Origin of the sequence: Marinobacter fuscus (assembly GCF_003007675.1) — a bacterium.
GTDB lineage: Bacteria > Pseudomonadota > Gammaproteobacteria > Pseudomonadales > Oleiphilaceae > Marinobacter > Marinobacter fuscus.
Genome location: NZ_PXNP01000103.1, coordinates 1 through 57,671, shown reverse-complemented (window position 1 = coordinate 57,671; position 57,671 = coordinate 1). Strand labels below are relative to the sequence as shown.

The following is a 57,671-nucleotide window of genomic DNA, read 5'->3' as shown; positions in this document are numbered from 1 at the left end:
TGCAGCCGGGAAAGCCGCACTGGCCACACTGGGTTTGTGGCAGAAGGGAATCGATCTGGTCGACCAGAGGGTTGCCTTCGACTTTGAATCGTTCAGAAGCGAAACCCAGCAGCCCGCCAAACACCAGTGCCAGGGCCAGCAGAACCACAACGGCAATCAGGAAACTCATCCACATAACAACAACTGCTCCGTCAGACCGCTACCAGGCCGGTAAAGCCCAGGAAGGCCAGCGACATCAGCCCCGCAGTGACCATACCGATGGCAGCCCCCCGGAAGGCGACCGGCACATCCGATACGGCAATGCGCTCGCGCATGGCCGCAAACAGCACCAGCACCAGCGAAAAACCGGCGGCAGCGCCAAAGCCGTAGAGTACCGATTCCACAAAGTTGTTGTTCTTGTTCAGGTTGAGAAGGGCCACGCCGAGAACCGCGCAGTTGGTGGTAATCAGCGGCAGGAAAATCCCCAGCACCCGATACAACAGAGGGCTGGTCTTGCGCACCACCATTTCTGTGAACTGCACCACCACCGCAATCACCAGAATGAATGTGATGGTTTTCAGATAAGCCAGATCCAGTGGTGCCAGCAGGTAGGTGTAAGCCAGATAACTGCACACCGATGACAGAGTCAGCACAAAGGTGGTGGCCAGTGACATGCCCATGGCGGTTTCCAGCTTGCCGGAGACCCCCATGAACGGGCATAGCCCGAGGAACTGCACCAGCACAAAGTTGTTCACCAGAATGGTGCTGACCAGAATCAGTAAATACTCTGCCATCGGATGTCTTGGCCTCTACCGTTTACATCACACGCATGCCGGGCGTGGCGCCGGAGTCGGGAGACAGGATGAAAATGTCCTTGCCACCCGGGCCTGCCGCCAACACCATGCCTTCAGACATACCAAACTTCATCTTCCGGGGCTTCAGGTTGGCCACCATAACGGTCATACGGCCTTCCAAGTCCTCCGGTTTGTAGGCGGACTTGATACCAGCAAACACATTGCGCTCGCCATGCCCCACATCAAGAGTCAGGCGAAGAAGCTTGTCGGCGCCTTCCACATGCTCTGCCTTAACGATCTTCACCACTCGCAGGTCTACCTTGGCAAAATCCGGAAACTCGATTTCATCGGCAATGGGTTCAAGATTTTTGGCGGCCTCCGGTTTGCTGTCGCCCTGAGCTGCCGGCAACTCTTCCTTCGAGGCCTCCAGCATTTTTTCGATCTGGGGCATTTCAACCCGGCTCATCAGCGGCTTGAACTTGTCGATACCGTGGTTTTCCAGCAGCGCGGCGCGATTGTTCCAGTCCAGCCGGGAGTTCAGGAACGACTGGGCCGCATCCGCAGTTTTCGGCAGTACCGGTGCCAGGTAGGTCATCAGCAGACGGAACATATTGATCGCGTTGGTGCAGATCGCCTGCAGCTTGTCGCCCTGGCCTTCCTGCTTGGCAATCACCCAAGGCTGCTCGTCGTTGACGTACTGGTTGGCAATATCGGCCAGTTCCATAATCCGGCGCATGGCCCGGCCAAATTCGCGGGTTTCGTAGAATTCGGCGATCTGCTCACCCGCCTCGATGAATTCCTGCAATTTGGCCTGCTCGGTCACCTTGCCCAGCTTGCCATCAAAGCGTTTGGTGATGAATCCGGCGCTGCGACTGGCGATGTTGACCACTTTACCTACCAGATCGGAGTTCACCCGGGCCGCGAAGTCTTCCAGGTTCAGATCCATATCATCCACGCCGCCGGTCAGCTTGGCGGCAAAATAGTAACGCAGGTATTCCGGATTCAGATGATCCAGATAAGTGCGGGCCATGATGAACGTGCCCCGGGATTTGGACATTTTCTTGCCGTTCACCGTTACAAAACCATGGGCCCAGACCGCCGTTGGCGTGCGGAATCCGGCGCTGTGCAGCATCGAAGGCCAGAACAGAGCGTGGAAGTTGATGATGTCCTTGCCGATAAAGTGATACACCTCAGCTTCGGAACCCACCTTCCAGTAGTGTTCGAAATCAATGCCTTCGTGGTTGCACAGATTCTTGAAACTGGCCAGGTAACCAATAGGTGCATCCAGCCAGACATAGAAATATTTGCCCGGTGCATCCGGAATCTCGAAGCCGAAATAGGGTGCGTCGCGGCTGATATCCCACTCCTGAAGGCCCGCATCCAGCCACTCTGCCAGTTTGTTGGCCACCTGCGGCTGCAGCGCACCACTGCGGGTCCAGGTGCTCAGGAAGTCATGAAATTCCGGCAGTTTGAAGAAGTAGTGCTCAGACTCCTTCTCAACCGGCGTGGCACCGGATACTGCAGAACGCGGATTGATCAGCTCGGCTGGTGTGTAGGTGGCGCCACAGGCCTCGCAGTTATCACCGTACTGGTCTTCGGTTTTGCATTTCGGACAGGTGCCTTTGATAAACCGGTCCGCCAGAAACATTTCCTTCTCGGGATCGAAGAACTGGGTGATCTTGCGGGTAGCAATGTGATCATTGTCCTTCAGTTGCCGGTAGATATACTCCGAGAAATACTGGTTTTCTTCCGAGTGGGTGGAATAGTAGTTGTCAAAACGGATTTGGAAGTCCGCAAAGTCTTCCTGATGCTCCTGCCGGATGCGGTCGATCAGTTGTTCGGGGGTAATACCCTCGCGCTCTGCCCGCAACATAATGGCGGTTCCGTGGGCGTCGTCTGCGCAAACGTAATAGCAGTTGTGGCCACGCATATTCTGGAAGCGCACCCAGATGTCGGTCTGAATGTACTCCAGCAAATGCCCCAGGTGAATCGGCCCGTTGGCATAGGGCAGGGCGCTGGTAACCAGAATATCGCGCTTTTGCTTACTCGCTTGCGTCATGGTGATGTCCGAACCTTTCGTTTTACAGGATTGGAGACCCAAATAGAGGGGAAAGGAAGCAAACCCGTGTTGATTGCTCCAGGTGAAGACCCCATATGGTCAGAAACGGCCACAGATGATACCTTCCAAACCATCATTTTTCACCTGCATTCAAGCTTATCAGCTTATTCCGGAGACCCCGATGACCCAGATATCCGAACAGGCCCTGCAGGCTGCTGTGAAAGAATACCGGGACCCTTACCTCAACAAAGACTTGTATGAACTGGGTGCGGTTAAGCAACTCAGCGCCGACGACCAGGGTAAAGTCACCCTGATGGTTGAACTGCCATACCCGTCCCGAGGCATCGCGGGTGGCCTGAAACAGATCGTGGCCAACGCTCTGGAGTTCGTTGACGGCGTGGAAAGTGCTGAGGTACACGTTGGCCAGAAAATCCACAGCTACAAAACCAACAAAGAACTGCCCGCCATACCCGGCGTGAAAAACATCATTGCCGTTGCCTCGGGCAAAGGCGGCGTAGGCAAGTCCACCACCTCCGTTAACCTGGCTCTGGCCCTGCACGCCGAAGGCGCCCGGGTCGGCATCCTCGACGCCGACATCTACGGCCCCAGTGTTGGCATGATGCTGGGCGTGCCGGAAGGCAAACGTCCGGACGTGCGTGAAAACAAATACTTCGTCCCCATGCCCGCCCACGGCCTGCAAGCCATGTCCATGGCCTTCGTGACCACCGACAAAACCCCCATGGTCTGGCGTGGCCCCATGGTCAGCGGTGCCGTGATGCAGCTACTCCAGCAAAGCCTCTGGGATGAGCTCGACTACCTGATCATCGACATGCCCCCGGGCACCGGCGACATCCAGCTCACCCTGGCCCAGAAAGTTCCCGTGGCTGGCGCCGTTATCGTTACCACGCCCCAGGACATTGCCTTGCTGGATGGCAAAAAAGGCATCGAAATGTTCCGCAAAGTCGACATTCCCGTGCTCGGTGTCGTGGAGAACATGAGCGTTCATATCTGCTCCAGCTGTGGTCATGAAGAGCCCTTGTTCGGTTGCGGTGGTGGTGAGCGTATCGCAGAAGAATACCAAACCAGCCTGCTTGGCCAGCTGCCCCTGCACATGACCATCCGCGAACAAACCGACAGCGGCGCGCCGACCGTGGTATCCGAGCCGGATTCGGAAGTGGCAAGACGCTATCGGGACATCGCCAGAAGGGTGGGGGCGGAACTGTCCACCCGCGAGCGGAATCTTGGTGGGACGATTTCCAGTGTTTCCGTAACTGAGCATTAACCAAGATCAGGTGCCAAGGGACTGAAACTCCGCTGTCGGATCGCGACGTCAGGCCCTTCTGTCCAAAAATGTCGGAGGCCATGGATGGCCGGAGAGAAGCGCACAGGGAAGTGCTCGTAGCGGTTTTTGGACAGAAGGGCCTGATGTCGCAGCCACCTGCAGTAGCGTTTTTCGGAAGGCGCGTCTCACTTCCTTCTGATTCCGCTCGCAGGCTGCGAAGAGCGAGAGCGTCGAGGCTTCGACAGTCACCACTCGACAAGGTAAACTACGCCCCAATTTTTCCCAGCTGGAAACGAGAATTCACTATGAGCATCAAATCCGACAAGTGGATCCGCCGGATGTCCGAGCAACAGGGCATGATCGAGCCCTTCGAGGCCGGGCAAGTCCGCGAAACCGAAAAAGGTCGCGTCATCTCCTACGGCACCTCCAGCTACGGGTACGACGTACGTTGCAGTAACGAATTCAAAATCTTCACCAACGTACACAGCGCCACCGTCGACCCGAAAAACTTCGACGAAAACAGCTTCGTAAACTACACCGGTGACGTCTGCATCATTCCGCCCAACAGCTTCGCCCTGGCGCGCACCGTCGAATACTTCCGCATCCCGCGCAACGTACTCACCATCTGCCTGGGCAAAAGCACTTACGCGCGCTGTGGCATCATCGTCAACGTCACCCCGCTGGAGCCCGAGTGGGAAGGCCAGGTAACCCTGGAGTTCTCCAACACCACCAACCTGCCAGCGAAAATCTACGCCAACGAAGGCGTCGCACAGATGCTGTTCTTTGAATCAGACGAAGTGTGCGAAACCAGCTACAAGGATCGCGGTGGCAAGTACCTTGGCCAAACCGGCGTGACCCTGCCCCGGACATGAACGCCAACCAGTTTCTCAAAGCCGTATCCCAACTGCAGGGCTGGCGCGAATGCGCCTTCCTGCTGGCGTTGGCTGAACGCTCCTTTACCAATTACGCCCTGTTTGCCGAAGCTGTTGGCCTGAAAACCGGTGCTAAAATGCGACAGCTGCTCGACCTGGCCTGGGATATGCTGCAAAAGGATGCGGAAGACGCGGCTATTCCCCAGTTGCTGAGCAAGCTCGAAGCCCTCAGTCCCAGTGTCGATGACTACGACGCCTACGGTGTTTATCCGGCCTTCGACTTCTGCCAGCTGCTGGAGCAGGCCCTGCTCAACCGCCTGAATCCGAACAAGCACCGGGCCACAGACGCCGCCCAATTGGCCACCAAAACCGTCACCGACTTTGTTGAAATGTCCGAAGGTGAAGGCCTCGATGACAACGAACTGATCAACCTGTTCGAGCACCATCCTTTGCTCAAGGACGACAAGCTGTTCCAGCGGGACACCGTGCTTGCCCTGAAAAAACAGCGCACTCCCACCGAAGACTTCCTCGCGGAATTGCGCGCCGGGGCCGCGAACGACGGTGTCAGCAACCTGGGCATCTCCCTGGACGGCTGAATACCAGCTTCACGCTACACTGCCTTGTTATCGCCCGAACGAACTCTGAACGGAAATCACCATGAAACTCTCAGCTTTTGGTCGAAAATTTACCGCGGATGCGGGCATTACTTCCCTGATGGATGACCTGGGCAATGCCATGGCCTCCGGTGAAGATATGATCATGATGGGGGGCGGCAACCCCGGCCATATTCCCGAAATCCAGCAGCGGGTGCAGGGTATTCTGGCGGACATGGCAGCGGATGAGAGGCAGGTGCGTCGACTGGTGGGGATTTACGATCCGCCCCAGGGCGAGAAACAATTCATTGCCGCGTTAGCAGAGCTTCTCAATCAGGAGTACGACTGGGGTCTGAAACCGGAAAACATTGCGCTGACCAACGGCAGCCAGGCGGCCTTTTTCATGCTGTTCAACATGTTTGGCGGTGATTACGGCGAAGGCCAGCGCAAGCATATTCTGCTGCCCCTGGCACCGGAATATATCGGTTACGCTGATGCGGGCATCGACCAGAACCTGTTCCACGCGGTGCAGCCCGACATTTCCTTCACCGATGCCCACGAGTTCAAGTATCGGGTGGATTTTGACGCGGTGGAAGTAACCGGTGAGACCGGCGCTATCTGTGTGTCGCGCCCCACCAACCCTACCGGCAACGTGATTACCGACGAAGAACTGGCGCGGCTGGAAGAGTTGGCCCGGGCGCACGATATTCCGCTCATCGTGGACGGCGCCTATGGCACACCGTTTCCAAGTTTGCTGTTTGTGGATGCCAAACCCACCTGGAATGACCAGATTATTCTCTGCCTGAGTCTGTCCAAGCTGGGCTTGCCAGCGGCAAGAACCGGTATCGTGATTGCCGCCGAGCCGGTGATCAAGGCGTTGTCTGGCATCAACGCGATCATGAACCTGGCTACCGGCAGTTTTGGCGCCATGTTGGCGGAGCCACTGGTGCGCTCCGGTGAAATTCTGTCCCTGAGCCGGGATGTAGTGTGCCCGTTTTATCAGGCCAAGATGCAGCGGGCAGTCGCCGCCTTCCAGGAGGCCATGGGCGAAGACACCTGTCGCTGGTACGTGCATAAACCAGAAGGGGCCATGTTCCTCTGGCTCTGGTTCCCGGATTTGCCGATCTCAAGCCTGGAGTTGTATCAGCGCCTGAAGGCCCGCGGTGTATTGGTAGTGTCCGGCCATTACTTCTTCCCTGGGCTGCCCGAGGACGGCTGGCGGCATCGGAACGAATGCCTGCGGGTGACTTACTCCCAGGACGATGAGCAGGTGGCCAGGGGCTTGCGGATTATTGCCGATGAAGTGAAAGCGATCTGGGCTGGTCACAGCGCGAGTCGGTAACGCCGGTCAGTGCCGGGCGCGGCCTGCTACCTGGCGATTTTTGCGCTGTTCAGTTTTAGCTCATACTCGCTGCCATCGGGTTCTATCTGGAGCAGGCGAACCAGAGTGTATTCACGCTTCGGGTCGAACCACATCAAGGTCTGGCGCCTGGACTCGTCGCTCCGAACCTTTTCAACCTTCACAGTATGGTTCAGGTCGGTGCCGGGTGTTTCGGTGTCTTCGGCAATAACCGCGAAGTGATCCTCGTCAAAGCGGCCTTTATCCAGCACCTGATAGGTAACTTCGTGCTTGCCGGCGATCAGGTCTTGTTGCAGTTGAAGTTGCAGGCCAAGTGGGTCGAGCGTGTTGTCCCGCAGCTCCACCTCAAATTTTCGGCCGCGGTAGTGGCCGCTGGCGGTTCGCTTCTCCCAGTCAAAGCGGATTTCCTGCTCGCGCTCCTTGACCAGAAAACCGGACAGCCGGTAGTTGTACCTGAGTGGAATCACCTGACCATGCTCCCAGCGAAAGGTCAGAGACTCGTCTATATCGGCGATGAAGGACTTTACATCTGTCTGATAGAGCCAGACTCCGTTGTCCTGGCTGGACAGTTCCCTTACGCCTGCGCCATTCAGGCTGACACCCTTGGAAATAGATGCGCTGTAGCTGGCTTTATAGGGGGTGAGCTCCCGCGTTGTATCTCCGGTGGCCGGGGCTGCGAATGCAAAAACAGCAAAAATCAGCCCGGCAAGTAGCCGGGCGATGGGGGGGCGGATTATGGCTGCATGCATCCTGAAACCTCTTTGGCGAACGGGAACCTTCTCCAGTGTAGCGGTTTGGTGCGTTGCAAAAAGTGACGGTTTGTTCAGTCAGCAGGAAGCACGAGGGGAGCGGCCAGAGGTTTGCCGTCGAACGAAACGCCGTTGGCATCCAGGCTAATGCGGCCCTCACACAGCCAGCGCACCACAATCGGATAGAGCGTGTGTTCTTGTTTTTGCACTTTTTCCGCCAGGCTTTCTGCCGTATCGCCACTGGCAACCGGTACTTCAGCCTGGGCGATAACCGGGCCGCCGTCGAGCTCTTCGGTGACGAAATGCACCGACACGCCGTGAACGGCATCCCCTGCATCCAGCACCCGTTGATGGGTGTTCAGGCCGGTGTAAGCCGGTAGTAGTGAGGGGTGAATGTTCAGCATCCGGCCACGGAATGCACGCACAAAGTCCCGTGTGAGAATGCGCATAAAACCGGCCAGTACCACTGCATCGGGGTTGTGCCGTAAAATTTCCGCCAGCAAGGCCGCGTCAAATTCTTCCCGGGAAGTGAAGTCTTTGTGATTCACCACAAATGTCGGGATGTTGGCCTGCGCCGCTCTTTCCAGCGCAAATGCGCCGGGCCTGTTGCAGCCCACAGCTACGATTTCACCCGGAAAATCTCTCGTCCGGGTGCTGTCGATGAGCGCCTGCAGATTGGTTCCACTGCCGGAGGCCAGAACCAGAATTTTCGGAACCGGTGCCGGGTCTGCCATCATGCCTTCAGTAACCCCGGAGCGTAACGTACTGAGGGCTCCTGTTCGCTGTTGCCGGAAGATTCCATGATGCCAACCTGCCAGACGGTTTCGCCCATGGCCTGGAGGGTATCAATGGCAAGCGCTTTCTGATCCTCGGGCACGCAAACGATCATGCCGATGCCACAGTTGAACGTACGGTACATTTCTTCTTGTGCGACACCGCCCGCATTCTGCAGCCACTGGAAAACCGGGGGTAGCTCCCAGCTCTGGGTATCAATGGCCGCAATGGTGCCTTTGGGCAGCACGCGGGGAATATTCTCCGGCAGGCCGCCGCCGGTGATATGCGACAAGGCCCGGACGTCTACTTCGCGGATCAGCTTCAACAGGTTTTTCACGTAGATACGGGTGGGTGCCATAAGTGCGTCACCCAGGGTGCTGTCGCCCATGGGCTGGGTCAGATCCGCGCCACTGACTTCGATAATCTTGCGAACCAGTGAATAACCATTGGAGTGAGGGCCGGAAGACCCAAGGGCAAGCAATGCATCACCCGGCTGGGCGCGGCTGCCGTCAATGACGTCCTGGCGTTCAACTACACCGACGCAGAAACCAGCCAGATCGTAGTCTTCACCCTCATACATGCCTGGCATTTCAGCTGTTTCGCCACCGACCAGTGCGCAGCCTGCCTGCTCGCAGCCTGCTCCGATTCCCTCAACCACCTGCGCGGCGACATCAACGTTCAGCTGGCCGGTCGCGTAGTAATCCAGAAAGAAGAGGGGTTCGGCGCCACCCACCACCAGGTCGTTCACACACATGGCGACCAGGTCGATGCCGATGGTGTCATGCTTTTGCAGTTGCATGGCCAGGCGTAACTTGGTGCCCACACCGTCGGTACCCGAGACCAGAACCGGCTCTTTATAACCGGCGGGAATTGAAACCATCGCGCCGAATCCGCCCAGACCGCCAAGCACCTCCGGGCGTCGGGTGCGGGCAGCGGTTGATTTGATTCGATCAACAAGGTCATTACCGGCATCAATATTCACGCCAGCATCGCGGTAGGTCAGGGAGGGCTTCTGTTCGCTCATGGAAAATAACCATTCGGCCTAGTGGGTCAAGCGGCGGATTTTAGCAGGTGCGCACGGGCGGTCCAAATGGATTTGATATTCCTGCCGTATTCCAGTGCAACTGTTGCCACGTTGTAACCCTGCAGTCCCTTGCTACTCTCGTCTCCGGTGATGGTGTATCCTGTGCGCCAACCATGGGATTGACAAGGTGTTTCATGACCAAATCAGTATTCAGATCCGGGTCAGGCTGGCTGTTTGCCTCACTGGTTGCGGCTTTTTTCCTGAGCCTTTCGGTGCCAGCCAGTGCAGTCACTGTTTCCGGATTATACAGCGTTGATGTGCCGGTTAGCGGAACCTCCTCCGGCGAGCTGCGGCGGGGGTATGCCGAAGGGCTTGGCCAGGTATTGGTCAGGGTGTCCGGAACCCGGGAGGTCTTGGCGCTGGAAGGGGTGGAGTCGATTCTCGAACAGGCGGAGTCATTGCTGTTGTCCTATCAGGTGATCCGCGAAGCGGGTCAGGCCAGGTTGCAGATGAGTTTTGGCGCCGTGGGCGTTAACCGTGCCCTGGCCTCTGTGCAGGCTCCGGTGTGGGGCGCAAACCGCCCGCTGACCTTGTCCTGGGTTGCGGTTGAAGAGCGGGGTAATCGTGAGCTGCTCACTCGCCAGTCAGCGGATAATCAGTGGGCGCAGTTATTGTTGGCTGAAGCGGCTACCCGTGGTTTGCCGGTCGCCTTCCCACCGGATGACTTTGCCGGTGATCGCACCCTGTTGTCGGATCTCTGGGGCCAGTTTGTTGGCCGCATTCAGCAGGCCTCCGGGACACTGCCCCACGATGCTCTGGCGCTGGTTCGTATCAGCCGTGCGGGAGATCAGTGGCGTGCGGGCTGGGTGTTTGAAGGCATGGGCATGAATGATGGCGAGCAATCCCTGAGCGCTGCCACACCCGAGTTACTGGCGAGAGCCGTGATCGACCGCTGGACAGAGCGGTTTGCCAGCCGATACGCGGTCACCGCAGGTGAGGCGGGCGAATCTCCCAAGGTTGATATTGTGCTGGAGGGCGTCGTCAGCCTGGCCGATTACGGGCAGGTGACCAGTGCGCTCCAGAGCCTGACACCGGTAGTGTCAGTGGGAGCATCGCGGGTGCGCGGTGAGCGCCTTACCGCAGAAGTGGCGTTTTCGGGTGAGCTGGATCAGTTGCAAGAGTATCTGGCGCTTGATCCCAGATTTGTTGCCATTGAGGCGCCTGAGGAGCCGTTGGCCGAAAACCGGATACCGTCAGCAGATGGCGGTGCAGCTGAGCCGGGTGTGGCTGACAACTCGACTGCACCGGAAGACGGCTCCGGCGCTGCCGATGCGCCTGGCCAGGAGGGTAGCGCTGAAGGGCAGACCCCATTCAGCTACCAGCCGATGATGGCCGCAGACGAGACGGACGCCGAGCAGGCCTTCGAATCGCTTTACGAGGTGCTTTACTACCGTTGGCAGCCAGCACCTGGTGCCTCGGGCGACAACCGTAACTGATCGGTGGGGGAGGCTGGCCGGTGAGTCTGAAGCAGTGGCGCTGGATTCCCAATGCCCTGACATTTTTTCGGCTGGTGCTGATTGTGCCGTTTTCTTCGGCACTGCTTAACAGTAACTACCGGCTGTCGCTTGTTATCTTCTTTGCAGCCGCTCTGACCGATGCCTTCGACGGATTTCTTGCGCGCCGGTTCCACTGGCGCTCCCGGCTCGGGGCTGTGGCTGACCCGCTGGCAGATAAAGCGTTGCTGATTTCGGCCTATCTGATGCTGGCCTTGTCTGGGGTGCTGCCGCTCTGGCTCTTTTTGCTGGTGTCTGGCCGGGATCTGGTTATCGTGCTGGGAGCACTGGCGTATCATTACGGTGTGGGCCGGTTTGATATGGAGCCAACCGTTCCGGGCAAGTTGAATACCTTGATACAGGTTATGGTGGTTCTGGCGATTATCATACTGCTGGCAGGATGGCCGATGCAGCCGTGGGTCATTGATACGGGCATATGGCTGGTGGCGGCATCGGCGTTATTCAGTGGGGGGCATTACGTCGCGATATGGAGTTTGCGGGCCTGGAGGGCGAAACGATCATGAAAGCATCTCAGTTGGTTCTCGGCGTAAAGCTCCGGGACGATGCCCGGTTCGACAACTTTCACGGTGATCGCAATCGCGCCTCCGCGGAACGTCTGTTTTTGGTTTGCCAGAACCCGGGCGGATTGCCTGTGGTGGTGGTGTGTGGCGATGCGGATACGGGCAAGAGCCATTTGCTGCAAGCGGTCTGTCATGAGGCAGAGCGAGCCTCAAAAACCGCCGTGTGCATCAGTATTGAGGAGTTGATGCGGTTTGGGCCAGAGGCGCTGGCGGGCCTGGATAACCACGACGTGGTCTGTCTGGATGACCTGGATCTGGTGGCGGGCAAGCCGGATTGGGAGGAAGCCATTTTCCACCTTTACAACCGGGTGCTGGATCAACAGGGCCTGTTAGTCGTCAGTATGTCTGAGGTGCCTGCGTCCTTACCTTTCGGGTTGGCCGATCTCGGATCCCGTCTTGCCCACGGCCTGCTTCTGCAGCTGGGAGTGTACCGCGACCAGGATCGCTGGCGGATTCTCCTGGCCAGGGCAGAGCAGCGCGGGTTGGTCATGAGCGATGATGTGGCAACCTTTATCATGCGCCGGGCACCGCGCAGGCTGGGCGACCTTCTGGGTTTGCTGGATACTCTGGATGAGAACTCGCTGCAGGCACAAAGACGTTTGACCATACCGTTCGTGAAAACGGTGATGGGGTGGTAGCAAATATTATTCTAATAACCTGGGCACCATTGGGGAGACGACATGAGGCGGGTGGTATTCAATCAAAAGGGCGGTGTTGGCAAGTCCAGTATTACCTGTAATCTGGCCGCCATCAGCGCGGCCCGGGGCAAGCGAACACTGGTGGTCGACCTCGATCCGCAGGGCAACTCCACGCATTATCTGCTGGGGGTGCCCGCTTCCGGGCTGCGCGATACGGTTGCTGACCTGCTGGAGCAGACCGTCGCGTTCAGCGTATTCAATCGCCGCCCGGATGAGTTTGTCCATTCTTCTCCATTCGAGAATCTGTTCGTCATGCCATCGAGCCCGGAGCTGGATTTTCTGGAGCGCAAACTCGAGGCCAAGCACAAGATATACAAACTCAGGGAGTTCCTGAAGAAGCTCGGAGACAGCTTTGATGAAATTTTCATCGATACCGCGCCAGCCCTGAATTTTTACACGCGTTCGGCACTGATTGCCGCTCAGCGTTGCCTGATTCCTTTCGATTGCGACGACTTTTCCCGTCAGGCGCTATACAGCATTCTGGGCGAGATTCGTGAGCTTCAGGAAGATCACAACGAAGAGTTGGTGGTGGAAGGTATCATCGCCAACCAGTTTCAGCCCAGGGCAAGTCTGCCGAGGCAGCTGGTTCGTGAACTGACTGAAGAGGGGCTGCCCATGTTGCCGGTGCGCCTGTCCAGTTCCGTGAAAATGAAAGAGTCTCATCAGGCCCGGCAGCCGTTGATTCATATGGCGCCCAAGCACCCGCTAACGCAGCAGTACCAGGATTTGTATCGGGTACTGCATGGCGAGACAGTGGAGCTGGTGGCGGAATGAAAAGGAATTAAAAAATGAGTGATGATTCCCGGCAGGTTCATCGGGTGGCTGATAGCCTGCTGAACATTGAGATTGAGCTCCGGCGGCTAGAGCTGTGGCAGGAGGATCGCCCGGCGCCGGAGGCATTCCAGAGCACCCAGCCGTTCTGTATTGACACCATGACCTTTCCCCAGTGGCTGCAGTTTGTGTTTCTGGAGCGTATGGCCATGATGGTAGAAGCCGGGGAGCCACTGCCGTCGATATCGGGCATCGCTCCGATGGTTGAAGAGCACTTTCGCGGGTTGCCCCAGTCTGGCCGCCAATTGCAGGCGGCACTGGAAGAGATGGATCGGTTACTGACCGGAGAGGGCCAGTAATACTAGTGGGCTGTGTCGTGATCCAGCCGCATTGACAGGTCGATGGCTTTGACATCTTTGGTCAGGGCGCCAATCGAGATAAAGTCGACCCCGGTTTCTGCAATAGCAACCAGTGTGTGCTCGTTAATTCCCCCGGATGCTTCGAGCTTGGCGCGCCCCGCTGTCTGCTTTACCGCTGTTGTCATGTCTGCCAGCGAGAACTCATCCAGCATGATAACGTCGGCGCCAGCGTTCAGTGCCTGCTCCAGTTCGTTCAGGGTTTCGGTTTCCACTTCCACCGGTTTGCCGGGGGCGATTCGCCTGGCTTCGGCAACAGCAGCCGCAATAGAGCCGCAGGCGGCAATGTGGTTTTCCTTGATCAGGAACGCATCCCACAAGCCCAGCCGGTGATTGTCACAGTTGCCGCAACTGACCGCGTATTTCTGTGCCAGTCGCAAGCCTGGCAGGGTCTTCCGGGTATCCAGAAGGCGGACATTGGTGTGGGCAACGCGACGAGCGTAGTTGCTGCAACTGGTCGCTACGCCGGAAAGGGTCTGCAGCCAGTTCAGCGCGGTACGCTCGGCGGTTAGCAGTGAGCGGGCGGCGCCTGCCATGGTGAAGATAACGTCGTTGGCCGGAACGTCATCACCGTCGCGGAAGTGCCAGTGAAGCTGAACCGAGGGGTCGGTTTGCCGGAAAACTTCCTCCACCCAGTCACGCCCCGCCAGACGAGCCTTCTCACGGGTGATCACCCGACCGCTCGCCTGTTTGTCGGCGGGAATCAGCATGGCGGTAATGTCGCCATCACCGATATCTTCACGCAAGCTCTGGGCAACCGATTCAACGCGCGACTGACGCAACAGTTCAGAAGAAATCATGGGGTATCCATTGGTCGGAAGTGACTGAAAAGTGTGTGGTGCTGCGATTCTACTGGTCACAGGGAATTTCGCCAAATGCCCGATGCATTGCTGCGAAGTGTGAACCAGGTCTGGTTGACACAAAAGGTGACAAATTCTGACACAAGGTGACGATGCATGCCTTTATGATGTAGGTGTATCATCAGGTTCATTGTTCTGGAGCTCAATAAATGGCACACGATAACAAGGTAGTAAGGCTGGCTGGCCAGAAATCCTCTGGCCGGTTCGCGTTGCCATCCGAGTTGGTGAGACTCCGTGATGCCTCCGGGCAGCTTTTGAAAGGGGTGCTGGCCAGCTTTTTCGAGCAAGCGGACGACAGTTTGTTTGCATTGGCAGACAGAGCCGCTTCGAACCAGGATCAGACCGCCTATTTCGATGCCATGCGGGAGCTTCGCCTGCGCCGTAAGTCCATGACGGTGGCCGTACTGCAGTATGTCAGCCAGGCCTTTAATGAGCTGGGTAGTTTCAAGCCTGCTCAAACCAAAGGATCACTTGAAGAAATTGACCAGGATTCACTGAGCCTGGTTGACCATTCTGATCTGGAGCAGCAGGTTGCAATTGATAACCTGACCAACCGACTCCGTACTACGTACCAGGAACCCGTTCGTTTGCTGAGTGCACGGATTCGCCATCTGGTACCGGATGTGGAATTGTCAGATGCCCAGATGCCACTGGGGCCGGAAGTGTTGTGCAACGCTGTATCAGAGGCCTGCACGGATCTTGATATCGAGATCCGGGCAAAACTGGTTGTGCTCAAGCTGTTTGAGCGCCTTCTGGTTGACAAACTCAGTGATTTTTATCATCAGTGCAACAAGACACTGGTGGCGGAAGGTGTTTTGCCGGATATGAAACGGGCTCCCGTGGGGGCGTCTGCCAGCGCCAATTTCCAGCGCCCGAAGCCGGGCCCGGCAATCCCGGGCCCTGAGAGCGATCTGGGCCTGGACGAGGCTGCGGGAAACGCGCCGACGTTCAGTGAACTCAGTGCCTTGTTGCACCAGCAACAGGTTGGTGAAACCCGTCCTGGTGTCAGTCAGGGCCACTATATTGATACCCGGAACCTGATGGCGAAGTTAAGCGAGCTGCAAGGCTCGATGCCGGAGCAGTCGGCTGGTATGCCGGTTCCATTGCGCCAGCAATTGCAGCCGGTGCTGCAGAGCACCGGTGGCACAAGTTTGTCGGTAGGGCAGGTCGACAGCGATGTAATCAATCTGGTGTCTATGCTGTTTGACTTCATTCTGGAAGACCGTCAGCTGGACCCGGTGATGAAGGTGCTTATCGGTCGTCTGCAGATTCCGGTTCTGAAAGTAGCCCTGAGTGACAGAAGCTTTTTTAACAGGGGCGGGCATCCGGTACGGAAATTGTTGAACGAGCTGGCGATGGCAGCTATCGGCTGGACGGAAAAGAAGCCGGGTACCCGGGATGCACTGAAAGACAAGATTGAAGACGTGGTGAACCGAGTGCTGAACGAGTTCACCGACAATGTGGCTTTGTTTGAAGAATTGCTGCAGGACTTCAGCCGCTTCATGGACCTGGATCGCCGCCGGCGTGAACTGGTCGAGCAGCGCCTGCGCGATGCTGAAGAAGGCCGCGCCCGGCAGGAGCACGCCAGTAAGTCGGCATCGGACATCATCAATAATGAGACTGCGGGGCGGGCGATTCCTGATCCTGTTTTGCAGGTTTTCCGTGAGCCTCTGGCCCGGTATCTGCAGTGGATCGTACTCCGCGAGGGCGACAGCAGTCCCCGGTGGGAGAGTGCGAAGGATCTGACGCGGCGGCTGGTTTGGAGCGTGGATCCGACACCGGTTTCTGCTGATACCCGTAGTGAACTTCTTCGGGCGATTCCGCAAATTGTTGATGATCTTCGCAAGGCGCTTCAGGAAATTTCCTGGGATCCGTTTGCCACGGATGCCGCCATTCGTGACCTTGAACTGGCCCATGTTGATGTGTTTCAGCGGCTGGTAACCGCACCGGTAGCTCCGTCGCCGGAGGAAGCCCTGTCAGAGGTGATGCCTGAACTTCAGGGAATGCCCGCGGATGTTTCCGGAGCTCAGCCGCCTGAGCCCGTATTGACGGCAACGGAAGCCCCTGAGCCTGAAAAAAACGACGAGAAAGCCGAGGCGCGGTCGGATACGCCAGAATTGCCGGCGCCTGAGGTGGTTCAGGCAGCACTTTCCGAGCCCGGTACTGAGCCCGGGATTGCGGATGAGGCAAATTTATCCGCCAGCGATGAACTGGTGGCTGCTCCTTCAGACGAGTGGTTGCGAAAAGCTGAATCGCTTACCGTCGGCTCCTGGGTAGAGATGCTTCGGGACGAAAGCCGGTTGCGCTGTAAGTTGGCGGCCGTGATCAAGGCCACCGGCAAGTACATTTTTGTTAATCGTAGTGGAGCAAAAATGGCGGAGTATTACCGGGATGGCCTGGCTCTGGCGTTGCAGGAAGGTAGCATCACCATATTGGACGATGGCCTGATTTTTGACCGGGCACTTGAGTCCATTATCGATAATCTACGCCACAGCCGGAAAGATTAGCACCCGATAGCGCTTTGTGATTCAATCAGATGAATCACTTACAGGCGCTATCGGAGGTGTTTTGACCAGTTCCATAACCCGTGCACCAGGCAGTTCAGGCGAAAGCCGGGATTGTGTCAAAACGCTCCGGGAGACCGGCCTGTTTCCCGATGCCCGTTGGTGCCCGTCACCAAACTTTGGCCCGAGGCCCGAGGGCGCGGGCATTTCCTTGCTGGTGGTGCACAACATCAGCCTGCCGCCGGAGCAATTTGGCGGCCCGCACATTGAACACTTCTTCTGTAATCGGTTGGATCCCAACGCTCACCCCTATTTCCAGACCATCGCCAGCCTGACAGTGTCTGCCCATGCCCTGATTCGCCGTGACGGGTCGGTTGTCCAGTTCGTCCGGTGTCTCGACAGGGCCTGGCATGCCGGGCGCTCTTGTTTCGATGGCCGGGAGGAGTGTAATGATTACTCAATTGGGATTGAGCTTGAAGGTGCTGACCAGATTCCTTACACCGATGCTCAATATAGACGCCTGGCCGCTCTGGCAAGGCTTGTGATGCAGGCCTGGCCGAAGGTAACTCCTGAGCGGATTACCGGCCACAGTGATATAGCGCCCGGCCGCAAAACCGATCCGGGTCCTGCGTTCCTCTGGCGCGAATTCCGGCAACGGCTGCAAGTTTCGGAGGCGGACTGAATGGCTCTGGTGGTGTTTCTGATTGCTTACGTGATTCGTCGGCACCTGGATGCCCGGAATCGTCTGAATGGCGATGCGCTCTGGCGCCGGTTCTTTCATGGTCGGGCAACGGTAGAAGCGGGCCGGGAACGGGATGTCCGGGCAGGCCTGCTGTATGTGTTGTTGCCTGCAGGAGTCGCTGGCGGCCTGGTGTATTTGGCGCAGTCGGCGGGCGTGCGGGTGGCGCTGTATCCTCTGGAGTTGCTGGTATTGGTGCTGCTGCTCGGCGCACCCGGGTGGCAAAGTCTGATGCGGGCTTATTCCGGCGCCTGGTCACAGGGCGACATGCAGGCGGCCTGGCATCAGGTCCAGGATCGTCTCCCGGCGTCTGAACGGGGGGCGGCGCTGTCACCAGAGCAGATGCATATGTCGGTTTCCCGCGCTTTTATGTTGTCAGTTTTCGAGCGCTATTTTGTGGTGGTGTTCTGGTATGCGCTGGGCGGTATCGGTGCTGCATTGATGGCGAGGGGTGTTCTGGCTCTGGCTGAACACTGGCCGCAGGTAGCCGCAAGGGAGCGTTATCGGGGCATGGCGAGGCTGGTTGGGTGGGTGCCCGTGAGGCTACTGTCCTGCACCTTTGGTATTGCCGGCGATTTCGCGGGCTGGTCCCGTGAAATTCGCAAGGTGTTTCCCGGAGTTGGCCGGACAACCCGGGATGTACTCATGATTTCCGCCAACGGGTCGTTAACCGGTTATGCGTTGGATCCGGAGCGGTTCTCCCAACTGCACCCGGAGCAGTGGCCGGATTTTGGCGAGCGGAGTCTCGGCGCCATCCGGGATCTGCTCAATCGCAGCATGTTGGTCTGGATTTGTGCCTTTGCACTGCTTGTGATTGCCGGGGTGCTGTAAATATTTCGTCAATGAGGGCGTAAATATCTACAGAATAACACCAAGTAGTGATTAATTTTTCTTGGCGTCGGGCGATAATCAAATAAAAGAATAACGATTCACTCTATTGCGTCAGCGAGAGGGCACCGTGAAATACATTATCAATCCGGCCGTAGCTCTGATGAACCGGCTACCCATGGTTTACAAGTTCAGCCTGATCAGCATTCTGTTTCTCGGGCCGATACTGGTGTTGTCCTGGTTGGTGATTTCCGGGCTTAACCAGTCGGTTGCCACCATGACACGGGGTATCGAGGGGCTGGCGGAACTGGAGAAAGTCGAGCGGTTGCTGGTGGCTTCTTTGAACTATCGGGATTATCAGGCACCCGGAGTGATCAAGGATGACCAGGCTTTGCTGGCAAAAGCCAGTCAGTCCGCAGGCGATATTGATGCCCTGTTATCCGACCTGTTGGAGCACGAGCGTTCTTTCGACGGTTCTGGCTCCTGGCGGGCTCAGGTTGAAGCGGTGCAGAATGCCTGGTCTGCGTTGAAAAGTGACCAGAGCTATCAGGGCAATATCGATCCGCAGTTCAAGTATTATCAGGAGTTTGTCCAGAAAGTGACAACGCTGTTGCCAGCGACGATTGAAATCTCAGGGCTGGCGCAGAGTGACTCCCGTGAAAACGCACTTCTTCTTGGCCTGGTAAGCGGCACCCTGCCAGACGCACGGGCCACCCTGGGGCGGGCACGCGCCTATGGCGTATACGCTCTGGTAGAGGGGCAGGTCGGCTTCGCTCTCAGTGAGACCCTGAATGGCATCTACGATCAACTAACCAACCAGGCGACTTTGCTGTCGCCAGCCCTGGCGGGGGCGACCGAAGTGTCGCAGGCTCTGGCTGCGGGCTCCGCAGGAGCTGTTGCCCGGGTAGATGAAAGTCTGACCGCGGTTCGGGATGAGCTGGATGCTAACGTTATCACCCCGATGCGGCTGGAGTTACCCTGGCAGGATTACGACGCCCTGGTGTCTGACCAATTGGGTTACTTCGACACACTCACCGACGGTATTTTCCGGGTGGTCGAGGGCAATCTTGAAACCCGCCTCGCCAGCGAAACCCGGCAACGTATGCTGATTATCGTAGCACTGGTATTGGTGATGCTGGTGGTGGTTTACCTGTATATCGGGTTCTTCATGTCGGTTCGGATCGCTATAAATCGCTTCAGTCAGGCGGCACGCAATGTGGCGGCCGGGGATATGACCACCCGCATTTCCCTCAGTAACCGGGACGAACTGGGCGAGCTCACTTCCGAATTCAACAGCATGACCGACCGTATTGCCCGGTTGGTTCGCTCTGTTGGTGCTACCACTGCGGATGTCGACCAGCAAGCGGTGGCTGTGAACGATACGGCGGCTGCCAACAGTCGTGCGGTAGCGCGCCAGATGGACGAAACCGGGCAAATCAGCGAAGCCATGGGGCAAATGGTGGAGGCTGTTAATGAAGTAACTCAGAGCGCCCACCGGGTCGCAGACAGAGCAGGCAATGCGGAGCAGGATACTGAGCGGGGGCGAGGTGTTGTAGCGGATACCGTGGCGACCATTAACCGTTTGGCCAGCGAAATTGCCGGAGCCATGGATGTGGTGAATCGGGTGAGTGCCGACAGCGATAACATCAGCCAGGTGCTGGTGGAGATCAAGGCCATTGCGGAACAAACCAATCTGTTGGCGCTGAATGCGGCCATTGAAGCAGCCAGGGCCGGGGAGCAGGGCAGAGGCTTTGCGGTGGTCGCCGATGAGGTGCGCTCACTGGCTCAGCGAACTCACAAATCGACTGAAGAAATTGAAGGCATGATTTCGCGCTTGCAGGGTGGCGTTAAAGAAGCCGTGTTGGCCATGGCTAGCTCACGGGATGCCACCGAGCAGACAGTGCAGAAGTCTGGCGAGGTTACCGAAGCGCTGGACAGAATTGCATCGGGCATTTCCGAAATTGTGGATATGAGCCATCAGATTGCCCAGGCTGCCGAGGAGCAGTCGGCGGTGGCCCATAACGTGAATGCCAACGTAGAGCGAATCAGTGATGTGGGTCGGGAGACCGAAGAGAACGCCAGTCACACCCTGGATTCATCCCGCCAGATGTCGGAACTGACCGCGTCGTTGCAGCGTCTGGTGGAAGCCTTCCGGGTGTGAACCCGGGAAGGCCGTCAACAATCGGAAAATCCGGCCCTCAGAGGCCGGATTTTTTCTGTTCCCAGAGTATTTCCTGAGCACCTTCCCGACGAGCCAGTACTCGGGCAACCACAAACAACAGGTCCGACAATCGGTTAAGGTAGTGCCGTGCGGCGGTATTAATCGAGTCTTCATGGCCCAGCGCGACCACCACCCGTTCGGCGCGGCGGCAGACAGCCCGGGCCAGGTGGCATTGTGCCGCAGCGGCAGAGCCGCCCGGCAGGATAAAGTTTTTCAGCGGCGGCAGGTCTTCGTTGTGTTCATCCAGTGTCTGTTCCAGCCAGTTGATATGGTCATCGCCAATCACTTTGCTGCCGGGAATGGCGAATTCACCACCCAGATCGAACAGGTGGTGTTGAATGCGCCGGAATAACTCGATCATTGGGTCGTTGGTGGGCAGAGTTTCTACCAGTATGCCGATGTGGCAATTGAGCTCATCGGCTGTGCCCATGGCTTCGACCCGTTGCGCGTTTTTTGCGATGCGGTTGCCGTCGGCCAGGCCGGTAGAGCCGTCATCACCAGTGCGTGTATAGATTTTCGAAAGGCGATTGCCCATAACCTTGCTCCCTTTGGAGTTCGTCAGATGAGGTCTTTTACCCTGTGGGTCAGCATTCGGTTCACTGGTGCGTCCATATCGACGCGCTCTGCCAATCGCACCAGATAGCCATTGATGTAGGCGATTTCGGTGGCGCGCCCGGCCAGCACGTCGGCGCGCATGGAGGAGGTATTGCCTGCGGTGGCGCGGGCTACCGCCTCAATGCGTTCGCGCAGTTGCCGGGGGGATTGCGCCGGTTGCCCGGCAACCTCAAGCAGCTGGCTGAGTTCGTTGCACAGAGGCTCGATCCACTGCTGAAAAAAAGGCTGCTGTAACAGCTCGCCGTTCAGGCAGTCCAGTATCGCAGTAAACGGGTTGATGCCCGCATTTACGATCAGCTTTTGCCAAAGCCGGTGCATAATGTCATCTGCCGGAATCACTGTCAGACCACTGCTCTTCAGCGCTTCAACTACCGTATCCCGATGGGCCTTGCCGGTGTCGGTGAGCGCCCCCAGGCGAGTTGTACCGGCTCCTGCATGTATCAGTTGGTCTGGCCGGGGGCGGTTGGCTCCCTCGGTTGTGGCGGCGGCCAGGATGGGCCTGTTCGGCCAGGTGTCGGCCACCTGTTGCTGGCTTCCCAGGCCATTCTGGAACAGCACCATGGGTACAGACTCTGGCAGAGCCGGAAGAACGCATGACAGGGCGGCCAGCGTGTCTCCGGCTTTGGTTGTGACCAGCAGGGTTGTCGGAGTCTGGCGGGCGCTCAGCCAGGGAATGGTGATGTTTCGCGATGGGCCTGAAACCGGCGAGAAATCGTAGTGTTCAGGGGCTGGAGATTGGGCGGGGCGGGGCACAAACGCCACCTGGCCAGCAGGTAGCGTTGCGGCCCAGAGCCGGCCCATGGAGCCGGCGCCGAGAATGGCAATCATGGCCTTACATGGCCTCGATTTCTGCCCGTTGGGTGCTGAGCCGCTGCAGGCTGCCCTGGGCATCCTTCAGCTTGTCCTTTTCCTTTTCAACCACGTCTGCCGGGGCTTTGGCAGTGAACTTTTCGTTGTTCAGCTTGCCTTCCAGGCGGCCAATCTCCTTGTTCAGGCGTTCCAATTCCTTGTCCAGGCGCTTGAGTTCGGCATCCTTGTCGATCAGGCCAGCCATGGGCACCAGAACCTGCATTGCGCCTACCAGCTGGGTAGCGCTCATGGGGGCTTTGTCGCCCTCAAACCACTCCAGGGTTTCCAGCTTGGCCAGGGACATCAGGAACTGGCGGTTGTCGTTCAGGCGGCGCTGGTCGTCGGCGTTGCCGCCTTTGAGCAGTACCGGTACCTGCTTGCCCGGGGAGATGTTCATTTCACCACGAATGTTGCGCACCGCCACGATCACGCCTTTCAGCCACTCGATGTCGCCAGCTACGGCGGCATCCTGCTTGCTTGCGTCAGGCTGCGGGTAGGCTTGCAGCATGATGCTGTCGCCTTGCTGCCCGGCCAGAGGGGCAATGCGTTGCCAGATTTCTTCGGTAATGAACGGCATGATCGGGTGCGCCAATCGAAGCACGGCTTCCAGCACCCGAACCAGAGTGCGACGAGTGCCGCGCTTGGCTTCGGCGTTGGCGCTATCGTCGTTCAGGGCCGGTTTGGAGAGTTCCAGATACCAGTCGCAGTATTCGTTCCAGATGAATTCATAAAGGGCGTGAGCCGCCAGGTCGAAACGGTATTGATCCAGATGGCGGATCACTTCCTGTTCGCAGTGCTGCAACTGGCCGATAATCCAGCGGTCGGCCAGCGACAGTTGAACCGGTTCGTTGTTTACGCCGCAGTCTTCGCCTTCGGTGTTCATCAGTACGTAACGGGCGGCGTTCCACAGCTTGTTGCAGAAGTTGCGGTAGCCTTCCAGGCGCTTCATGTCCCAGTTGATGTCACGGCCGGTGGTGGCCATGGCCGCCAGGGTGAAGCGGAGAGCGTCGGTGCCATGGGCGGTAATGCCTTCCGGGAATTCTTTCTCGGTGCGCTTGCCGATTTTCTCAGCCAACTTTGGCTGCATCAGGTTGCCGGTGCGTTTTTCCAGCAGGTCGGGCAGGCTGATGCCGTCGATCATGTCGAGCGGGTCGATGACGTTGCCCTTGGATTTGGACATCTTGTCGCCATGCTCGTCTCGGATCAGACCGGTGACATACACGGTATGGAAGGGCACTTGCGGCGTGCCGTCTTCGTTCTTCATGAAGTGCATGGTCATCATGATCATCCGGGCGACCCAGAAGAAGATGATATCGAAACCGGTGACCAGCACGTCGGTGGGGTGGAAGTTTTTCAGGCGTTCCGTGATTTCCGGCCAGCCCAGAGTGCCGAAAGTCCACAGGGCGGAGCTGAACCAAGTGTCGAGAACGTCTTCGTCCTGATTGAGTTCAAGATCGGCGGCCAGGTTGTGCTTCTGGCGCACTTCGTCTTCGTCGCGGCCAACATAGATATTGCCCTCGGCGTCGTACCAGGCCGGAATCCGGTGGCCCCACCAGAGTTGACGGGAGATGCACCAGTCCTGGATGTCGCGCATCCAGGCAAAGTACATGTTCTCGTACTGCTTGGGCACAAACTGGATGCGGCCGTCTTCCACCGCTTCAATGGCGGGTTTGGCCAGGGTTTTGGCGTCGGCAAACCACTGGTCGGTAAGCATGGGTTCGATGATCAGGCCGGAGCGGTCACCACGGGGTACGCTCAGTACGTGGTCTTCAATCTGTTCGACCAGACCAGCGGCTTCCATATCCGCAACAATCTGTTTGCGGGCGGCTTCTCGGGTCAGGCCAGCGTAGGCAGCAGGCAGGGTGCCGTCGAGGCTGGTATTTTCAGTGCCGTCGGCGTTGAACACTTCAGCCACGGCGCGGATGTTGGCGTCCTGGGTCATGACGTTGATCATGGGCAGGTTGTTGCGCTTGCCAACGGCGTAGTCGTTAAAATCGTGGGCCGGGGTGATTTTGACGCAGCCGGAGCCTTTTTCCGGATCGGCGTGGTGGTCGGCCACAATGGGGATGCAGCGGTTAACCAGCGGCAGCAGTACGTGCTGGCCGATCAGGTGCTGGTAGCGTTCGTCGTCCGGATGCACGGCTACGGCGGTGTCGCCCAGCATGGTTTCCGGGCGGGTGGTGGCCACGATGACGTAGTCTTTGCCGTCCTGGGTTTTCTGGCCGTCTGCAAGCGGATAACGCAGGTGCCAGAAGAAGCCTTTCTCTTCTTTGTTCTCGACTTCCAGGTCGGAGATGGCGGTGTGCAGTTTCGGGTCCCAATTGACCAGACGTTTGCCACGGTACACCAGGCCGTCTTCGTACAGGCGGATGAACACTTCCTGTACGGCTTTGTAGAAGCCGTCGTCCATGGTGAAGCGTTCGTTGCTCCAGTCTACGGAGTTGCCCAGGCGGCGCATCTGGCGGGTGATGGTGCCGCCGGAGTGTTCTTTCCAGTCCCAGATGCGTTTGATGAATTCTTCGCGGCCCAGGTCGTGGCGGGTTTTGTCTTCTTCGGCGGCGAGTTTGCGTTCCACGACCATCTGGGTGGCGATGCCGGCGTGGTCGGTGCCGACGGTCCACAGTGCGTTACGGCCCTGCATGCGCTTGAAGCGGGTGAGGGTGTCCATGATGGTGTGCTGGAAGGCATGGCCCATGTGCAGGCTGCCGGTCACGTTGGGTGGCGGGATGGCGATGCTGTAGGAGTCGCCTTCGCCGGTGGGCTGGAAGTAGCCTTTGGATTCCCAGTTTTCGTACCACTGGCGCTCGATGTTTTCTGGCTGGTAGGTTTTTTCCATGGGATTTTGCAGTGACCGTTTGGTTGTTTCACATAGGGGATTTTGAATTGGCCGATTATACATGGTCGCCTTCATTGCGGCGAACCTTGGGGCTCTTTCCCTTTTGGTCGGCGGCATAAGTTTCAGGGCGCAACCTGCGGATTGAGGTGCAATGAGCGTTCATGAGGGCTTTCTGATGTCGTGCCTTGCGATGTTGGGGATTGGCTTTCCAAAAACCGCTACAAGCACATCCCTGTGCGCTTCTCTCCGGCCATCCATGGCCTCCGAAATTTTTGGAAAGCCAATCCCCAACCTCACTGATCTGTCGGCGTGCCTGCCTTCAGAGTATCAACTTCAATCTACTGAGTTGCTATTGGTGTTCTGTTTGTATAGGGGCTGCGCATGTTTCCGGGCGAACAATATACTGTTTGCGTTAGAGCGGTGGCGTGAGTATCAGCGCCGCCGCATATCATGCACGCGGGCTTCGATGCCTTTCTGGCGGAGCTGTTTGTAGTGGCCGCGTGCCTGGTTGAGGGTGGCCGGGTCGTTGTGGGCGACCAGGGCCAGGCGGCGGTATTGGTGGGCGTCATCGGGGAGGGTGGATGACAGTACGATGATGGTGTCCCAGTCTGCGGCGGTGGGTGGGTGCAATAGCAGGCCTACCGGGTCGGTGCAGGGAGTGTTGGGATCGTGTGCGATGCTGTGGGGGATGAAGGTTTCGGGGTTGAAGGTCCACAGCAGGTCGTCGAGTTCTTCGGCCTGTTGTTGGTTATCGCACAGGATGCACACGCGGTCGCCCTGCTGCCGGGCTTTGTCCACGAGTCGGGCGACGTGGAGGTGGCGGGCGGCGGGGGTATTCTGGGCGAGGATGTGAAACCAGTAGCGTTGGTTGTTGTCCTGCGCGTCGGAGGCCCCGGCAGCCTGAGGGCTGCCGGGTTCCGGGTTTTGTTGCGGGTTATTTTGCATGGGACATCAGGTAGTCGACCAGCAGCGGTACCGGGCGGCCGGTGGCGCCTTTGGCTTTGCCGGAGTTCCAGGCGGTGCCAGCGATGTCGAGGTGGGCCCAGCGGTATTCTTTGGCGAACCGGCTCAGGAAGCAGGCGGCGGTGATGGTGCCTGCCGGGCGGCCGCCGATGTTGGCCATGTCGGCGAAGTTGCTGTCGAGCTGGCTCTGGTAGTCGTCCCACAGGGGCAGGCGCCAGGCGCGGTCACCGGTGCGTTCGCCAGCGGCGAGCAGTTCGTTGGCCAGTTCGTCGTTGTTGGAGAGCAGGCCGGTGGCATGGTGGCCCAGGGCGATGATGCAGGCCCCGGTAAGGGTGGCCATGTCGACCACGGTTTCGGGGTCGTACTTTTTCACGTAGGTAAGGGCGTCGCACAATACCAGACGGCCTTCGGCGTCGGTGTTGAGGATTTCGACCGTCATGCCGTTCAGGGTTTTGACGATGTCGCCGGGGCGTGAGGCGCCGCCATCCGGCATGTTTTCAGCGGCGGCGATCACTGCGACCACGTTGATTTTCGGTTTGGTTTCGGCGATGACTTTCATGGTGCCGAAGACCGAGGCGGAGCCGCCCATGTCGTATTTCATTTCGTCCATGCCTTCGCCGGGCTTGAGGCTGATGCCGCCGGTGTCGAAGGTGATGCCTTTGCCCACCAGTGCGTAGGGCTTGTCACCCGCCTTGCCGCCACGGTATTCCATCACGATCAGGCGCGGTGGCTGTTTGGAGCCTTTGCCGACGGCGAGGATGGTGTTCATGCCCATCTCTTCCATCTGTTTTTCGTCGAGGATTTCGGTGGTTATGCTGTCGTATTCTTTGGCCATGGCCTGGGCCTGTTCGGCCAGCCATACCGGGTGGCAGATGTTGGGCGGGGTGTTGCCCAGGTCTTTGGTGTAGTTCATGCCACGGCCGGTGGCCAGGCCCAGGTTGAAGGCGTCTTTCAGGGCTTTGCTGGTGTCTGAGGCCTGCGCGATGACTTTGTTGAGTTTGGGCGCGTCCTGTTGTTCGGTTTTGTATTCGGTGAAGGTGTACAGCTGGTCTTCTAGGATGCGGCCGATCAGGTTCAGTCGGCTGGCTTCGCTGTTGGCTGCTTCATCGCCACAAAGGGTGTCACTCAGAGCGATCAGGGCGTTCTTGGATGGGCCGGTTTTCAAGGCGCCAACAACGGCCGTCAGGGCTTTGCGGAAGTGGCTGGCCTTGCGTTCGTCATTTTTGCCGGTGCCGACGACGATCAGGCGTTTCCAGGGCTGTTCGACCAGGGGCAGGCTGGCAATGGAGGCGTTTTTGCCGGTCAGGTCGCCAGCGGTTTCGAGCTGTTTGATCAGTCCGCCCAGAGCCTCGTCGGCGGCTTTGGTGGATTCGGGCCAGTCGCCCTGTTCGGGCAGGCCGATCACCAGGCAATCGGCTTTGGTTGCAGTCAGGGCTTTGTTGGTCAGGCTGAAATTCATGGCAACTCCTGTGGTCATCCTGTTGTCAGGTTGTGCGTCGTCGAGTGGTCTCGCGCTGCTGATCGTGCCCTAAGAATTGGGGCTATGTTCCTATTAATCAAGCCGGGCTGGCATTGTTACGATGGTTCCATCGTGCCGACCCGTGCTGTCAATCGTCGGAAAGGTTAAATAGAATACGCGCTGTTCCCCCGAACCTCCATTCTCCAGAGACGGCACCGCCAGAGAGACTGATTTGAGCATTATTTTCCGTTACCTCATTCGCCAGATAATGGTCAGCATGATTGCGGTGTCCAGCATTCTGTTGCTGGTGTTCATGAGTGGCCGGTTTATCAAGTATCTGGCGGATGCCGCCGAGGGTGAGATTGCGGCGGGTGTGTTGTTTTCCATTATGGGTTATCGCTTCCCCGGGTTTCTGGAGCTGATTCTGCCGTTAGGGTTGTTTATCGGTATTTTGCTGGCTTATGGCCGGATGTATCTGGAAAGCGAGATGACGGTACTGTTTGCCTGTGGTGTGAGCGAAGGGGAATTGTTGAAGAAAACGCTGATAGGGGCGGTTCCGGTGATGCTGGTAGTGGGCGCCATGAGCCTGTTTGTTTCGCCCTGGGGCATGAAGCAGGTGGAGCGGATTTTCAACGAGCAGCGTAAGGCGACCGAGTTTGAGATGCTGTCGCCCGGCCGTTTTCAGGACTTTACTTCGGGTAACCGGGTGACTTACACCGAGGCCCTGAGCGAGGACAAAAAGCAATTACAGGGCGTGTTCATTGCCGAATATGACCGCAATGGTGAGGGCGTTACGCTGATTACCGCAAAGTCGGGCTCACAGTTGATTGACGCGGAGACCGGTAGCCGGTTCCTGATTTTGGAAGACGGCGGGCGTTTTCAGGGCACGCCCGGCAGGCTCGACTATAACGAGACCCGGTTTGAAGCCTATGGCCTGAAGATTCTCAGTGGTGAAGAGGGCACCAGAGAACTGGAGGAGGGCATCAGCACACTGGCTCTGTTGTCTTCGGAAGACCCTGAGCAGCGGGCATTGCTGCACTGGCGGGTGTCGCTGCCTTTGATTGTCCCTATCGTAACGCTACTGGCTGTGCGCCTGAGCCGGGTGAATCCGCGGCAGGGTCGGTTTTTTCATCTGCTGCCCGCTATGCTGGTGTACATCACCTATCTTGGGCTGCTGATCGTGGCCCGTGATGCGCTGGCGGATCAGAAGGTTCCGGAATGGATCGGAATGCTATGGGTGCATGCGTTATTCCTGGCGCTTGGCCTGTGGCTGCAGTTTGGCCCTTCATGGCTGCACCGTCGCCGGATTGAGCGGGAGGGCAGCGCCAGTGCATAAGATCGATGGCTATGTGATGCGCACGGTTGGTGGTGCTATGTTTCTGGTGATGGTGGTAGTGCTGTCGCTGGATATTATTTTCGCTTTTATCGCCGAACTGGAAGATACCCGTAACGGCTACCAGACGCTGCAGGCTCTCTGGTATGTGGCGCTCACCTTGCCCCGCAGAATTTATGATTATCTGCCGCTGGGGGCGTTTATGGGTTGCCTGGTCGGGTTGGGGTCGATGGCCAGTTCCTCTGAGTTAACGGTGATCCGGGCGGCCGGGGTATCGCTCAAGCGGATTGTGTGGTCGGCGATGAAGCCTGCGTTACTGGTGGTACTGTTGGGTGTGGGCATTGGTGAGTATGTTGCGCCAACAACCGAGCGTATCGCCCAAAGTGATAAAGCGGTTGCGCTGGGGGCTGGCCGGAGTGTGGCGGCGGCTCATGGTGTCTGGCACCGGGAAGGCAATACGTTTATGCATTTGAACGCAGTGCAGCCCAACGGTGTGCTGCATGGCGTTTCATTGTTCCGCTTTGACGAAGAGCGCCAGCTTGAGATGTCCAGCTTTGCTGAACGGGCTATCTATCAGGGCGATCACTGGCGGCTGGAAAATGTGGTGTCGACGCGCATCGCTGATAATCAGACGGTGAGAACCGAGCAGCCCTCTCTGCGCTGGGATAGCGGGTTGTCGCCGGAGGTGCTCAGCGTGTTGATCGTCAAACCCGAGAACCTGTCGATGACTGGCCTCTACACCTACTCCGTGTATCTCGGTGAGCAGGGGTTGAGTGCCGCTCCCTACTGGCTGGCGTTCTGGAAAAAGACACTGATGCCTCTGGGTACCGCAGTGATGGTGCTGGTAGCCATTTCCTTTGTGTTCGGGCCGTTGCGCTCGGTAACCATGGGGTTCCGGGTGTTCACCGGGTTACTGGTGGGGCTTCTGTTCAAATATATGCAGGACTTGTTGGGGCCAATGAGTATGGTGTACGGCTTCAATCCCTTGCTGGCCGTGCTGGCACCTATCCTTATCAATGCTGTTGTGGGGGCTGCGCTGATGCGCCGGGCGGGCTGAGTGCCTGCCCGGTTGCGGAAATCAGGCTTTGACCGGCCTGGGAATGGACACCACCACGCTGTTAGAGGTTCTGTCTGTCAGAGACAGGCCGTTGATCGGGTAAAACAACGCGATGATGGCCGGAAGGCTTAGCAGCAAGGTAACTGCGCCGAGGTAATAGGCGCCGACCATGCTCAGGAATACCACGGCGGCAGCGGTTACGTAGCGTATCAGGGCCTGGGTCCAGCTAACGCTGGTGCCATCCAGGTTCTCGATCCGTACCCGCCAAACCTGCATACCCAGAGTCTGGCCGATACGGGTCCAGAAATAGGCGAAGAACAGATAGAGCACCAGGAACAGGGTGAAGGTCAGGCCGGGATCGCCGCTCAGTTCGCCTGCCTCGGCCATTTGCTCATATTGATCCCAGCCGGTGCTGAAGCCGCCGATCATGGTGTAAACCCAGCTGACAACGAGCATGACTGCGATGCTGATCAGTCCATCATAGATAATAGCCAGGGCACGCTTGAGTGCGGTGGCCGGTGGAAGCAGTTCCTCGGCGTCATGAAAGCGTCGGGGCATGGGGTCTCCTGTGAGTTTTCACGTTTTTCCTGTTCTCGGCGTGTGCTAGAGTAGCTGATTTGCACACGCGTGTAAGTCATCGTATCCAACCGTGGCCCGGCGGCTCTGCTGACGGGTTTCCGGCAAGGTGTTTTAAAGGTCTAAAGGTATCGAAGGTCTATGAAAACCGCAGAGTTGCGACAAGCGTTCCTCGAGTATTTCCGGCAGCAGCAGCATGCCATTGTGGCCAGCAGTTCGCTGGTGCCCCATGACGACCCAACTCTGTTGTTTACCAACGCGGGGATGAACCAGTTCAAAGATGTGTTCCTCGGCCGCGACCAGCGCGACTATACACGAGCGACCACCTCGCAGAAATGTGTGCGTGCCGGCGGCAAGCACAACGACCTGGAAAACGTGGGTTACACCGCCCGCCATCATACGTTCTTCGAAATGCTCGGCAATTTCAGCTTTGGCGATTATTTCAAGCGCGAAGCCATTAATTTTGCCTGGACTTTCCTGACCGGTGACAACTGGCTGAATCTACCACGGGAAAAACTCTGGGTAACCGTATACGCCGAAGACGACGAGGCTTATGACATCTGGAATCGCGAAATTGGTGTGCCAGCTGAGCGTATCGTCCGCATTGGCGATAACAAGGGCGGCCGCTATGCGTCGGATAACTTCTGGCAGATGGGCGATACCGGTCCCTGCGGCCCCTGTACCGAAATTTTCTTCGATCACGGCCCGGATGTAGCCGGTGGCCCTCCCGGCAGCCCGGATGAAGATGGCGATCGCTATATCGAGATCTGGAACGTGGTCTTCATGCAGTACAACCGCACCGCCGACGGCGAGATGCTGAACCTGCCCAAGCCCTCGGTGGATACCGGTATGGGCCTGGAGCGCATTGCGGCGGTGCTGCAGGGTGTGCACAGCAACTATGAAATCGACTTGTTCCAGAATCTGCTGGCGTCTGCATCCGATGTGCTGGGTGGCGTTGCGACTACCGAAGCCTCACTGCGTGTGGTAGCGGATCACATCCGCTCTTGCGCCTTCCTGATTGCCGATGGCGTGATGCCGTCCAACGAAGGGCGAGGCTTTGTACTGCGTCGGATCATCCGCCGGGCCGCCCGCCATGGCAACAAACTGGGTGCTTCCGAGCCGTTCTTCTACAAGCTCACCGGCGCTCTGGTGGAACTCATGGGCGAGGCCTATCCGGAGCTGGTCAGCAGTCGCAAGCAGATTGAGAAGGTGCTGCTGCAGGAAGAAGAGCAGTTTGCCAAGACTCTCGACAAGGGCCTGCGCCTGCTGGAGCAGGATATTGCCGAACTGAAAGGCAGCGAGATTCCCGGTGGGACGGTGTTTACCCTGTACGACACCTACGGTTTCCCGGTCGACCTGACCAACGATATTGCCCGTGAGCGGGGTTTGACGCTGGATTATGAAGGCTATGAAAAGGCCATGGAAAGCCAGCGCGAGCGGGCCCGGGCAGCCAGCAAGTTCGGTATCGACTATAACGCTGCGGGCATTGTCATTGAAGGTAAAACCGAGTTTACCGGTTATGACCACATCGACGGCCATGAGCGTATCCGCACCGTGCTGGTGGCTGGCGAAGAGCGGAATGCCGAAGCTGGCGACGAGTGCGTGGTGGTATTGGAGCGCACACCTTTTTACGCCGAATCCGGTGGCCAGGTGGGCGATACCGGCCTGCTGACCTGGAGTGGCGGCCGTTTTCAGGTAACCGATACCCGTAAAGAAGGTGATAACCACCTGCATGTGGGCACGCTGATTGAAGGTGAAATCTTCCCCGGGTTGGAAGTGGACGCCCGCATTGATCATGCCCGCCGCGAACACACCAAGCGCAACCATTCAGCGACCCACCTGTTGCATGCGGCCCTGCGCAATATCCTTGGTGAGCATGTTAGCCAGAAGGGCTCGCTGGTCGACCCGGACAAACTGCGTTTTGACTTCTCCCACTTCGAAGCGGTGACAGTGGAACAATTGACCGAAATCGAGCGTCAGGTTAACGAACAGATTCTTCAAAACACCCCGGTCGAGATTGATATCACGGATATGGAAACCGCTAAAGCCAAAGGTGCCATGGCACTGTTCGGCGAGAAGTATGGCGATGAGGTTCGGGTGCTGAGCATGGGCTCCGATCGATACTCGGTAGAGCTGTGCGGCGGCACTCACGTTAGCCGTACCGGCGATATTGGTCTGTTTCGGATTACTTCAGAGAGTGGTATTTCCTCGGGTGTTCGCCGTATTGAAGCGGTAACCGGGATGGGGGCACTGGCGTGGCTTGATTCCACCGAGCGCACGCTGCGTGAAACTGCACGCCTGGTAAAAGGTACCCGGGAGTCGGTGATCGATAAAGTCCGACAGGTGCTGGATCGCAACCGTCAGCTTGAAAAAGACGTGGATGCCCTGAAAGCCAAGCTGGCAAGTTCAGCAGGCAGCGACCTGGCAGGCTCTGCGGTTGAGGTGGCTGGTCTGAAAGTGGTGGCGTCTGAACTTGAAGGCGCAGACCGCAAGACCCTGATGGAAACCGCCGATCAGCTCAAGAACAAACTGGGCGAGGGCGTGGTGGTACTGGCCACGATCGAAGATGGCAAAGTGGTGCTGGTGGCAGGCGTGACCAAGTCGGTAACGGGGCGCATCAAGGCCGGAGACCTTATGAAGTACCTGGCGGCTCAGGTTGACGGCAAGGGTGGCGGTCGTCCGGACATGGCTCAGGGCGGTGGCACCAATGTGGCCAAGCTGTCGGAAGCCCTGGCTGGCGTGCCGGACTGGGTTCAGCAAAATATTAGATAAACAACTGTTTTCACATGCGGGCGGAGGTTTATAATTCCGCCCGTTCTGTTTGTGCGGAGTTGTCTGCTCCGCCGGGATTCCTCCACTCGGAGTTTGGGAAAACATGGCTCTGCTGGTTCAAAAGTATGGTGGTACGTCCGTCGGTACAACCGAACGGATTGAGGCGGTGGCTGACCGGGTTGGTCGGTTCCGCAAGGAAGGGCACGACGTGGTCGTGGTGGTTTCGGCCATGAGCGGCGAAACCAATCGATTGATTGCGCTTGCCAGTGACATTATGGAAGAACCGACGCCCCGCGAAATGGACGTACTGGTTTCTACCGGCGAGCAGGTGACGATCGCTTTGTTGTCGATGGCGCTGCAAAAGAAGGGGTTTGACGCCCGCTCCTATACTGGCAGCCAGGTGCGGATTGTCACCGATAGCAGCCACACCAAGGCGCGGATCAAGCAGATTGACGAGCAGAACATGCGTAAAGATCTGGATGCGGGCCGGGTAGTGGTTGTGGCCGGATTCCAGGGCATGGACGAAAACGGCAACATTACCACGCTGGGGCGTGGGGGCTCTGACACCACTGCGGTGGCGTTGGCCGCCGCATTGAAGGCTGATGAGTGCCAGATTTATACAGACGTGGACGGGGTATATACCACCGACCCGCGCGTGGTAGACAGCGCGCGCCGGCTTGAGCGGATCACCTTTGAAGAAATGCTCGAGATGGCCAGCCTGGGCTCCAAGGTATTGCAGATTCGCGCGGTCGAATTTGCGGGTAAATACAACGTTCCTTTACGGGTACTGTCCAGCTTCAAAGAAGGTAACGGTACCCTGATTACACTTGAGGATGAGAACGCCATGGAACAACCGGTCGTTTCCGGCATTGCTTTCAATCGTGATGAGGCCAAACTGACGATCTCCGGCGTGCCGGACACCCCCGGTAGCGCGCTGGGAATCCTCAAGCCGATCAGCGATGCTAATATAGAAGTAGACATGATTGTGCAGAACGTGGGCGAGGACAACAAAACCGCCTTCACCTTTACTGTGCATCGAAATGATTTCAAGCGGGCACAAGAAGTACTGCGTGGTGTCACCAAGGAGTTGGGTGCCGGTGAAGTGGGTGGTGATACCAAAATTGCTAAGGTCAGCATTGTTGGTGTGGGTATGCGCTCCCATGCAGGCGTGGCTACTATTATGTTCGAGGCATTGTCGAAAGAAGGGATCAACATACAGATGATCTCCACGTCGGAAATCAAGATTTCGGTGGTGATTGACGAGAAGTATCTGGAATTGGCCGTCCGGGCGCTGCATAGCGCGTTTGAATTGGACAATGCCGGAGTTGAGGAAACGTTCTGATTCGGATCGGAAATGGTTCCTCAATAAGGGTCATTGATATTAGCTATCGTGAAAGCGCAATGAATAAGTATTATTGCGTCTTCAGCTGAGTCAGTGATCCCATTATAAAAGCAACAAGTACACATTAAAGTGTTCGTCGGAACAGGTAGCTCAGGAATAGGGAGTAAGGGATATGTTAATTTTGACTCGCCGTGTAGGCGAAACCCTGATGATCGGAGACGAAATTACCGTCACCGTTCTGGGGGTAAAGGGGAACCAGGTTCGCATTGGTGTTAACGCGCCGAAAGATGTAGCCGTTCACCGCGAAGAAATTTATCAGCGCATCCAGTCTGAAAAAGACACAGATGAGCCCGAATCGGGCAATCGTTGATCAATTGAAAAGTCGCTCTTGGAATACTTGAGCGGCTTTTTTCATTTTAAGGGAAATTGACCAGAAAAATTTCGTGTCAACCCTATGAAAACTCAAAAATCGTGGTAGTATACGCCCCGTTCTCAAGGAGAGGTGGGTGAGTGGCTGAAACCAGTTCCCTGCTAAGGAACCGTACGAGCAATCGTACCGAGGGTTCGAATCCCTCCCTCTCCGCCATTTCCCTTTTCGGGGAAACAGAGACAGGTTGAAGTAGCGATCAACCAATGTGTTTATGATGCGCGGCTGTAGCTCAGCTGGATAGAGTACCTGGCTACGAACCAGGCGGTCGGAGGTTCGAATCCTCCCAGCCGCGCCACTTCATACAACACCACCAGTTTTAGCGGCTGTAGCTCAGCTGGATAGAGTACCTGGCTACGAACCAGGCGGTCGGAGGTTCGAATCCTCCCAGCCGCGCCATATCAAACGAAAAACCCTGCCTTGTGCAGGGTTTTTGTTTGTATACCCCAAGGTTTAAAGGGATTTGAACCGACAAGAGGTTCGACCGCAGCGCGCCATGCGCGCGAAGGAACGCCGGAGCGCAGCGACGGCGGCCCCGAAGGGGAAGGGCCGAAGGCCCGCGTAATCCTCCCAGCCGCGCCAAATCAAACAAAAAACCCTGCCTTGTGCAGGGTTTTTTGTTTGTATACCTCAAGGTTCGAAAGGATTTGAACCGACTAGAGGTTCGACCCTCCGTACATACCCTCATCACCAGCCTCCGCCTTTATTGACCGTCGTCAAATCCTCAATTGCCCCGACGCCTAGAGTTAATGTCGCCACCTATTTAATTCACGTCAGCGACATTGGTCGGAGAATTTATGGATACCATCCGCCGGGAATTACTGGGGCAGATTGCCAAACTTACCGCCGGAGCCGCGCTCATTCCCCTGAGCAGCGTTGCCTCCGCTGGCATTAACGATCAGCCAGCCAGGCGGGAAGGAGACCCTTCCAAGCGTTATGGCATGCTGGTCGACCTGCGAGCCTGCATCGGTTGTCAGGCCTGTACTGTGTCCTGCCATATCGAGAACGAGGCCCCTCTGGGCAGCTTCCGAACCATCGTGTCGCAGTACGAGGTGGAGCATGAAGAGACCGGCGATATCGCTACCTTTATGCTGCCGCGCTTGTGCAACCATTGTGATAATCCGCCGTGTGTACCGGTGTGCCCGGTGCAGGCAACTTTCCAGCGGGAAGACGGCATTGTGGTGGTTAATAACGAAGCCTGTGTGGGTTGTGCCTACTGTGTTCAGGCCTGCCCATACGACGCCCGCTTTATCAACGAATACACCCAAACTGCCGACAAGTGCACTTTCTGCGCCCACCGGCTGGATGTGGGGCTGTTGCCTGCCTGTGTCGAGTCCTGCGTTGGCGGGGCCCGAATCATTGGTGACATGAAAGACTCGGACAGTCAGATCAGCCGGATGCTGGAAGAGCACTACGACGACATCATGATTCTGAAGCCGGAAATGGGCACAGCGCCCCATGTGTTTTATCTGGGTATGGATGAGCGTTTTATGTCCCGGCCGGATGCCAAGCCAGCTATCTGGGACGTCAGGGATCAACAGGGTGAGGAGATCGGTTATGAATTCGGCAGTCATTGAGGTTCTCACACCTCGCTACGGCATCGCCTGGTACCCCTGGGCGGTACAGTACTTCTTCATGATCGCGATTTCCTATTCGGCGCTGTTGCTGACCATTCCCGGTCTGCTGATGGGTAAGCGCAACTACCAGGCACTGGCGAAGGTGGCTTTGCTGGTCACGGTCAGTTGCACGCTGGTGGGCCCGGTGGCTTTGCTGGCCGACCTTCATCAGCCGCTGAGGTTCTGGCACTTTTACGCCAACCTCACGCCCTGGTCCTGGATGTGGTTGGGGAGTTTGTTGTTGCCCTTGTATCTGGTGTGTGTGGTGGCCTATGCCTGGTTGGCCTGGCGTCCCGCCATGCAGGAGCAGGCCCGGGGCGATGGCTGGATTGCCCGGCTATCTGGCTGGATCGTCCTGGGTAATTGGCACGCGCCCCGCTGGATGCTGGTGCTGTGCGGTCTTGGCGCGTTGGTGATGTCGTTCGGCATCATGCTCTACACCGGTGCCGAAGTGGCCATCGTCAAGGCCCGCCCCCTGTGGCATACCCATTGGTTGCCCGTGATGTTTGTATTCACCGGGCTGGTGGCCGCTGCCGGGTTGGTGATTCTGGTGAATCGCCTGATGACCGGTAATGACGAAGAGGTGAATGGCCAGAGCCTGAAAGTGATCTTCGGCAGCATGGTGCTGGCGGGCCTGGTGGCGGCGCTCTGGCTGGCCGAGGGTATCACCGGGTTCAGCCCGTCTGTTGAAGCGGCGTTTGCCTCCCTGCAGGGCAATCCGGAATGGCGTGCGGTCGCAGTTTACGGCCTGCTGGTTGGGGTAGCTCTGACATTGGCCGCGGCCTGGATGTTGCGGCGTAACGGCAATGTCGCCAAGGCCTGGCTGGCGGGTTTGCTGGCCGTGCATATCGGCTGGACCTTCCGCTGGATGGTGTTGATGGAAGTTCAGACCGTGGCCAAGAATACCGCCGGATATTACCAGTACGTGCTTGATATGGGTTCCAGCGGGCTGCTGGGGATTCTGGGCACCTTTGGCCTGTGGCTGGCTGCCTTGTTAATCATCGATATTCTGGTGCCCTGGAAGCGTGACCTCCAGGTTGGCACCCACTGATTCACACCGTTGGAGCGGCATAATGGACAATAACCGTCGTAATTTTCTCAAAGGGGCCGCCGCGGCCGGTGGTGCGGCGACCTTCGTGGCAGGCTACTACGGGCCTCTGGAAAAAATGGGCAAGGGCCTGGTAAACGGAACCTCCGGTAAAGTGCCCGCCGACCGTTTGCACGGCAACAGCCTGGCACCGGAGTACTCGGTGGACCCGGCAACTGGTGAAGTGGCACTGAACCCGGATCAGCGGATCGCCTTTACCGTTTGTTACGGCTGCACCACCAAGTGTGGTGTTCGGGTTCGCATCGACAAAGAGCAGGACAAGGTGCTGCGGGTGGCAGGCAACCCTTATCATCCCTTGTCTTCCGATGAGCACCTGGACGAGCAGACACCGGTACTGGACGCCTTCCGCCAGATGAGTAGTTTTAAGGATCAGGGCCAGCTCAACCGTTCAACCGCCTGCGCCCGAGGCAACGCGGCCATGGCGCAACTGACCAGTGACCAGCGGGTGCTGAACTGCCTGAAGCGCACCGGCCCCCGTGGCAGCAACCAGTGGCAAAGCATCTCGTTTGAGCAACTGCTGGAAGAGATCGTGGAGGGCGGCGATCTGTTCGGCGAGGGTAAGGTGGAAGGCCTGCGCTCGATCCGCGATCTGAAAACACCGCTGGACCCGGATAACCCGGAATACGGCCCCAAGGCCAACCAGTTGTTGATGATGGAAGCCACCGACTACGGCCGCTCTGCCTTGCTCAAGCGGTTTGCGTTTAACGCCTTCGGTACCCGCAACTACGGCCACCATGGTGCCTATTGCGGGCTGGCCTTCCGGATGGGGGCGGGCGCCCTGATGAACGATCTGGCAAAAAACGCCCACGTGAAGCCGGATTACACCAACGCCCGATTTGCGCTGTTCATTGGTACCGCGCCGAGCCAGGCCGGTAACCCGTTCAAGCGTCAGGGCCGGCTGCTGGCCAAAGCCCGTACCACCGGTGAACTGGAATACGTGGTTGTCGATCCGGCATTGACTGCTGCCACGTCCCATGCGGCCGGTGAGCGGAACCGCTGGGTTCCGATTCTGCCGGGCACCGATACCGCCTTTGCCATGGCCCTGATTCGCTGGTTGCTGACCAACGAAGGCTACGCCGCGGATTATTTGTCGATACCGGGCAACCAGGCCGCCGCGAAAGCAGGCGAACTGGGCCACAGCAACGCCACGCACCTGGTGATTGATGACGACAGTCATCCCCGCGCCGGTCACTTCCTGAGAATGAGCGATCTGGGTAAGGCGACGGCGGGTGCCGACGATGATCATCCGGTGGTCCTGTCAGCCAATGATGAACTGGTGAGTTCTGAAGCCGTCGACCGGGCGAATCTGTTTGTCGAGCGCCAGGTGGATACCGTGGCAGGCCCCGCCCTGGTGCGCAGCTCCCTGTTCAAGCTGCGCCAGGAAGCGACCCGGTTCACCATCGACGAATACGCCAGCATGTGTGGCATCCCGGCCGAGACCATTCGTAAGCTGGCCGAACGCTTTGCCAGTTTCGGCCGTACCGCCGTGGCCGACACTCACGGCGGCATGATGTCGGGTGCCGGTTTCTACGCCTCTTACAGCATCAATATGCTCAACCTGCTGGCGGGCAACTTCAACATGAAAGGTGGCTCAGCCAAAGGCGGCGGCAGCTACAACGGGGTGGGCAAAGGCCCAAGGTATAACCTGGCGGATTTCCCGGGCAAGGTGGGCCCAAAAGGCGTATTCCTGTCTCGCAGCCGGTTCCCCTATGAGAAAACCAGCGAGTACCGGCGCAAGGTGGAAGCGGGCGAATCTCCGTATCCGGCCACGGCGCCCTGGCGCTCGATTGCACCACCGATTCTGACCGAACACCTGTTGTCCGGCCTGGAGGGGTATCCCTACAAGATCAAGGCTATGATCGGTGTGATGGCTAACCCGATGTACGGCCAGGCCGGGCTGACCAGCTTGCTGGAAGAGAAATTGAAAGACCCGGCCAATATCGGCCTGTTCGTGGCGGTTGACGGCTTTATCAACGAAACCAACCGGTTTGCTGATTACATTGTGCCGGATTCGGTGATGTATGAAGTCTGGGGCTTCACCGGTGCCTGGAGTGGCACCCTGACCAAGATGACCACGGCCTGCTGGCCGGTAGTGGAGCCGCGCCAGGCCAAAACCGCCAGTGGTGAGCCGGTGAGCATGGATAACTTCTTCATCGAACTGGCGCGCAAACTGGACCTGCCGGGCTTTGGTGACAACGCCATTGAAGGTGCCGATGGCCGGATGCATCCGCTCAACCGGGCCGAGGACTTCTACCTGCGGGCGGCGGCCAACATTGCCATGGCCGGTAAACCTCTGCCTGCGGCCTCGGAGCAGGACATTGTGGCCGGTGGCATTGAGCCGCTGATGGAGCGTATCAGCACCACAGTGGCGGCCGATGAAGTGGGGCCGGTTGCGCACCTGTACTCCCGGGGTGGCCGGTTCGAGAGCATGGATAAGGCCTACGATGGCGACAAACTGGGCAATGCCTGGACCAGACCGCTCTGTGTCTACAACGAACAGGTGGGCACCACCATCGACAGCTACAGCGGCAAGCGCCTGACCGGCACACCGATGCACCACGAACCACGTTTCTGGGATGGCTCCACCCTGCGGGAGCACTACCCTGAAAGTGACTGGCCGTTGCTGGCGTTTTCGTTCAAGTCAAACCTGATGAACTCTTACGCCATCGGCCTTGAGCGGCTGCGGATGATCAAGCCTTACAACCCGGTGTTGCTGCACCACAAAGACGCGGAAAAGTATGGCGTTCGCCATGGCGATACCATCCGTATCGAGAGCCCGGGCAACAGCGTGCTAGCTCTGGCACTGGTGGGTGATAACGTGCATGAAGGCGCCATCGGCATCGAGCACGGCTATGGCCACCGGGAGCTGGGTGCGTCCAGCCATGTGATTGATGGGGAAGAGCGCCCGGGTAACCCCTACCTCGGGGCCGGGGTGAACATCAACGATCTGGGCTTTGGCGACCCAACTCGCAAGGACGGCACCGCCACCTGGCTGGAGAATGTGTCCGGTGCGTCCATCCGGCAGGGCTTGCCGGTGCGGATTCGGGTGGTAGAGGGGGTTACCACATAAGATCGTCGGGGATTTCGTACCCGGCGTAGGGGTCGTCTTCTTCCGAATCGTCCTGCTGGCGGTCGTGCAACACAATCACGGCCGCCTCGTCCCGTTCCATGATCTTGCGGGCCACTTTCTCGGGTACCACGTCGTAGTTTTCGCCCAGGCGAACCACGGCGAGGCGACCCCGGGAAAGCTGGTCAACCATAAGGTCGTCTACCAGAATCTTTTTGATCTTCTTGCCATCGACAAACTGGTAAGAGGTCTCACCCTTGCTGCGATCCAGCCGATTGGTTTCAATCAACTGGCGGATCTGCGCCTGAATAGCCTTTTTCTCGGCCTGCTGCTTACGTTCAAGGTTCAGTTGGCGGTCACGTTCAGCCTTTTCTTCGCGGGCCTTGCGGGCCCGTTCTTCCGCTTCGTTCACCGGCGCTGTGCCTTTGGGTTGCTGCTTGCGCTGCTTTTTCTTTGCGTTGCGTATCTCTCGGGCTTTCTTCTCGTCGGCCAGCCCGGCTTTCATTAACTGTTCCTGCAGTGAGGCCATCATTGACTCCGTGGATTCGTGATAAACTCCAATGATCAGCTCGCCAGTATACTCTGGCCATGCTCGTGCAATCATCCTTAATGCCTCTCATCTCCGGATTTCCCTATGTCATCCTTTAAAGCCCTTGGTCTTTCTGAATCCATGCTGTCCAATCTGGAGCGGCTGGGGTACACCACCCCCACGCCGGTGCAAAGCCAGGCGATGCCCCCCGCATTGGCGGGTAACGATGTAATAGCGATGGCGCAGACCGGCAGCGGCAAAACGGCCGCGTTTGGCATTCCCTTGATCGAGACTCTCCAGCCCCGGCGGTTTGCGGTGCAGAGCCTGGTGCTGTGTCCTACCCGCGAACTGGCCGACCAGGTGGCGAAAGCTCTACGGGAGCTGGCCCGGGCCAAGGACAACGTGAAAGTGTTGACACTCTGTGGCGGGGTACCGATCGGCCCTCAGATTGGCTCCCTCAGCCACGGCGCGCACATTGTGGTGGGCACTCCGGGGCGGGTTGAGGATCACCTTCGCAAAGGCACCTTGTCGCTGGAGCAGCTTCGGATTCTGGTGTTGGATGAAGCCGACCGTATGCTGGACATGGGCTTTGAAGAAGCCGTTGCCGGTATCCTCTCGCAAACCCCGGACAACCGACAAACCTTGCTGTTCTCCGCCACCTGGCCGGCGGCGATTCGCACGTTGAGCGAGCGTTTCCAGAGCGAGCCGGTGGATGTGCGGGTGGCGTCCGGCCAGACCGACGTCACCATTGAAGAGCTGTTTTACGAAATCCAGCCGGAGCAGCGCACCCGCGCCGTGGCGGCTTTGCTGTCACGCTTCCAGCCGGTCTCCTCGCTGGTGTTCTGCACCACCAAGCGGGATTGTGACGAGCTGGCGGCAGAGCTCGGCGAGTTGGGTTTTTCGGCGCTTTCATTGCACGGTGATCTGGATCAGAAAGACCGTGACAGCGCCTTGGTAAGGTTTGCCAATCAGAGTTGCAACGTGTTGGTGGCTACCGATGTGGCAGCACGAGGGCTGGACATCAAGGGGTTGCCTCTGGTGATCAACGCCGAACCGGCACGGGATCCGGAGGTGCATACCCACCGGGTAGGGCGCACGGGGCGCGCCGGAGAGCAGGGCCATGCGGTGACGCTGTGTACGCCCAGCCAGGGCCATAAAGTGACCCGACTGGAAGCGGCAAAGGGCACTACGGCGGCATGGCAGGATACTGAAGCCTTGCTCGCGGAGCCCTGCAAGCCGGTTATCCCGCCGATGAAAACCCTGTGTCTGGCCGGTGGCCGCAAAGATAAGGTGCGCCCGGGTGATGTGCTGGGAGCGCTGACCGGAGAAGCGGGGATACCGGGGGCTGCGGTGGGCAAGATCGATTTGTTTGATTTTCAGTGCTTCGTTGCCGTGCAGGCCGACCTGGCGGGGAAGGCCCTGGCGCGGCTTGAGAAGGGACGGGTAAAAGGCCGGAAAATTCGTGTTCGCTACGCCTGATTTTGTGCTTTTCCGGGTATAGAAAGCGGCTTTAGCGAGCGTAAAACGCTCGGAAATTCCCTATAGAAATGTGTGCTTCTGGTTGCTCCTGATCAATGAAACCGGTAAATTACGCACGATTTTGCCTCCCGAATTGTCGTTGCGGGCTATTAGACTTTTGGTCTAGATGGCCCTGTCAGCGGGCGGTACGGGGAAATCACACAAACCAATACAGGTAGCTGTTCGATATGAATGAGCTGATGTCACAAGCCGTAGATTTGATGATTGCCGGCATGGGGTTCGTGTTCGTGTTCCTGGTTATTCTGGTGTTCGCGACCGGCTTTATGTCCAAAATCATTCTTCGGTTTGCGCCGCCAGAGCCGGCAACCCCGGCCAGAACGCCACGTGCCAAGCCGAAGGCGCCAACGTCGGTTGACCCTGACACTGCCGAGGCCATCAAGAAGGCGATTGCACAATACCGGGCACGCCACAAGAAGTGATCCGGGCACAAGATAGAACCTTTTAACAGAAGGCTGACACGATGACTGACACGAAAAAACCGCTGGGGATAACGGACGTAATTCTGCGTGACGCCCACCAATCCCTGCTGGCCACCCGCATGCGCCTGGATGACATGCTGCCCATTGCCGAGAAACTCGACAAGGTCGGCTTCTGGTCTCTGGAATCCTGGGGTGGAGCTACCTTTGACTCCTGTATCCGTTACCTGGGCGAAGACCCCTGGGAGCGCATCCGCGAACTGAAAAAAGTGATGCCGAACACTCAGCAACAGATGCTGCTGCGCGGCCAGAACCTGCTGGGTTACCGTCACTATGCGGATGACGTGGTAGACCGCTTCTGTGAGCGTGCCGCCGAAAACGGTGTCGACGTGTTTCGTATTTTTGATGCCATGAACGATCCCCGCAACATGGACCGTGCGATCAAGGCCGTGCGCAAGACCGGCAAGCACGCCCAGGGCACGATTGCGTACACCACCAGCCCGGTGCATACCATCGATATGTGGGTAGAGCTGGCGAAGGAAGTTGCCGACATGGGTGCGGACTCCATCGCCATCAAAGACATGGCGGGTATTCTCAAGCCATACGTGGCGTTTGATCTGGTCAGCCGACTGAAGAAAGAACTGGATATTCCAATCCATATGCAGTGCCACGCCACCACCGGCATGTCGACTGCTACCGCGATTAAAGCGGCGGAAGCCGGTATCGATAACGTGGATACGGCCATTTCGTCCATGAGTATGACCTATGGCCATTCACCCACCGAGGCGGTGGTGGCCATTCTGGAAGGCACCGATCGTGACACCGGCCTGGACCTGAACTTGCTGGAAGAAATTGCCAGCTACTTCCGCCAGGTGCGCAAAAAATACGCGAAGTTTGAGGGAAGCCTGCGCGGTACCGATTCCCGCATTCTGATTGCCCAGGTTCCGGGCGGCATGCTCACCAACATGGAAAACCAGCTACGTGAGCAGAACGCCAGCGACAAGTTTGACCAGGTTCTGGATGAAATTCCCAAGGTGCGTGAAGACCTGGGCTTCATTCCTCTGGTAACTCCAACCTCGCAGATTGTCGGTACCCAGGCGGTACTGAACGTGTTGACCGGCGAGCGTTACAAATCCATCTCCAAGGAAACCTCTGCCATTCTCAAGGGTGAATACGGCGCGGCGCCAGCTCCCATGAACAAAGAGCTGCAGGAGCGTGTTCTGGATGGCAAGGAAGTGATGACCTGCCGCCCGGCGGACGTGCTTGAGCCGGAAATGGACAAGCTGACCGACGAGCTCAAGAAGCTGGCGGACGAGAAGGGCATCAAGCTGGCCGACAACCTTGAGGACGACGTGCTGACTTACGCACTGTTCCCGCAGATTGGCCTGAAGTTCCTGGAAAACCGCAACAATCCGGATGCGTTCGAGCCGGTTCCGACCGCCGAAGATGCCGCACCTGCCAAGAAAGCCGGTGGCCCCGAAACTTACACCGTGGATGTAAACGGTAAGAAGTTTGTGGTCGCGGTTTCCGAAGGTGGCGAAATTACCCAGATCCAGGGCGAGGGTGGTGCCGCATCTGCACCAGCCGCTGCCGCTCCGGCACCCGCGGCGGGTGAAGGCGAGCCTGTGGTGGCTCCGCTGGGCGGAAACATTTTCAAGGTGCTGGTGTCACCGGGTGACACCGTTGAGGAAGGCGATGTGCTGATCATCCTCGAAGCCATGAAGATGGAAACGGAAGTTCGCGCATCGAAGGCCGGCACCATCGGCGAAGTGTTCATCAAGGTCGGTGACGCCGTCTCTGTTGATGATGAAATGCTGACAATCGCATAAGGGCCAGCATTCCATGGATAAATTAATGACACTCTGGACAGGTAGCGGCCTGTTCAATATTGAGCTCGGCCAGGTGATCATGATCGCCATCGGCCTGCTGCTTCTCTTCCTTGCCATTCGCAAGGGTTTTGAGCCGTTGCTGCTGGTTCCCATCGGGTTTGGCGGTATTCTGGCGAATATTCCGGAGGCAGGGCTTGCCCTGACTGCGGCGGAGAACGCCATTCACTTTGCGCTGCAAGGTGGCAAATCCGAGATTCTGGCTGCGCTGGCGGCACCGCTGGACGTCGCTTACCAGGTTGGACAAGCGATTACGCCTGAACTCAAAGACGCGTTCAAGGTGGCGGTTAAAGAAGCCAGTTACTCCGAAATGGCGATGGCTAATTCCATTGCCCAGGATTTCGGCTACGGCAACGGCATGCTCTATAACTTCTACTCTGTGGTTATTGGTAGCACAGTCGGGCCGCTGTTGATCTTCATGGGTGTTGGTGCAATGACGGATTTTGGACCGTTGCTGGCGAACCCCAAGACCATGCTTCTGGGTGCAGCGGCTCAGTTCGGTATCTTCGGTACCGTGATTGGTGCGGCGCTGCTGGATTGGACCGGGGTATTGGACTTCAACATCCTTGAAGCCGCTGCGATCGGCATTATTGGTGGCGCTGATGGCCCCACTTCCATCTATGTAGCGAGCGTGCTGGCTCCGCACCTGCTGGGTGCGATTGCAGTCTCCGCCTATGCATACATGGCGATGGTGCCGATGATTCAACCCCCGATCATGAAGGCTTTGACCAGCGAAAAAGAACGTGCGATCAAAATGACCCAGCTCCGTCCCGTGAGCAAGAAAGAGAAGATCGTCTTCCCTCTGGTTGTCCTGATTGCTGTGGTTCTGTTCCTGCCCGATGCAGCTCCGCTGCTGGGTATGTTCTGCTTCGGTAACCTGATGCGTGAGTGTGGCGTGGTCGAGCGGCTGAGCGATACCGCACAGAACGCGCTAATCAACATTGTAACCATCTTCCTGGGCCTGTCTGTTGGCTCCAAGCTGATGGCCGACAAGTTCCTGGATGGCCAGACGCTGGGTATCCTGGGCTTGGGTATTGTGGCTTTCGGTGTGGGCACCGCTTCCGGTGTACTGATGGCGAAACTGATGAACAAGTTCAGCAAAGAACCGATCAACCCGTTGATTGGCTCCGCGGGCGTATCCGCGGTACCCATGGCGGCGCGGGTGTCCAACAAGGTGGGCCTGGAGGCCAACCCGCAGAACTTCCTGCTGATGCACGCTATGGGTCCGAACGTGGCCGGTGTTATCGGCTCTGCGGTGGCTGCCGGTGTGATGATCAAGCTGTTGGGCTGATTAATACCGGAATAGCAAACCCTGAAAAACCCCGCCGGCTTTGGTCGTGCGGGGTTTTTTATTCCTTTTTGGCCGGATTTGTGACCGGACTCCGGCAGTCACTGGGTGCAACACCGAACTCCCTTCGAAAAGCTGTGGCGAAGTTGGTGGCACTGGTATAGCCCGCCAGATCCGCTGCCGCTTCTACACTGATGCGTTCCCGGATCAGGGCTTCTCTGGCAGCGTCGAGATAGTGACGGCGCAGGTAATGCCCCAAAGCTTCACCAAAGCTGGCCCGAAAACGGCGCTGAAGATTGCTCAGGCTCATGCCCAGTTCCCGGGCCAGCTCGGCTTGAGTTGCACGGCGGGCCTGCCCGCTGTCAATCAGATTCATCAGGCGGGTAAGCTGCGCATCGGGGATGCCTGCGTTGCCTGGCAGTGTGACGAACGACGGCTCTTTCTCGGCCGTAATATGGCCGAGTGCTTCACTGGCGAAAGACAAAGCGAAACCCGTGAAGGCCATCTGGTAGAAGGGCCCGTCGTGGTCTGTTTCACTACAGAACAGGTTGGCGGCCTGTTCCTGCAGGTGGCTGGACGGCTGCCATTGCCACAGAGCTGGCGCAATGCCATCGGCAGACATCAGCAAATGCTCAAACCCGTGGCGGGCAAGCCATTGAGGGGTTAGGGTCAAAGTCAGGGTTTGCTCGCGGCTTCCCGGCTTGCCCTGTCGCTGGAATTGTGTCTTTGAGGGCAGCACGGCCACCAACCCGCTGCTTGGGCCGCCGGGGCCGAGTTCTACGCATTCGTGTCCGTAACGGATACGCGCCAGCCCGTCGATCACCAGCGCAATTTTGATGCCTGCAGGCAATTCAGCCCGGCTGGTCAGGCCATAGTGATCCTGCACGTTTGCCAGCCGCAGGCGCATGCCTGGTTGCAGTTCCGTCACCTTCATATAGCCCGATAGCAGAGCCATACGTTTTCGATTGGCTGGAAATTCGAGTTGTTGAGTAATGACCAGTGGCGCAGAGAGCGCCTGGAGTTGACTGGCGTTTATCCCCTGGCCAGGTGTGGATTCAGTCACTGATATCTCCGGGGTGTCATAGTGCAGGGCGTTTCGCGGTGCATCTGATGTGTAGGCAAAGGCATTTGCCGCATTCCCATAGGCGGTAGACAAGCTGTACTGGCATAATCTGCCGCCAGAGTCGGTATTGTAACGCATTATCATTCGCAATAAATATCGACACCTGACGTATCGACGATGGGAGTCCAAGATGGCGATGTCACGCAACGATGAAGTTCACGGTTCAAACAAGCGGTTTTTCAGGGTTACAGCGGGTGGAGCCTTGTTACTGCTGGGGTTGGGGCAGAATGCGCTGGCGCAGCCGCTGGAGCCGGTAACCCGCCTGGATGGGATTACCGTGGAAGGCAACCGCTTCTATGAAATGGATGCTTCGGAAGCTCGCGGTGGATACGGCATCGAATCGGCAACCGTCGGCACCAAAACTCCGGCGACCCTTCGTGATATTCCGCAGTCGGTGAGTGTGGTCACCCGTGAAGCCATTGACGACCAGAACCTGAATACCCTGGATGAGCTCGGCCGGAAGATGCCGGGGGTGCGTGTATTGAGTAACGACAATGGCCGGTCGTCTATCTATGCCCGGGGATATGAGTACGACGAATACAACATTGATGGCCTACCTGCGCCCATGGCCAGCATTAACGGCTCGGTGCCATCATTGTCGGCCTTTGATCGGGTGGAAATTATGCGTGGCCCGTCCGGACTGTTTAACAGCACCAGCGAAATGGGCGGGATTGTGAATCTGGTGCGAAAGCGCCCGACCGATGACTTTAAGGCCCACATTCAGGCTCAGGCTGGCACGGAAGAACAGTTGGGTGCCCAGGCGGATATTGGAGGCCGGCTGAACGAGAGTGGCAGTGTGCGCGGCAGAGTGATGGCGGATCGCACAGACCACGCCAGCTACGTGGATTACAACGAGAATGAACAGAGCGATCTTTATGCCGCGGTCGATATTGAACTGAGTGAGAATACCACGCTCGGTCTGGGGGTGCTGCGCAACACCAAAGACATTGTGGTGGACAACGGTCGCCCGCTGGGTAGCGACGGCAAGCTGATGTATGGCTCCCAATCCGACTTCTATGGCGCCAAATGGAATAATTTCGAGAGCCAGGCGAATGACTGGTTTGCAGAACTGACTCACAGCTTTTCAGGGGGTGGTTTTGGCCGTGTGGCTACGCGCTATTCCAGCCGCCAGGCAGATTTCAATTACGCCTTTGGCGGCAGTGCGCTGGATGCCAACCAGACCCTCAGCGTATCGGGAATCGGCAGCCACCTGGAGCAAACGGCACTCGCCGTGGATGCCAGCTACAGCAAGCCGTTTGAGATTTTTGATAACGTGAGCGAGTTTGTTGTGGGCACGGATTTCAAACGCTATGAAACCGACAATGAATCTGCCAGAGCCCGTGGGCTGGCCAAGGGTGTGACTCGTGAACAACTGAACAACCTGACTTACATCGACATTCTGCAGGCGGGCCGGGACAGCGGAAAAGGGTATAGCAACAGTGCAACCCGGCTGAAGGAAACCGGGCTCTACGCCAAGCTGACGCTGAGACCACTGGATGGCCTGGCGCTGATTGCCGGTAGCCGGGTAAGCCGGTACCAGGCGGAGGAAACCGATAAACTCGGGGGCAGCAGGCAGAGCAGCGAGGATACGGTATTCACCCCCTATGCAGGGCTGGTGCTGGACCTGAACCCTCAGCATTCGCTGTATGCCAGCTACTCGCAGGTGTTCAAACCGCAGACCAGCGTAGACGCTGACGGTGACTTGCTGGAGCCCCGGGAAGGTGACCAGTATGAGTTTGGCGTGAAGGGTAGCTATTTCGGCGGTGCCCTGAATGCCCGGGTGAGCGGTTTCAGGCTCTATGATACGAACCGTGCGGCACCGGTGCCGAACGAGAGCTACGCATCGGCAGTCGGTAAAATGCGAATTAACGGTGGTGAAGTGGAAATCAGTGGCAGCCTGACTCCGCAATGGGATCTGATTGCCGGATACACCTACATGGATACGAAAGTAGAACGGGCATCCAGCGCCCGGGATGACGGCATTTTCCTGCTAATGCCGGAGAATCAGGTAACCCTGTGGACTCAGTATGAGTTCGCCGGTGGCCAGTTGCATGGTCTTCGGGTGGGCGGTGGCGTGACCGCCATGAGCGACTTTGAGGCAGCGGCAGGCATTGAAGCACCAGGCTATGCGGTGATTGATGCCATGATTGGTTATGACTTCAATGATAGCCTGAGTGCCCAGCTGAACCTGAACAACATTCTTGATCGGGAATATTACAGCCGGGTTGGTGCTGCGGGCACTTTCAACATGATGGGGGCTCCGGCCAATGCCGTTGCCACACTGCGCTATGACTTCTGATGCTGCGCGATGACTGCTTGTAAAACCATGGGAACCCCGTCAGTCCTTGCCGGGGTACTGCTTCTGCTGTTGATGTACCCCGCCATGACCTTCAGTGCAACCGCCGGGTCGGGTGAAGTTACCTTGCCCGGTACCCGGATGTTTGAATTGGCCTCGCCGGATACCGGCGATCGCTACCTTATCCAAGTAGCCGAACCGGAAGCCCCGGCGCCGGAGAACGGCTATTCGGTGCTCTACCTGCTGGACGGCAACGCCTACCTGCCACTGATGCAGGCCGCACGAGATACACTGCTGCGCGCAGGCCCACGGGAAGGCAGTCCGCTGCTGATTGTGGCTATTGGTTATCCGGGCACAGAGCGTTTCAATTTTAACCGGAGAGCCCGTGATTTCACGCCGCCCGGTGCTGCCTTCAACAAACCTGAGCAGAATCACGGAGGCGCGGAGCGCTTTTTGACGTTTCTGACCGGGCAGTTGAAACCGGAAATCCGGCAACGCTACCTGGTGAATAGTGACAAGGAGGCCCTGGCAGGCCACTCCCTTGGCGGATTGTTTACTCTGTATACTCTTGCGCAAAGCCCCGGTAGTTTTGAGCGCTTTATCGCCATTAGCCCCTCGTTATGGTGGCTTGGCGAAGCCCCGGTGCAGGCGCTGGTACAGCAGCTGGCAGACGAACAGGCCGGGCAGACCGCGCCGCGCATTCTGTTGGCGGTGGGAGAGCGGGAACAGAGCCGGGCGATGGTGGAGAATGTGTCTGAACTGGCCCGATGGCTCACCCGCAACCGGTCCGGCTGGGCATTGCAAACGGAGGTGTTTGCCGGAGCCGGTCACGGCAGTGTGATGTGGCCAGCCGCGCAGCGCACTATGGAGTTTGTGGCACCGGATCAGTGAAAATCCCGGGAACTGACGGGTAGAGCCTGAATAAGGTGGCTCAGATCTGACAGTTTCCCTGCCATCACGTGAATAATATCCCCCTCTTTCTCGACAATGCCTTTCACGTGTAACAACCGGGCGGTGAGCAATGGCTTGCGTTGGCGGCGGGCGGTTTCCAGCCAGACCACCACGTTGATGTTGCCGGTTTCGTCTTCCAGCGTGACAAAGGTAACGCCCGAGGCAGTCCCTGGCCGCTGGCGGCCGGTCACCAGCCCGGCCACCTGCACCGGAATGCCCGCCCGGACAGCCCGCAACTGTTCGGCGTTCAGGCAGTGTTTCAGGTGGCCTTGTTCCCGCAGCAGGGCCAACGGGTGGCGCTGCAGGGTCAGCCCCTGGCTGCTGTAATCCGCCATGATGTTCTGGCCCTCGCTGGGTTCTGGCAACAAGGGGCAGGGCTCCTGCGGATAGTCATCGTTTTCTTCCTGCACAAACAAAGCCGTCGGTTCTTCATGCTCAAGAAGTTGCCAGTAGGCCTGGTGGCGGTTCTGGGTAAAGCCAGGCATGGCATTGGCGCCCGCCAGCAGTTCCATGTCGCGCTGGTTCAGCCCGGCCCGGGCCCGCAGTTCCGAGGCGGACTGGTAGCCGTTGGCCGGGCGATTCTGTTCAATGCGTTCTGCGCCACCGGCAGATAACCCCTGAATAAGGCGCAGGCCAAGGCGAAGCTGCCGGGTTTTGCCTTCCAGGGTGTGTGCCCAGGCGCTGTGGTTTACATCCGGCGGCAGAATCGTCACCTCATGACGTTGGGCGTCCTGCACCAGCTGGCTGGGGGAATAGAACCCCATGGGTTGGCTGTTAAGCAGGGCACAGTAAAACGCCGCGGGGTGGTGTCTTTTGATCCAGGCCGAAACATACACCAGCAAGGCAAAACTGGCGGCGTGGGATTCCGGAAAGCCATAGCCGCCAAAACCGCAGATCTGTTTGTATAGCCGTTCGGCAAACCCGGCATCGTGGCCGCGCTCCAGCATGCCCTGAATCAGCTTGTCCCGGAACGGCGTCAGATCGCCATGGGATTTCCAGGCCGCCATGGCCCGGCGCAGCTTATCGGCCTCGCTGGCACTGAAGCCAGCGGCCACCATGGCCAGTTTGATCACCTGCTCCTGAAAAATGGGCACGCCCAGGGTACGTTCGAGTACCTGGCGAATGGCATCGTTGGGAAACTCTACCGGCTCCAGGCCGTGCTTACGGCGCAGATACGGGTGCACCATGTCGCCCTGAATAGGGCCGGGGCGCACAATAGCCACTTCAATCACCAGGTCGTACCAGGTTTCCGGTTTCAGGCGCGGTAGCATGTTGATCTGGGCCCGGGACTCCACCTGAAATACGCCAATGCTGTCGCCTTTCTGGAGCATGGCATAGGTGGCCGGGTCTTCCTGGGGTACATCCTGAATACAGAAGCGATGGCCTTTTTCTTCGCTGATCAACGCCAGCGCCTTACGGATGGCGGTGAGCATGCCCAGGGCCAGCACATCCACTTTCATCAGACCCAGGCTCTCCAGGTCGTCCTTGTCCCACTGAATAACTGTGCGCCCCTCCATGGCGGCATTCTCCACGGGCACCAGTTCCGACAGCGGGCCGGCGCTGATGACAAAGCCGCCCACGTGCTGGGACAAATGGCGCGGAAACCCCAGCAGGGTATTCACCAGCGTAAAAAACTGGTCTGCCACTTTGGGGTTGCGGGTAAGGCCTTTGTCCAGAATCTGCTGGCGCCAGCCGGTGGCCTTGTCGCGCCAGTCGATGCCATCCAGCAGCTTTTCCACCAGAGCGGCATCAAAGCCCAGAGCCTTACCGACATCGCGAATGGCGCTGCGGGGGCGATAGCGGATAACGGTGGCCGCCAGCGCCGCTCGCTCCCGGCCATAGCGCTTGTAGATGTATTGAATGACTTCCTCACGTCGCTCGTGCTCGAAATCCACATCGATATCCGGCGGTTCATCCCGGTCTTTGGAAATAAAACGCTCGAACAATAACTCCACATTAGCCGGGTTTACCTCGGTAATGCCCAGGCAATAACAGACCGCCGAATTGGCCGCCGAGCCACGACCCTGACAGAGAATGCCCTGATTGCGCGCGAACGCGACAATGTCGTGAATGGTGAGGAAGTAGTGCTCGTAGTTCAGCTCGCCAATCAGCGCCAGTTCTTTGCGGAGCAGGGCCTGAACCTTCATGGGAGTGCCGTGCGGGTAGCGCCGCTGCTCGCCTTCCCGGGTGAGCCGGGCCAGGAATGAGGCCGGGGTTTCCTGCTCCGGCACCAGATCCGGCGGGTACTCATAACTCAGGCTGCCGGGCTCGAACGTGCAGGCTTCGGCAATGGCCAGGGATTCTTCAATCCAGTGAGCCGGAAATAGCCGATGCACCACCGGCATCGGCCGCAGATACCGCTCGGCATTCTGGAACAGGCAGTGGCCCGCGTGTTCCAGCGTGGTGTGGTGGCGCAGAGCGGTAAGCACATCCTGCAACGGCTGGCGCTCCCGCCGGTGCATATGCACCTGCCCGGTGGCTACCACCGGGCACCGTAACTGATCGGCAAGCCAGCGAACACGGGCCAGCTGCTGATCTTCTCCGGCTTCCAGCGTGCGGGTGGCGGCGATGCGCAGCCGGTGTTCGAATACCCGTTGCAGCCATGTCCCTTGCGCCAGCACCTGCTCATCATTGGCCCGGCAGACTTCAGATGGCAGCCACAGGCACAGGCACTGATCCAGGCTGTGGTTTTCGATGTCCTGACAGAACAGCTGGTACTGGCCCTTGCTGGCCCGGCGTCGAGCAGTGGTAATCAACTGGCAAAGCTGGCCATAACCTTCGCGGGTCTGCGCCAGCAGGATGAAACGGGCAGGGCAGATGGCGCCTTCCGGCGCATCATCCAGTTCGAACCAGCTGCCGGTGATCAGTTTGATCGGGCTGCCTTTCAGCGCTGCCCAGGCCCGGGGAATACCGGCCACTGAACAGGCATCGGTAATGGCCAGTGCCCGGTAGCCAAGTTCTGCAGCCTGCTCCGCCAGTTCATGGGGGTGCGAGGCGCCGGTCAAGAAAGTGAAATTACTGAAGCAGAAGAGTTCTGCGTACCCGGTAGCCATCAGCCAAACCACCCATGAATAAACCAGCCATCCCGGACATCGCGGAATACCCAGGCCAGTTCCCCCTGCGGTAACCGGGCAATGTAGTAATCCCGGTGTACCCGCTGGCCATCCCACCAGCCAGCACTGATGCGTTCCGGCCCGGAAAACCAGGTGGTGGGGGCTTGGGCCAGCGGACGAGGGGTGGGCAACAGCCAAAACGGGCGTGCCGGTAATGCGGCTGCCTCAGTGGGTAACTTGCGGGTGCTGGCGGGTGTAACGGCGGAGGCCGCCCAGGCAAGCTCTGGGCGATGGTCTGCCCGGGGGAGTAGCTGCTGCAAGGCATCGTTGCCCAAGCGAGCTTGCAAACGGCTGATTAATGTGTGCCAGGCTTCGTTCAGATCCTGTCCGTCGCCCAGAAGATCCTGCCCGGAAGGGGCTTCCCGGCCGAGAAAGCGTTTGACGGCCAGGGTCAGGCTGATGACCGGTGCCCGTAACGGTTGCTGGTCGAGCTTCAACCGCAGGAGCTTCAGAAAACTGTCGGCCCGATGCTCCGGGCCGGTGGTGCGCAGGGTCAGCCGGGTAGCCTCTTCATGCCGGTGTTGCAGTACCAGAAGCAGGGTATCGGTATCTTGCTGGCGCCAGCACAGATCCTCTTCCAGCTCCGCCAGAATTCGTTGCAACGCAAACAGCAGGCCCTGTGTGTGCTCGACTTCCTGGATGAAATCCGCCCGCTGATGAAACCGGTGCGGCGGTTGCCAGGGCGATTTCGGATCTGGCCGGGTACCCTGGATTTTCTGCACCCGTGCCAGCAGTTCCGGCGACAGCCTGCGGGCCAGTTCCTTGGCCGGTAACTGAAACACCTCGCCCAGCGTGTTCAGCCCCAGACGATGCAGGCGGGTACAGGCTTTTGCATCAAAACCGGCAGCAACCAGTGGCAATTGGGCCAGGGTGGCCAGAATATGGCCATGGTCGGCAGAGCAATCGCCCTTGCCAGATTGCGCCAGTAACTGTGCCGCCAGAGGCGTGTGCCCTAGCGCCAGCCAGGCGGTGAGCCTGCGCTCGGCCAACGCCTGTTCCAGGGTTTGCCACACCGCGGGCAGGCCGCCATACAGCCGCTGCAGGCTACTGACTTCGGCCCACACGCCGCCGGGGGTTGCCAGTGTAATATGGGCCGCATAGCGATACAGCCAACGGGCCTGATCTTCCAGCAGCGAGGCTTCCTGCTGCGGAGCGGCATGCAGAATGTGCAACTCTGGCGCCAGCCCGAGCGCGGTTTTCAGGCGCATACCAGGCTTGATGCCCAGAGTACTGGCCTGCGGGCATACCTGAAGAATCGCCTGCCCGGCGGCATCCACCACTGCGAGCGCGCCGCCGGTTGGCTGGCTACGCCGGGTGTGATCCAGCAGCAGGTGTGGAAAATGCACATACAGCCACAGCATTGATCAGGTGGCTCCGGCTTGGGGCCATGGACCTGCGACGACCTGGGGTGCGCCATTGGGGGCGATTCCGGCCCGATGCCCCAGGGCCAGGGTACAGCGTTGCCCGGGCCAACTGCCCCGGCGTTTCAATATATGGATTTTGAGATCCTGGTGATCACCGGGCACCAATTCCAGCCGGAGAGCCGCGGGTGAGTGCTGCTCTGCTTGCTGGCGACAACGGAACAGAATGCAGACATTATTGCCTGCCTCTGAGGCCAGTTGCAGCCGACGGATATCACGGCTGGCGAGCTTTCTGGGCCAGGCCATGACCAGCCCGGTCACCGGAGAGCGCAGGCAGTTTTCCAGTGTCCACAGAAAATCGGCCGGGTTTCTGGTGTGAATCACCACCAGTTGTTCGGCTGGCACACCGGCCCTGACCAGAGCCGGGGCATAGGGTGTGTGGGGCGGGTTCAGCCAGAACATACTTTTCTGCTGCCGGGCGACCGCCTGCATCAAAGGCAACACCAGATGCAGTTCCCCGATACCGCAACGATCCAGCAGGCACTCGCTCAACGCACCTTTGGGCCAGCCCAGACCGCCAAGCTGATTATCCAGTGCCTGATAGCCGGTATGCTCTGCCGGTGCTGCCCGTTGCTGAGGCTTGTGACCCTGCCAGATGCGAGTGTCCTGAAGTAGGTGGTTCAGTGATTTGCTCATGGCGATTCTCGAATACTGTTTATATATACAGTATTATGGAAAAGCGCTGATTTCAACCGCCGGGTTGATAAACCGGAGCAGGGCGCTCAGGATGAACGCTCACCCAACAATCAGGGAGACCGCAATGCCTGAGCTTAGTCAGCAAAGCTGCACGGCCTGCAGTGCAGACGCACCCAAAGTGACGGCCGCCGAGAAGCAGGCGCTGATGGAAAGCCTGCCCCAATGGGAACTGGTGGTTCTGGACGGTGAGGAACAACTAAAGCGGGTATTTACCTTCAAAAACTTCGCGCAGGCCCAGGCCTTCACCAACCAGGTAGCCGACCTGGCCGAAGCCGAAGGCCATCACCCGGCCATTCTGCTGGAGTGGGGCAAAGCCACTGTACGCTGGTGGACGCACAAAATCGGCGGCTTGCACAAAAATGACTTCATCATGGCCGCCAGAACCGACGCGCTCTACTAAAACGCCTCGTCTACCGGGCTGCGAACGCCAAACCCACCCTTGCGCACCACATGAGTGTAAATCTCGGTGGTGCGTACATCAGAATGCCCCAACAACTTTTGGATAGTGCGCAAATCGTAACCCGCTTCCAGAAGCCGTGTGGCAAAACTGTGCCGAAACGTGTGGCTGCCCGCTGGTTTGTGAATGCCCGCCTGACGAACAGCAGTTTTTATGTGCTTCTGAACCGTGCGATCCTGCAAGTGATGCCGCCTTCGGATACCTGAGCGGGGATCAATGGAAAGATCCGGCGCCGGAAACACGTATTGCCAGTCTGCCTCCTGGCTTGCGTTCGGGTACTTTTTGGCCAGTGCTGCGGGCATATAGACCGAGCCAAAACCTTTGGCCAAATCCACCTGGTGTAAAAGTACGGCCGAGTTGATTTGGCTCCTCAAAGGCTCTATCAAGCGATCCGGGAGCAGGGTTATTCTGTCTTTGCCGCCTTTGCCTTCACGCACGATCAGTTGCTGCATCCCGAAATCAATATCCTTCACCCGCAGGCGCAGCGCCTCGTTAATACGCAGACCGGCACCGTACAGCAGCATGGCCACCAGCTTGTACTCACCGCTCATATTCTCGATAACCCGCCGTGCTTCGTCCGGGCTGAATACCACCGGCAACCGTTGGGGCTTTCTGGCCGCTTCGTACTGAAGGTTATCCAGGGGCGTACCCAGAAACTCCCGGTACAGAAAAATCAGAGCATTCAGCGCCACCCGCTGGGTACCCACACTCACATTGGCCTGCAGTACCAGGTGCGATAAAAATGCCTCGACTTCTGATGTGCCCATGGATTTCGGGTGCTTTTTGCTATGGAAGCGAATAAAGCGCTTGATCCAGAAAACGTAGGTTTTCTCGGTTTTATAGGCCAGCCCCCGGAGCCGGATAAAGTTCCTGAGCTGATCCAGAAAACGCGTTGACTGGGGCGAAATGGGGGTACGGATGTCCATATCCTGGCTCCTTGTTGTTACTGTTTTTATATACAGTATATCGGTTTTCTGGATTGTCAATCATGCATCTGAAAGCGGAGTTATACGAACGCGTTCGCAAAAGCCCGGAAAATCCGGGAGAAATGTTGCTAAGTTTCTGATAGTTTTGGGAACTAGAAGAGGGCAGGATGGAGATATACGCCCGTATTTTGGAGCAGGAGTGGCTCGAACCGGGGCGTATAACTCCAGCGGTATCCGTTATTTTTTTGTTAACTGATTGATATTTATGCGTAAACCTGCTCTTTTTATTGGCTATTTTTCTGGAGTTATACGAATGCGTGTTCTACGAACGCGTTCGTAGAATTAACTGTTAT

Annotated in this window: 47 protein-coding genes and 3 tRNA genes (1 of these 50 running past the window's edge); 31 read left to right on the top strand and 19 right to left on the bottom strand. The window is 58.0% G+C overall.

Annotation, left to right across the window (positions count from 1 at the left end):
- The 3 genes in view from rsxB to metG are tightly spaced (at most 22 nt apart) and all read right to left on the bottom strand, a layout consistent with a single transcriptional unit that may run on beyond the window.
- Positions 1–175: the beginning of an electron transport complex subunit RsxB gene (rsxB, locus tag C7H09_RS15040; protein WP_106764133.1), read on the bottom strand. It extends 404 nt beyond the left edge of the window; the window shows 175 of its 579 coding nt (coding positions 1–175); the start codon lies at positions 173–175; the stop codon falls past the left edge of the window.
- Positions 176–191: 16 nt separating this feature from the next.
- Positions 192–773: an electron transport complex subunit RsxA gene (gene rsxA / locus C7H09_RS15035; protein ID WP_106764131.1), complete on the bottom strand. Its 582-nt coding sequence runs from the start codon at positions 771–773 to the stop codon at positions 192–194.
- 22 nt (positions 774–795) lie between these two features.
- The gene (gene metG / locus C7H09_RS15030) at positions 796–2,832 is read right to left on the bottom strand and encodes a methionine--tRNA ligase (protein WP_106764129.1); all 2,037 of its coding nucleotides are present in this window, start codon (positions 2,830–2,832) and stop codon (positions 796–798) included.
- A gap of 181 nt (positions 2,833–3,013) precedes the next feature.
- Here metG and apbC point away from each other — a divergent pair, with 181 nt between their 5' ends.
- The 4 genes from apbC (at position 3,014) to C7H09_RS15010 (ending at position 6,921) form a co-directional block, all read left to right on the top strand.
- Positions 3,014–4,114 (top strand): iron-sulfur cluster carrier protein ApbC, encoded by a 1,101-nt coding sequence (gene apbC / locus C7H09_RS15025; protein WP_106764126.1) that lies wholly within the window; start codon positions 3,014–3,016, stop codon positions 4,112–4,114.
- Between the two features lie 305 nt (positions 4,115–4,419).
- On the top strand, positions 4,420–4,986 hold the full coding sequence (gene dcd, locus C7H09_RS15020; RefSeq protein WP_106764124.1) for a dCTP deaminase: 567 nt from the start codon (positions 4,420–4,422) through the stop codon (positions 4,984–4,986).
- The gene (locus tag C7H09_RS15015; protein ID WP_106764121.1) at positions 4,983–5,582 is read left to right on the top strand and encodes a YjaG family protein; all 600 of its coding nucleotides are present in this window, start codon (positions 4,983–4,985) and stop codon (positions 5,580–5,582) included. The genes dcd and C7H09_RS15015 overlap by 4 nt, the downstream gene beginning before the upstream one ends.
- 61 nt (positions 5,583–5,643) lie before the next feature.
- Positions 5,644–6,921 (top strand): valine--pyruvate transaminase, encoded by a 1,278-nt coding sequence (locus C7H09_RS15010; RefSeq protein ID WP_106764118.1) that lies wholly within the window; start codon positions 5,644–5,646, stop codon positions 6,919–6,921.
- A 26-nt stretch (positions 6,922–6,947) separates the two neighbouring features.
- Here C7H09_RS15010 and C7H09_RS15005 read toward each other — a convergent pair whose 3' ends face one another.
- From C7H09_RS15005 to purM, 3 genes are all read right to left on the bottom strand, one after another.
- Positions 6,948–7,688: a DUF3108 domain-containing protein gene (locus tag C7H09_RS15005; RefSeq protein WP_106764115.1), complete on the bottom strand. Its 741-nt coding sequence runs from the start codon at positions 7,686–7,688 to the stop codon at positions 6,948–6,950.
- Positions 7,689–7,762: 74 nt separating this feature from the next.
- Positions 7,763–8,425 (bottom strand): phosphoribosylglycinamide formyltransferase, encoded by a 663-nt coding sequence (gene purN / locus C7H09_RS15000; protein WP_106764113.1) that lies wholly within the window; start codon positions 8,423–8,425, stop codon positions 7,763–7,765.
- On the bottom strand, positions 8,422–9,486 hold the full coding sequence (purM, locus tag C7H09_RS14995) for a phosphoribosylformylglycinamidine cyclo-ligase (protein ID WP_106764111.1): 1,065 nt from the start codon (positions 9,484–9,486) through the stop codon (positions 8,422–8,424). Before purM ends, purN begins: the two co-directional genes overlap by 4 nt.
- 194 nt (positions 9,487–9,680) lie before the next feature.
- On the opposite strand from purM, the gene C7H09_RS14990 reads away from it, so the two are divergent.
- The 5 genes from C7H09_RS14990 to C7H09_RS14970 are packed head-to-tail and all read left to right on the top strand — an operon-like array spanning position 9,681 to position 13,448.
- Positions 9,681–10,982 (top strand): DUF2066 domain-containing protein, encoded by a 1,302-nt coding sequence (locus C7H09_RS14990; protein ID WP_106764108.1) that lies wholly within the window; start codon positions 9,681–9,683, stop codon positions 10,980–10,982.
- 20 nt (positions 10,983–11,002) lie between these two features.
- Complete coding sequence (locus C7H09_RS14985) at positions 11,003–11,563, top strand: CDP-alcohol phosphatidyltransferase family protein (protein ID WP_106764105.1); 561 nt, start codon at positions 11,003–11,005, stop codon at positions 11,561–11,563.
- A complete protein-coding gene (hda, locus tag C7H09_RS14980; protein ID WP_106764102.1) occupies positions 11,560–12,258 on the top strand; it encodes a DnaA regulatory inactivator Hda in 699 nt (232 codons plus the stop codon). The genes C7H09_RS14985 and hda overlap by 4 nt, the downstream gene beginning before the upstream one ends.
- A 42-nt stretch (positions 12,259–12,300) precedes the next feature.
- On the top strand, positions 12,301–13,092 hold the full coding sequence (locus tag C7H09_RS14975) for a ParA family protein (RefSeq protein ID WP_106764100.1): 792 nt from the start codon (positions 12,301–12,303) through the stop codon (positions 13,090–13,092).
- Positions 13,093–13,106: 14 nt separating this feature from the next.
- Entirely contained in the window at positions 13,107–13,448 is a 342-nt protein-coding gene (locus tag C7H09_RS14970; RefSeq protein WP_106764098.1) for a YqcC family protein, read from the top strand.
- A 2-nt stretch (positions 13,449–13,450) separates the two neighbouring features.
- Here C7H09_RS14970 and nadC read toward each other — a convergent pair whose 3' ends face one another.
- Positions 13,451–14,305 (bottom strand): carboxylating nicotinate-nucleotide diphosphorylase, encoded by an 855-nt coding sequence (nadC, locus tag C7H09_RS14965; protein WP_106764096.1) that lies wholly within the window; start codon positions 14,303–14,305, stop codon positions 13,451–13,453.
- Between the two features lie 209 nt (positions 14,306–14,514).
- Here nadC and C7H09_RS14960 point away from each other — a divergent pair, with 209 nt between their 5' ends.
- The 4 genes from C7H09_RS14960 to C7H09_RS14945 all read left to right on the top strand — a co-directional run bounded on the left by C7H09_RS14960 (position 14,515) and on the right by C7H09_RS14945 (position 20,597).
- Complete coding sequence (locus tag C7H09_RS14960) at positions 14,515–16,872, top strand: DUF1631 domain-containing protein (RefSeq protein WP_106764094.1); 2,358 nt, start codon at positions 14,515–14,517, stop codon at positions 16,870–16,872.
- Positions 16,873–16,945: 73 nt separating this feature from the next.
- Positions 16,946–17,551: a 1,6-anhydro-N-acetylmuramyl-L-alanine amidase AmpD gene (ampD, locus tag C7H09_RS14955; protein WP_106764409.1), complete on the top strand. Its 606-nt coding sequence runs from the start codon at positions 16,946–16,948 to the stop codon at positions 17,549–17,551.
- Entirely contained in the window at positions 17,552–18,439 is an 888-nt protein-coding gene (locus C7H09_RS14950; protein ID WP_106764092.1) for a histidine kinase, read from the top strand.
- Between the two features lie 127 nt (positions 18,440–18,566).
- Positions 18,567–20,597: a methyl-accepting chemotaxis protein gene (locus tag C7H09_RS14945; RefSeq protein ID WP_106764407.1), complete on the top strand. Its 2,031-nt coding sequence runs from the start codon at positions 18,567–18,569 to the stop codon at positions 20,595–20,597.
- Between the two features lie 37 nt (positions 20,598–20,634).
- Here the strand turns inward: C7H09_RS14945 and C7H09_RS14940 are convergent, their stop codons facing one another.
- From C7H09_RS14940 to C7H09_RS14920, 5 genes are all read right to left on the bottom strand, one after another.
- On the bottom strand, positions 20,635–21,192 hold the full coding sequence (locus C7H09_RS14940; protein WP_106764089.1) for a cob(I)yrinic acid a,c-diamide adenosyltransferase: 558 nt from the start codon (positions 21,190–21,192) through the stop codon (positions 20,635–20,637).
- Positions 21,193–21,215: 23 nt separating this feature from the next.
- On the bottom strand, positions 21,216–22,100 hold the full coding sequence (locus C7H09_RS14935; RefSeq protein WP_106764087.1) for a ketopantoate reductase family protein: 885 nt from the start codon (positions 22,098–22,100) through the stop codon (positions 21,216–21,218).
- A gap of 4 nt (positions 22,101–22,104) precedes the next feature.
- The gene (locus tag C7H09_RS14930) at positions 22,105–24,957 is read right to left on the bottom strand and encodes a valine--tRNA ligase (RefSeq protein WP_106764405.1); all 2,853 of its coding nucleotides are present in this window, start codon (positions 24,955–24,957) and stop codon (positions 22,105–22,107) included.
- Between the two features lie 432 nt (positions 24,958–25,389).
- Entirely contained in the window at positions 25,390–25,902 is a 513-nt protein-coding gene (locus C7H09_RS14925) for a DNA polymerase III subunit chi (RefSeq protein ID WP_106764084.1), read from the bottom strand.
- A complete protein-coding gene (locus tag C7H09_RS14920; RefSeq protein ID WP_106764081.1) occupies positions 25,892–27,379 on the bottom strand; it encodes a leucyl aminopeptidase in 1,488 nt (495 codons plus the stop codon). Before C7H09_RS14920 ends, C7H09_RS14925 begins: the two co-directional genes overlap by 11 nt.
- 232 nt (positions 27,380–27,611) lie before the next feature.
- Between C7H09_RS14920 and lptF the strand changes: the two genes are divergently transcribed.
- Together lptF and lptG are read left to right on the top strand one after the other, a co-directional pair.
- Positions 27,612–28,715, top strand: a complete 1,104-nt coding sequence (lptF, locus tag C7H09_RS14915; protein ID WP_106764079.1) for an LPS export ABC transporter permease LptF — start codon at positions 27,612–27,614, stop codon at positions 28,713–28,715.
- Complete coding sequence (lptG, locus tag C7H09_RS14910; protein ID WP_106764076.1) at positions 28,708–29,769, top strand: LPS export ABC transporter permease LptG; 1,062 nt, start codon at positions 28,708–28,710, stop codon at positions 29,767–29,769. Before lptF ends, lptG begins: the two co-directional genes overlap by 8 nt.
- A 21-nt stretch (positions 29,770–29,790) precedes the next feature.
- Here lptG and C7H09_RS14905 read toward each other — a convergent pair whose 3' ends face one another.
- A complete protein-coding gene (locus C7H09_RS14905; RefSeq protein WP_106764074.1) occupies positions 29,791–30,327 on the bottom strand; it encodes an RDD family protein in 537 nt (178 codons plus the stop codon).
- 159 nt (positions 30,328–30,486) lie between these two features.
- Here C7H09_RS14905 and alaS point away from each other — a divergent pair, with 159 nt between their 5' ends.
- From alaS to C7H09_RS14860, 9 genes are all read left to right on the top strand, one after another.
- A complete protein-coding gene (gene alaS, locus C7H09_RS14900; RefSeq protein WP_106764071.1) occupies positions 30,487–33,117 on the top strand; it encodes an alanine--tRNA ligase in 2,631 nt (876 codons plus the stop codon).
- Positions 33,118–33,220: 103 nt separating this feature from the next.
- Positions 33,221–34,459 (top strand): aspartate kinase, encoded by a 1,239-nt coding sequence (locus tag C7H09_RS14895; protein ID WP_106764070.1) that lies wholly within the window; start codon positions 33,221–33,223, stop codon positions 34,457–34,459.
- 172 nt (positions 34,460–34,631) lie between these two features.
- Positions 34,632–34,829 carry a carbon storage regulator CsrA gene (gene csrA / locus C7H09_RS14890; RefSeq protein ID WP_106764067.1) on the top strand — a complete coding sequence of 66 codons (198 nt, stop codon included), beginning with the start codon at positions 34,632–34,634 and terminating at the stop codon, positions 34,827–34,829.
- Positions 34,830–34,955: 126 nt separating this feature from the next.
- A tRNA-Ser gene (locus C7H09_RS14885) sits at positions 34,956–35,045 on the top strand.
- Between the two features lie 62 nt (positions 35,046–35,107).
- Positions 35,108–35,184: transfer RNA gene (locus tag C7H09_RS14880), tRNA-Arg, on the top strand.
- A gap of 24 nt (positions 35,185–35,208) precedes the next feature.
- Positions 35,209–35,285: transfer RNA gene (locus tag C7H09_RS14875), tRNA-Arg, on the top strand.
- 398 nt (positions 35,286–35,683) lie between these two features.
- A complete protein-coding gene (gene dsrO / locus C7H09_RS14870) occupies positions 35,684–36,463 on the top strand; it encodes a sulfate reduction electron transfer complex DsrMKJOP subunit DsrO (protein ID WP_106764065.1) in 780 nt (259 codons plus the stop codon).
- Positions 36,444–37,553, top strand: coding sequence for an NrfD/PsrC family molybdoenzyme membrane anchor subunit (nrfD, locus tag C7H09_RS14865; protein WP_106764063.1), 1,110 nt, complete (start codon positions 36,444–36,446; stop codon positions 37,551–37,553). The genes dsrO and nrfD overlap by 20 nt, the downstream gene beginning before the upstream one ends.
- Positions 37,554–37,575: 22 nt before the next feature.
- Positions 37,576–40,680 carry a molybdopterin dinucleotide binding domain-containing protein gene (locus tag C7H09_RS14860; protein WP_106764060.1) on the top strand — a complete coding sequence of 1,035 codons (3,105 nt, stop codon included), beginning with the start codon at positions 37,576–37,578 and terminating at the stop codon, positions 40,678–40,680.
- Here the strand turns inward: C7H09_RS14860 and C7H09_RS14855 are convergent.
- Positions 40,670–41,206, bottom strand: a complete 537-nt coding sequence (locus tag C7H09_RS14855) for a DUF2058 domain-containing protein (protein ID WP_106764403.1) — start codon at positions 41,204–41,206, stop codon at positions 40,670–40,672. The two genes, C7H09_RS14860 and C7H09_RS14855, sit on opposite strands and share 11 nt — an antisense overlap.
- 105 nt (positions 41,207–41,311) lie before the next feature.
- Between C7H09_RS14855 and dbpA the strand changes: the two genes are divergently transcribed.
- The 4 genes from dbpA to C7H09_RS14835 all read left to right on the top strand — a co-directional run bounded on the left by dbpA (position 41,312) and on the right by C7H09_RS14835 (position 46,338).
- Positions 41,312–42,685 (top strand): ATP-dependent RNA helicase DbpA, encoded by a 1,374-nt coding sequence (dbpA, locus tag C7H09_RS14850; protein WP_106764058.1) that lies wholly within the window; start codon positions 41,312–41,314, stop codon positions 42,683–42,685.
- Positions 42,686–42,912: 227 nt separating this feature from the next.
- Positions 42,913–43,164: an OadG family protein gene (locus C7H09_RS14845; RefSeq protein WP_106764055.1), complete on the top strand. Its 252-nt coding sequence runs from the start codon at positions 42,913–42,915 to the stop codon at positions 43,162–43,164.
- A 41-nt stretch (positions 43,165–43,205) separates the two neighbouring features.
- Complete coding sequence (oadA, locus tag C7H09_RS14840; protein WP_106764053.1) at positions 43,206–44,990, top strand: sodium-extruding oxaloacetate decarboxylase subunit alpha; 1,785 nt, start codon at positions 43,206–43,208, stop codon at positions 44,988–44,990.
- A 13-nt stretch (positions 44,991–45,003) separates the two neighbouring features.
- On the top strand, positions 45,004–46,338 hold the full coding sequence (locus C7H09_RS14835; protein ID WP_106764050.1) for a sodium ion-translocating decarboxylase subunit beta: 1,335 nt from the start codon (positions 45,004–45,006) through the stop codon (positions 46,336–46,338).
- A 58-nt stretch (positions 46,339–46,396) separates the two neighbouring features.
- Here C7H09_RS14835 and C7H09_RS14830 read toward each other — a convergent pair whose 3' ends face one another.
- Positions 46,397–47,398 (bottom strand): helix-turn-helix domain-containing protein, encoded by a 1,002-nt coding sequence (locus C7H09_RS14830; RefSeq protein WP_165794837.1) that lies wholly within the window; start codon positions 47,396–47,398, stop codon positions 46,397–46,399.
- Positions 47,399–47,588: 190 nt separating this feature from the next.
- Here C7H09_RS14830 and C7H09_RS14825 point away from each other — a divergent pair, with 190 nt between their 5' ends.
- Both C7H09_RS14825 and C7H09_RS14820 read left to right on the top strand, forming a co-directional pair.
- Positions 47,589–49,757, top strand: a complete 2,169-nt coding sequence (locus C7H09_RS14825; RefSeq protein ID WP_106764044.1) for a TonB-dependent siderophore receptor — start codon at positions 47,589–47,591, stop codon at positions 49,755–49,757.
- A 27-nt stretch (positions 49,758–49,784) separates the two neighbouring features.
- Positions 49,785–50,645, top strand: a complete 861-nt coding sequence (locus tag C7H09_RS14820; RefSeq protein ID WP_165794836.1) for an alpha/beta hydrolase — start codon at positions 49,785–49,787, stop codon at positions 50,643–50,645.
- Here the strand turns inward: C7H09_RS14820 and C7H09_RS14815 are convergent.
- Genes C7H09_RS14815 through imuA form a run of 3 tightly spaced genes read right to left on the bottom strand, consistent with a single transcriptional unit; the run spans position 50,639 to position 55,875 of the window.
- Positions 50,639–53,758 carry an error-prone DNA polymerase gene (locus tag C7H09_RS14815; RefSeq protein WP_106764039.1) on the bottom strand — a complete coding sequence of 1,040 codons (3,120 nt, stop codon included), beginning with the start codon at positions 53,756–53,758 and terminating at the stop codon, positions 50,639–50,641. The genes C7H09_RS14820 and C7H09_RS14815 overlap by 7 nt on opposite strands.
- On the bottom strand, positions 53,758–55,179 hold the full coding sequence (locus tag C7H09_RS14810; RefSeq protein WP_106764037.1) for a Y-family DNA polymerase: 1,422 nt from the start codon (positions 55,177–55,179) through the stop codon (positions 53,758–53,760). Before C7H09_RS14810 ends, C7H09_RS14815 begins: the two co-directional genes overlap by 1 nt.
- Before the next feature lie 3 nt (positions 55,180–55,182).
- Positions 55,183–55,875 carry a translesion DNA synthesis-associated protein ImuA gene (imuA, locus tag C7H09_RS14805; protein WP_106764035.1) on the bottom strand — a complete coding sequence of 231 codons (693 nt, stop codon included), beginning with the start codon at positions 55,873–55,875 and terminating at the stop codon, positions 55,183–55,185.
- 124 nt (positions 55,876–55,999) lie between these two features.
- Here imuA and C7H09_RS14800 point away from each other — a divergent pair, with 124 nt between their 5' ends.
- Positions 56,000–56,335 carry a 4a-hydroxytetrahydrobiopterin dehydratase gene (locus tag C7H09_RS14800; protein WP_106764032.1) on the top strand — a complete coding sequence of 112 codons (336 nt, stop codon included), beginning with the start codon at positions 56,000–56,002 and terminating at the stop codon, positions 56,333–56,335.
- Here C7H09_RS14800 and C7H09_RS14795 read toward each other — a convergent pair.
- Positions 56,332–57,312 carry an integron integrase gene (locus C7H09_RS14795; protein ID WP_476738590.1) on the bottom strand — a complete coding sequence of 327 codons (981 nt, stop codon included), beginning with the start codon at positions 57,310–57,312 and terminating at the stop codon, positions 56,332–56,334. The genes C7H09_RS14800 and C7H09_RS14795 overlap by 4 nt on opposite strands.
- Positions 57,313–57,671: the final 359 nt, after the last annotated feature.

Bases quoted from the DNA above. Each gene is read 5' to 3' on its own strand.
- C7H09_RS14800 (WP_106764032.1), top strand. From the start codon at position 56,000: ATGCCTGAGCTTAGTCAGCAAAGCTGCACGGCCTGCAGTGCAGACGCA.
- apbC (WP_106764126.1), top strand. From the start codon at position 3,014: ATGACCCAGATATCCGAACAGGCCCTGCAGGCTGCTGTGAAAGAATAC.
- rsxA (WP_106764131.1), bottom strand. From the start codon at position 773: ATGGCAGAGTATTTACTGATTCTGGTCAGCACCATTCTGGTGAACAAC.
- C7H09_RS15005 (WP_106764115.1), bottom strand. From the start codon at position 7,688: ATGCATGCAGCCATAATCCGCCCCCCCATCGCCCGGCTACTTGCCGGG.
- C7H09_RS15015 (WP_106764121.1), top strand. From the start codon at position 4,983: ATGAACGCCAACCAGTTTCTCAAAGCCGTATCCCAACTGCAGGGCTGG.
- C7H09_RS14815 (WP_106764039.1), bottom strand. From the start codon at position 53,758: ATGGCTACCGGGTACGCAGAACTCTTCTGCTTCAGTAATTTCACTTTC.
- C7H09_RS14855 (WP_106764403.1), bottom strand. From the start codon at position 41,206: ATGGCCTCACTGCAGGAACAGTTAATGAAAGCCGGGCTGGCCGACGAG.
- purM (WP_106764111.1), bottom strand. From the start codon at position 9,486: ATGAGCGAACAGAAGCCCTCCCTGACCTACCGCGATGCTGGCGTGAAT.
- C7H09_RS14960 (WP_106764094.1), top strand. From the start codon at position 14,515: ATGGCACACGATAACAAGGTAGTAAGGCTGGCTGGCCAGAAATCCTCT.
- nrfD (WP_106764063.1), top strand. From the start codon at position 36,444: ATGAATTCGGCAGTCATTGAGGTTCTCACACCTCGCTACGGCATCGCC.
- C7H09_RS14810 (WP_106764037.1), bottom strand. From the start codon at position 55,179: ATGCTGTGGCTGTATGTGCATTTTCCACACCTGCTGCTGGATCACACC.
- C7H09_RS14975 (WP_106764100.1), top strand. From the start codon at position 12,301: ATGAGGCGGGTGGTATTCAATCAAAAGGGCGGTGTTGGCAAGTCCAGT.
- C7H09_RS14920 (WP_106764081.1), bottom strand. From the start codon at position 27,379: ATGAATTTCAGCCTGACCAACAAAGCCCTGACTGCAACCAAAGCCGAT.
- metG (WP_106764129.1), bottom strand. From the start codon at position 2,832: ATGACGCAAGCGAGTAAGCAAAAGCGCGATATTCTGGTTACCAGCGCC.
- oadA (WP_106764053.1), top strand. From the start codon at position 43,206: ATGACTGACACGAAAAAACCGCTGGGGATAACGGACGTAATTCTGCGT.
- csrA (WP_106764067.1), top strand. From the start codon at position 34,632: ATGTTAATTTTGACTCGCCGTGTAGGCGAAACCCTGATGATCGGAGAC.
- nadC (WP_106764096.1), bottom strand. From the start codon at position 14,305: ATGATTTCTTCTGAACTGTTGCGTCAGTCGCGCGTTGAATCGGTTGCC.
- imuA (WP_106764035.1), bottom strand. From the start codon at position 55,875: ATGAGCAAATCACTGAACCACCTACTTCAGGACACTCGCATCTGGCAG.
- dsrO (WP_106764065.1), top strand. From the start codon at position 35,684: ATGGATACCATCCGCCGGGAATTACTGGGGCAGATTGCCAAACTTACC.
- C7H09_RS14950 (WP_106764092.1), top strand. From the start codon at position 17,552: ATGGCTCTGGTGGTGTTTCTGATTGCTTACGTGATTCGTCGGCACCTG.
- dbpA (WP_106764058.1), top strand. From the start codon at position 41,312: ATGTCATCCTTTAAAGCCCTTGGTCTTTCTGAATCCATGCTGTCCAAT.
- C7H09_RS14970 (WP_106764098.1), top strand. From the start codon at position 13,107: ATGAGTGATGATTCCCGGCAGGTTCATCGGGTGGCTGATAGCCTGCTG.
- C7H09_RS14860 (WP_106764060.1), top strand. From the start codon at position 37,576: ATGGACAATAACCGTCGTAATTTTCTCAAAGGGGCCGCCGCGGCCGGT.
- C7H09_RS14940 (WP_106764089.1), bottom strand. From the start codon at position 21,192: ATGGGCAATCGCCTTTCGAAAATCTATACACGCACTGGTGATGACGGC.
- C7H09_RS14835 (WP_106764050.1), top strand. From the start codon at position 45,004: ATGGATAAATTAATGACACTCTGGACAGGTAGCGGCCTGTTCAATATT.
- purN (WP_106764113.1), bottom strand. From the start codon at position 8,425: ATGATGGCAGACCCGGCACCGGTTCCGAAAATTCTGGTTCTGGCCTCC.
- C7H09_RS14935 (WP_106764087.1), bottom strand. From the start codon at position 22,100: ATGATTGCCATTCTCGGCGCCGGCTCCATGGGCCGGCTCTGGGCCGCA.
- alaS (WP_106764071.1), top strand. From the start codon at position 30,487: ATGAAAACCGCAGAGTTGCGACAAGCGTTCCTCGAGTATTTCCGGCAG.
- C7H09_RS14990 (WP_106764108.1), top strand. From the start codon at position 9,681: ATGACCAAATCAGTATTCAGATCCGGGTCAGGCTGGCTGTTTGCCTCA.
- C7H09_RS14820 (WP_165794836.1), top strand. From the start codon at position 49,785: ATGGGAACCCCGTCAGTCCTTGCCGGGGTACTGCTTCTGCTGTTGATG.
- C7H09_RS14930 (WP_106764405.1), bottom strand. From the start codon at position 24,957: ATGGAAAAAACCTACCAGCCAGAAAACATCGAGCGCCAGTGGTACGAA.
- hda (WP_106764102.1), top strand. From the start codon at position 11,560: ATGAAAGCATCTCAGTTGGTTCTCGGCGTAAAGCTCCGGGACGATGCC.
- C7H09_RS14895 (WP_106764070.1), top strand. From the start codon at position 33,221: ATGGCTCTGCTGGTTCAAAAGTATGGTGGTACGTCCGTCGGTACAACC.
- dcd (WP_106764124.1), top strand. From the start codon at position 4,420: ATGAGCATCAAATCCGACAAGTGGATCCGCCGGATGTCCGAGCAACAG.
- C7H09_RS14825 (WP_106764044.1), top strand. From the start codon at position 47,589: ATGGCGATGTCACGCAACGATGAAGTTCACGGTTCAAACAAGCGGTTT.
- C7H09_RS14925 (WP_106764084.1), bottom strand. From the start codon at position 25,902: ATGCAAAATAACCCGCAACAAAACCCGGAACCCGGCAGCCCTCAGGCT.
- C7H09_RS15010 (WP_106764118.1), top strand. From the start codon at position 5,644: ATGAAACTCTCAGCTTTTGGTCGAAAATTTACCGCGGATGCGGGCATT.
- C7H09_RS14905 (WP_106764074.1), bottom strand. From the start codon at position 30,327: ATGCCCCGACGCTTTCATGACGCCGAGGAACTGCTTCCACCGGCCACC.
- C7H09_RS14845 (WP_106764055.1), top strand. From the start codon at position 42,913: ATGAATGAGCTGATGTCACAAGCCGTAGATTTGATGATTGCCGGCATG.